The organism is Klebsiella africana, assembly GCF_020526085.1.
GTDB classification, from domain to species: domain Bacteria; phylum Pseudomonadota; class Gammaproteobacteria; order Enterobacterales; family Enterobacteriaceae; genus Klebsiella; species Klebsiella africana.
Map to the genome: position 1 here is coordinate 4,044,289 of NZ_CP084874.1, position 55,837 is coordinate 4,100,125.

The following is a 55,837-nucleotide window of genomic DNA, read 5'->3' on the forward strand; positions in this document are numbered from 1 at the left end:
CGTGAGTACGCTGAGTCAGGAGATGACCCAGCTCAACCAGCAAACGATCAAAATCACCCAACAAAATACGCTGAACGCCAAATCCACCCGCGGCGTCTATCTGCTGCCGGAGGCCAAAACCCCGGCACGGCTGGAGAGCCAGATCGGCACTCTACGCATGTCGGTGGGCAACATTACGCAGGATGGCGACGGTTCACGCCTGACTTTACGCATCCAGGGTGAATCCAACGATCCGCTGCCGGCCTTTACCGCCACCGTCGCTTCCGGGCAGATCACCGGCACTACTCACAGCTATCAGGAAGTGAATGTCCAGGATCAGTTGATCAGCGCGCCGGCCAGCACCCTCGCCCCCAGCGATGTCGATATCCCGTTGCGCCTGAACGTGTCGCCGGACAAAGTCGGTTTTATTCGCGTCCACGATATCCAGCCCGCCGCCCAGTAAGCCTTCACGCCGGGCCTGCCCCGCCCGGCTACGCCCTGCCCCGTCTTTCTAATCCACTTACAACTTTTCGCAAGAGTTCATTAGAAATCGTTCTGCAGCGCGATTTTCAGTAGCATTTTGTCAAGAAATGCATAGAATCGTGAACGCAATCGATTACGCATGTTCTGGTTATGTGAAACAACACGTATTTTTGTGAGCAATGATTCCTATAATAGACCCCCACAGAAAGACGAAATATTTAGAAACGCTTCGGCACTTCTTTTAACGCCTTCAGGCTCAATTTAAACAGTGGCATTACTATGAAAAAAACATTACTGGCAGCGGGTGCGGTTGTGGCGCTCTCCACTACTTTTGCCGCGGGCGCGGCAGAAAACGACAAACCGCAGTATCTGTCTGACTGGTGGCACCAGAGTGTTAACGTGGTGGGCAGCTACCACACCCGTTTTGGACCGCAGATCCGTAACGATACCTACCTGGAATATGAAGCGTTCGCCAAAAAAGACTGGTTTGATTTCTACGGCTACATCGATGCCCCGGTATTCTTCGGCGGCAACAGTACGGCAAAAGGTATCTGGAACAAAGGTTCCCCGCTGTTTATGGAGATCGAACCGCGTTTCTCTATCGATAAGCTGACCAATACCGATCTAAGCTTCGGGCCGTTCAAAGAATGGTATTTCGCCAACAACTATATCTACGATATGGGCCGCAACGACTCTCAGGAGCAGAGCACCTGGTATATGGGTCTGGGCACCGATATCGATACCGGCCTGCCGATGAGCCTGTCGCTGAACATCTATGCCAAGTACCAGTGGCAGAACTACGGCGCCTCCAACGAAAACGAGTGGGACGGTTACCGCTTCAAAGTGAAATACTTCGTGCCGCTGACCGATCTGTGGGGCGGTTCGCTGAGCTACATCGGCTTCACCAACTTCGACTGGGGCTCTGACCTCGGCGATGACAACTTCTACGATCTGAACGGGAAGCACGCGCGTACCAGCAACTCCATCGCCTCCAGCCACATCCTGGCGCTGAACTACGCGCACTGGCACTACTCTATCGTCGCTCGTTACTTCCATAACGGCGGCCAGTGGGCTGACGATGCGAAGCTGAACTTCGGCGACGGCGACTTCAGCGTCCGCTCGACCGGCTGGGGTGGTTACTTCGTGGTCGGCTACAACTTCTAATTGCTGATACAGCAAGACAGCGCCCGGGCCACCCGGGCGTTTTTATTTCTCTCGCACCTCGCAGCGGACTTTGCGCAAAAAATCGTTTAATGAGCGTTCGGCGCACTCGCTAAATCGACGTTCGGTCGCCCTGACCGCCAGACAGCGGTCGAGGCGAAAGTTACGATAATCATTACGCAGCTCGCACCAGGCCACCAGCAGCCAGCGCTCCCCCCAGAAAAACAGCCCCAGCGGCAGCACGTCGCGCTCGGTCACCCGACCGGACTCATCCTGATAGCGCAGAGCCAGCACCTGCTGGCCGGAGACCGCCTGATGAATGACGTCAAAGAAGGTTTTGGCATAGCGATGGGCGCCGAGATCGGGGGCAAACAGGCGGGTCTGCTCCGCCTGGCGCCGGCGCGCCTCCGGGAGGATCGCCAGCATTTTTTCCTGGGCGGATTCCAGCGACTGCGACAGCGCCTCACCGCCCCAGGTTTTCAGCAGCCGAATCGCGGCGATCAGCGCTTCGGATTCTTTGGTGGTCAGCATCAGCGGCGGCAGATCGTAGCCCGCCAGCAACCGGTAGCCGCTGCCCGCCTCGCCCTCCACCGGCACGCCGGAGAGGGAGAGATCGCGAATATCGCGATAGACGGTACGCTCCGACACGCCCAGCCGCTCCGCCAGCAGCGCGGCGGTAGTGAGCCGCCTGCCGCGCAGGATCTGCACAATCTGAAATAAACGGTCGGCGCGTCGGGTCATGTCTCACTTCACAAAACGTTCAGGTTAAGCCGGCTGGTGCAGGCCGACGCGGTTGCCCTCGCTGTCAGTAAACAGGGCGATGGTGCCAATATCATTCGGCAGCGTCAGCGGGCCGAAGACACAGGCCCCACCCGCCAAGGCAACGCGCTCCAGGGTGGCGGCAAGATGGTCTGTATGCAGGTAAATAATAGCGCCCTGCGCCGAGGGCGCGATACCCTCAAATTTGGCCAGCGCGCCGCCGGGGGCCGGATCCTGATGCGGGAACACCGCCAGCTCGGCGCAGTCCATGGTTTCGCGACGCAGCGTCACTTGCATCACCGGTTCATAAAACGCGACGGCGCGTTCCATGTCAGCGACCGGAATTTCAAACCAGTTAATCACATTGTTCATACTTCCTCCTGCTCGTTAGTGAGTTCAGAGGCAGTGTATGGGAGGGCTCCTGACAGCATACTGTCAGCAGGTTTTGTCGCGGGCAAAAAAATCCCGGCCGCAAGGGCCGGGATTGCTTTATATCAACTGAACCGGATTACGGCAGAATAGACGGCTGATCCGCCCCTTCTTTCTCGACCTTCTGCTGGATCAGATGCTCGCGCTTCATGCCCAGCTTCAACGCCAGCGCGGAAGCGACGTAGATAGAAGAAGCCGTACCGATGGAGACACCGATCAGCATGGTCAGCGAGAAACCTTCCAGAATCGGGCCGCCGAACAGGAACAGCATCAGGATCACCATCAAAGTGGTACCAGAGGTGATCAAGGTACGGTGCAGCGTCTGGGTCAACGACACGTTAAAGATCTCGTACGGCGTACCGCGGCGGATCTTACGGAAGTTTTCACGGATACGGTCCGATACCACGATACTGTCGTTCAGCGAGTAGCCGATAACCGACATCAACGAGGCCACAATGGTCAGGTCGATCTCGATATGGAACAGCGACAGCACGCCCATGGTGATCACCACGTCGTGCGCCAGGGCGATAACCACCCCGGCGGCCAGACGCCATTCGAAGCGGAAGCCGACGTAGATCAGGATACAGACCAGCGCCGCAATCAGCGCCAGGGCGCCGGTTTGCGCGAGGTCCGCACCGACGCTCGGGCCGACAAACTCAATACGCTTCACTGCCGCATTCTGGCTGGTCGATTCGTTAATCACCGTCACGACCTTGCTGCCCAGCTCCTGGCTGCCGTTGGCGTCATGCACCGGCGGCATACGTACCATGATGTCGCGGCTGCTGCCAAAGTTCTGCACCTGCGGCTCTTCAAAGCCCGCTTTCTGCAGGGAATCGCGCATCTGATCCAGATCGACCGGTTTCTCAAGGGTAATTTCAATCACCGTACCGCCGGTGAAATCGAGCCCCCAGTTAAACCCACGAACGCCGATGATGGCGATCGACACAATCAGCAGAAAACCTGAAATGCCGAAGGCCCAGTAGTCCCAGCGCATAAAGTCCCAGACTTTACGGCCGTGGTTCAATTGTTCAACAGTATATTCCTGTGCCACAACGCACTCCTCAGATAGACAGCTTTTTAACGCGCTTGCCGCCGTACAGCAGGTTCACGATGGCACGGGTGCCGACGATAGCGGTAAACATTGAGGTCGCGATACCGATACCGGTGGTAATCGCAAACCCTTTAATGGCACCGGTACCGACCGCGTACAGGATGATCACTTTGATAAGCGTCGTCACGTTGGCGTCGAAGATCGAGCTGAACGCGCCGCGATAACCTTCGTCAATCGCCTGCTGAACGGTACGCCCGTTGCTCAGCTCTTCTTTGATACGCTCGTTGATCAGAACGTTAGCATCGACCGCCACCGCAAGGGTTAACACGATACCCGCGATGCCCGGCATGGTCAGCGTCGCCCCCGGGATCAGGGACATAATGCCGACAATCAGTATCAGGTTGGCAATCAGCGCCGAGGTCGCAATCAGGCCGAACTTCTTATAGAAGAGGATCATGAACAGGATAGAGACCACCAGACCGGCCAGACAGGCTTCCAGACCCTGCTTGATGTTCTGCATTCCCAAGGTTGGGCCGATAGTCCGCTCTTCGACGATCTGAATCGGCGCAATCAGCGCACCGGCACGCAGCAGCAGCGACAGCTGGCGCGCTTCGTTCGGGTTGCTGATACCGGTGATACGGAAGCTGTTACCCAGACGCGACTGGATGTTGGCGATGTTAATCACCTCTTCCTCTTTCGCCAGGATAGCGCGCCCGTTGGCGTCTTTCTTACCGCTGTCTTTATACTCCACGAACAGGGTCGCCATCGGCTTGCCGATGTTGTCCTTAGTGAAGTTAGACATGATGTTACCGCCCGCGCTGTCCAGCGAGATATTAACCTGCGGCTGGTTGTACTCATCCATGCTGGAGGTGGAGTCGGTGATATGGTCACCGGTCAGAATCACCCGCTTATATAGCACTACCGGCTGGCCTTCACGCGTCTGCTTCACCTCCGAGTCGCCCGGCACGCGGCCAGAGGCGGCAGCGGACTGGTCCACGTTAGTATTGACCAGACGGAACTCGAGGGTCGCGGTCGCGCCAAGGATTTCCTTCGCACGCGCGGTATCCTGGATACCTGGCAGCTCAACCACGATGCGGTCAGCGCCCTGACGCTGAACCAGCGGCTCGGCGACGCCCAGCTGGTTAACACGGTTACGCAGGATATTAATGTTCTGCTGAACCGCGTACTCACGGGCTTCTTTCAGGCGCTCATCGGTCATCACCGCTTTCAGGCTGTTGTCACCCTGAGAGGAGATAACCAGATCGCGATGGCGAGGGCTGAGATAAGAGATAGCCTGGTCGCGCGCCGCGCTGTCGCGGAAGACGATGCTCAGACCGTAGTTGTCTTCTTTACGCACGGTCGCGTAAGGAATGCCTTTGTCACGCAGCTCGCTGCGCAGGCTATCGATGTTCTGTTCCTGCAGTTTGCCTAACGCGGTGTCCATGTCGACTTCCATCAGGAAGTGCACGCCGCCGCGCAGATCAAGACCCAGCTTCATCGGCTCGGCATAGAGTGCCGCCAGCCAGCGTGGGGTTGCCGGAGCAAGGTTCAGCGCCACGACGTATTTGTCACCCAGCACGTTAAGCAGCGCTTCGCGCGCGCGCAGCTGGGTATCAGTGGTGTCGAAGCGCGCAAGAATAGCGCCCTCTTCCAGTGCCACAGACTTCGCGGTTATTTTTTCTTCTTGTAAAGTTTTCTGGACCTGGATCAGCGTTTGCTCACTGGCGGCGACGCCGCGCGCGCCAGTGATTTGAACAGCCGGATCCTCACCATACAGGTTGGGAAGCGCATAGATCAGGCCGACGACAATAACGACGACCAGCATGACGTACTTCCACAAAGGATAACGGTTTAACACGGCAGTTCCCTTTGGGAAAAGTTAGATTACAGCGCCTTCATGGTGCCTTTCGGCAGAACGGCAGCAACGAAGTCACGTTTGATAACCACTTCAGTGGTATCGTTCAGCGCGATAGCAATGTAGCCAGTTTCCGCTACTTTGGTCACGCGACCGACCAGACCGCCGTTGGTCAGCACTTCATCACCTTTGGCGATGGAGTTCATCAGGTTCTTATGTTCCTTGGTGCGCTTCTGCTGTGGACGCAGGATCATGAAGTAAAAAATCAGACCGAACACCACCAGCATCAGAATCAGAGACATCGGGCTGCCCTGCGCCGGTGCACCCGTTGCCGCTACCGCATCAGAAATAAAAAAGCTCATTGAAATTCCCTCATTATTAAAATTAATCAACGTTCAAAGGAGGCACGGTGCGCCCCTGACGTTGGTAAAAATCGGTCACGAAGCTCTCTAATTTACCCTCTTCGATAGCCTTGCGTAAACCAGCCATTAAACGCTGATAGTAGCGCAGGTTATGAATGGTATTGAGACGCGCGCCCAATATTTCGTTGCAACGGTCGAGGTGATGCAAGTAAGCGCGTGAATAATTGCGACATGTATAGCAATCACACTCGGCGTCCAGCGGCGCGGTATCGCTTTTGTGCTTCGCGTTGCGGATTTTCACCACGCCGTCGGTGACGAACAGGTGGCCGTTACGCGCGTTGCGCGTCGGCATGACGCAGTCGAACATATCGATACCGCGACGTACCCCTTCCACCAGATCTTCCGGCTTCCCGACGCCCATCAGGTATCGTGGTTTATCGGCCGGGATCTGCGGGCAGACGTGCTCCAGAATGCGATGCATGTCTTCCTTCGGCTCACCGACCGCCAAACCGCCGACAGCGTAGCCATCAAAGCCAATCTCTACCAGACCTTTCACCGAGATATCGCGTAAATCTTCGTAAACGCTACCCTGAATAATGCCGAACAGCGCATTTTTATTGCCAAGGCTATCGAAACGGTCGCGGCTGCGCTTCGCCCAGCGCAGAGACATCTCCATTGAGCGCTTGGCGTAATCCCAGTCCGCCGGGTACGGCGTACATTCGTCGAAGATCATCACGATGTCGGAACCGAGATCGTACTGAATCTCCATCGATTTTTCCGGATCGAGGAAAATCGGATCGCCGTTGATCGGATTGCGGAAGTGGACGCCCTGCTCGGTGATCTTACGGATATCGCCAAGGCTGAACACCTGGAAGCCGCCGGAGTCGGTCAGGATCGGTCCTTTCCACTGCATAAAATCGTGCAGATCGCCGTGCAGCTTCATGATCTCCTGACCCGGACGCAGCCACAGGTGGAAGGTGTTGCCGAGAATAATCTGCGCGCCGGTGGCTTCCACCTCTTCCGGCGTCATCCCTTTGACGGTGCCGTAGGTGCCAACGGGCATAAAGGCCGGTGTTTCCACCACGCCGCGCTCAAACACCAGGCGACCGCGGCGGGCGCGACCGTCGGTGGTATCCAGTTCAAATTTCATGCTTGCTCCTGCGTCAGAAAAACAGTCCGACGTTTTCATACTCGCCACGGAATGATTCCGTAGCTAAAAAATGCGTTATGGCGTCTACAAGCCGGCGTACCGGTACCGGCCTGTTTAAGGACGCTCAGAAATAGCCTGCGGATTGTACGTGATAAACATCGCATCCCCGTAGCTAAAAAAGCGGTATTTCTGCTCCACCGCCACCTTATAGGCGTTCATGGTGTGCTGATAACCCGCAAATGCCGACACCAGCATAATCAGTGTGGATTCAGGGAGATGGAAGTTAGTCACCAGCGCATCGATCACCTGGTACTGATAACCTGGATAGATGAAAATCTGCGTATCGTTGAAGAATGGCGCAATCAGGGCATCTTTCGCCGCCTGCGCCGCGCTCTCCAGCGAGCGTACCGAGGTGGTGCCTACCGCAATCACGCGGTTGCCGCGCGCTTTCGCCGCCAGCACCGCATCGACCACCTCCTGCGGCACTTCGGCATATTCGGAGTGCATAGTGTGCTCTTCAATGCTGTCGACGCGCACCGGCTGGAAGGTACCCGCGCCCACGTGCAGGGTGACAAACGCCATCTCAACGCCTTTGGCGCGCAGTTTGTCCAGCAGCGGTTCGTCGAAGTGCAGACCAGCGGTCGGGGCGGCTACCGCGCCCGGTCTGGTGCCGTAGACGGTTTGATAGAGCTCGCGGTCGGCCTCTTCGTCCGGGCGGTCAATATAGGGCGGCAGCGGCATATGGCCAATCCCGTTAAGGATCTCCAGCACCGGGCGCTCGTCGTTAAATTCCACTTCAAACAGCGCGCCGTGACGCGCCAGCATGGTGGCCTGAATGCTCTCGTCGTCGCCCAGCAGCAGCTCGGCGCCCGGCTTCGGCGCTTTCGAGGCGCGAATATGGGCCAGAATGCGCTTATCATCCAGCATCCTCTCCACCAGCACTTCAATCTTGCCGCCGCTGGCCTTACGACCGAACAGACGCGCCGGGATCACCCGGGTGTTGTTAAACACCAGCAGATCGCCTGGATTGAGCTTATCGAGGATGTCGGTGAAGGTGCCATGCGTCAGCGCGCCCGTCGGCCCGTCCAGGGAGAGCAAGCGACAGCTACTGCGCTCAGGCATCGGATAGTGGGCAATCAGAGATTCGGGTAGTTCAAAAGCAAAATCGGTAACGCGCATGACGGTAACTCAGACTGAATAAAGAGGCGGGTAGTCTAGTGCCGGGGCGGTCTGCCTGCAACCTTTACCCCTCCGGATGAATGACATAATCTATATTCCGAATCATTCCGAATGCCGCCATGCGGCAACCGAATGCCTTACCGGTGGCAAAGGTGCCGCGCGCGGCCAGACAGCATGCCATTCGGCCACTGAGGCGCCGTTCAGCACAACATCGGTGACGCCACCCGCCCGCTCGTATTTAAAGGATGTCGTTTTATGAATTTTCTCGCCCACCTGCACCTGGCCCATCTCGCCGACAGTTCGTTGCCCGGCAACCTGATGGCCGACTTCGTGCGCGGCAACCCGCAGGGCGTCTATCCGGCGGAGATCATCGACGGCATCTATATGCATCGGCGGATTGACGTGATGACTGACAATCTGGCGGAAGTCAAAGAGGCGCGGGAGTGGTTTCGCCCGCAGACCCGCCGCGTCGCCCCCATCACCCTCGACGTCATGTGGGATCATTTCCTGTCGCAGCACTGGGCGCAGCTCTCCCCTGACCTGCCGCTGGACGAGTTCGTGCGCTACGCCGAGCAGCAGATTGTTCCCATCCTGCCCGACTCGCCGCCCCGCTTCGTCAATCTGAATCAGTACCTGTGGTCGGAGCGCTGGCTGGAGCGCTATCGGGAGATGGATTTTATTCAGCGCGTGCTTAACGGCATGGCCAGCCGCCGTCCGCGTCTCGAGGCGCTGCGCGACTCCTGGCAGGATCTGGATACCCACTACGACCAGCTGGAGGAGCAGTTCTGGCGCTTTTATCCGCAGATGATGCGCCAGGCAGAAAACAAACAGCTGTAATAGCCACGTCATTGATAGGTAAAAGCTGGCTGAACGATTGTTAGGGCCTCTTTGTGTTATTGCCGGGCAGGCTCTATACTTGCCCGCGTTGCGTTCCAAATAACCTTAGTAATTACAGGAGAATCAAATGGTTCTGGTCACTCGTCAAGCGCCGGATTTTACTGCAGCCGCTGTGCTGGGTAATGGTGAGATCGTTGAGAAATTCAATTTCAAACAGCACACCAACGGTAAGCCTACCGTTCTGTTCTTCTGGCCGATGGACTTCACCTTCGTTTGCCCGTCTGAGCTGATCGCGTTCGACAAACGTTACGAAGAATTCCAGAAACGCGGCGTAGAAGTGGTTGGCGTTTCCTTCGACTCCGAGTTCGTGCACAACGCATGGCGTAACACCCCGGTAGACCAGGGCGGTATCGGCCCGGTTAAATACGCGATGGTTGCTGACATCAAACGTGAAATCCAGAAAGCGTACGGTATCGAGCATCCGGACGAAGGCGTAGCGCTGCGCGGCTCCTTCCTGATCGACGCCAACGGCATCGTTCGTCACCAGGTAGTTAACGACCTGCCGCTGGGCCGTAACATTGACGAAATGCTGCGCATGGTAGACGCCCTGCAGTTCCACGAAGAGCACGGCGAAGTCTGCCCGGCGCAGTGGGAAAAAGGAAAAGAAGGTATGGCCGCCTCTCCGGAAGGCGTTGCAAAATACCTGACCGAAAACGTTTCCAGCCTGTAATCGGCACGCGTTTAAATAAAAGGCTCGCTCAGGCGGGCCTTTTTTGTTAGCGGCGTCAAAATTTAAGAAAATGACCCACCGATATTTGTGACCAGCAATACACTTCTGGCGAAATATTTCGCTCTACCTCTCACTTTTTCTCTGGCAAATTTCAGCGTCAAAATACAAATCCTTCGTAATACACTGAAAAATATATAAATTATTTATATTGATTTCTGCCGGTACTTTGCCGCCGATGTGATCGCCATCAATATTTAAAACCTCGAATGTGATCTCATCCATCATTTTCATCAATGTATTTGGTCATGATTTGACTCAGGAACAGGAATACGTTCAGGAGCCGAGGATGGATATTATTTTTGACCCTACGCTAATCGCCCTTAAGCAGAATATTTCCCGTGCGGAAGAGGCCATCGAAATGGCGGGTTCATTACTCGCCAGGCGCCAGATTTGCAGTGCCGAATATGTCAACGAGATGCTGACGGTATATGAAGATTTCGGCGCCGCCATCGTGTTAGATGACGGGATTGCCATGCCGCACGCCCGGCCGGAAAAAGGGGCATTACAGACCGGGTTTTCACTTGTCACCACCGCCAGGCCAATCTCCTTCGGCCACGATGAGTTCGATCCGGTTTCCGTGGTCATCGCTATCGCCGGCGCGGACGCGGACAGTCATATCAAAATGATCCAACTGATAGCCTCGCTGATCGAGTCAGATATTGTGACCTTTCTTCAGCAGGAAAATGACGTGAATTCAGTCTTACATTTCATCCAAAAACAAATGGAGTAGTCATTATGTTAGTTATCAGAACGGTTTGTGGTAACGGTATTGGCAGCTCATTAATGGCTGCAAATAATGTGAAAAAGATCTGTGAAGAATTAGGCATCAAAGCGGACGTCGCCTCGGTTGATTTTGCTAACGCCGTCGGGGAAAAAGCTGACCTTTACATCACGATCAAAGAACTGGCAAATCAATTTCCGGCCCACTGTCATGTCGCCATCATTCGCAGCTACGTCCATAAAGCGAAGATCGCCGAGGATATTACCGACGCGCTGACCAAAATTGCGGCGGCTCACCCTTAACCAGCATAGAGGGAACGACCATGCAGGCTATTCTTAGTTTCTTAGCGGAAATATTCAGTCAACCCGCCTTTTTAATGGGGCTTATCGCCTTTGTTGGTTTAGTGGCGCTGCGCTCGCCTGGCAATAAACTGCTTACTGGCACATTAAAGCCGATTTTAGGCTATTTAATGTTGAGTGCCGGGGCAGGCGTTATCGTTGCCAACCTCAACCCGCTGGGCGGAATTATCGAAGCCGGATTTAATATTCGCGGCGTAATTCCAAACAATGAAGCCATTGTCTCCGTCGCCCAGAAGATGCTGGGCGTGGAAACCATGAGTATTTTGCTGTTAGGCTTTATTTTTAACCTGATTATCGCCCGCTGTACCAAGTATAAATATATCTTTCTGACCGGCCATCACTCATTCTTTCTCGCCTGCCTGTTTTCCGCCGTCCTGCAGGCGGCAGAGTTTCATGGCTGGATGTTGATCCTGATCGGCGGATTCCTGCTGGGATCATGGTCGGCCATCTCTCCCGCCATTGGTCAGCGTTACACCAAGCAGGTCACGGAAGACGGCGGGATCGCCATGGGCCATTTCGGCTCTCTCGGCTACTACCTCTCGGCATGGATCGCCAGCCGGACCGGCAATCCAGCGAATTCCTTCGCGGATACCGAAATTTCAGAAAAGTGGGGCTTTCTGCGCGATACCACGGTCACCACCGGTATCGTGATGTTTGTTATCTACTTTGTCTGCAGCGCTGTCGCCGGGTCGGCGTACCTGAGCACCATCACCGATCAAAACATGCTGATCTTCTCTGTGCTGACCGGTCTGCAGTTCGCCGTTGGCGTAGCCATTGTGTACAACGGTGTGCGGCTGATCCTCGGCGATCTGGTACCGGCATTTCAGGGCATCAGCCAGAAGCTGATCCCGGACTCCATCCCGGCCGTCGACTGCGCGGTATTCTTCACCTTTAGCCCCACCGCCGTGGTGGTGGGATTCATCAGCTCCTTCGTGGGCGGGCTGGTCGGAATGCTCTTCCTCGGCGGGCTGGGCATGGCGCTGATTATTCCCGGCATGGTGCCGCACTTCTTCTGCGGCGGCACGTCCGGCGTCTTCGCTGACAAACTGGGCGGTAAGCGCGGATGTATCATCGCCTCCTTTATCGGGGGGATCTTCCTCGCCTTCCTGCCGGCGATGTTGCTGCCGGCGCTCGGCAACCTCGGGTTTGAAAACAGCACCTTCGCCGATTTCGACTTCGCGGTATGGGGCATCATTATCGGTAACGCCTTCACCCAGTTTGGCCAGGTCACTATCTATCTGATTTGTCTGGTGCTGCTCGTCGCGCTGCTGGCGCCTTTCTGTTTCCGCCACGTACGGGTGGTGGGCGATACGCTCAGCTATGAGGAGCTAACAGCGAAGCAGAAAAGGAATTAGCGACGTCGTTTTTCCCGGTGGGAAGGTCACGCTTCCCGCCGCTGACAAATAATCAGGAGTGGTTATGGCTATTTTGTCCATCGGATTTGCTTGTTTCGATCAGTTTTTCTTTCTCAACGAATGGCCTCAGGAGAATACCAAAAACTTTTGTCATGATTTTATCGAAAGCGGCGGCGGCCCGGCGGCCAATGCGGCATGGCTGCTGGGATTGTGGGGTGAGGAGGTCTATTACATCGGTCATCTGCAGCAGGACCTTTACGGCCAGCGCATTATCGATGAGTTTGCCGAGGCGGGCGTGGATACCAGCCAGGTGGTATTCTCCGATGACATGATCACCCCGCTGGCCTCGGTGCTGGTCAATCGCTTAACGGGTTCGCGGACGATTATTACCCGCAAGATGCAAACGCCGCCTTCCCTGACCTACGAGCAAAAGCTCAAACTGGACGACCTCGCCGAGCGGCTGATTGCCAGCGAGGAGCCGGTCACCATCTTAATTGACGGTCATGAGGCGGAGATCAGTGAATACTTAATCAAGAAACTGCCCAACGCCAGAGTCGTGATGGACGGGGGGTCACTGCGTGCCAGCAATATTAAACTGGCGGCCTGGACTGACTATTTTGTAGTGAGTGAGCATTTCGCCCGCGATTATATGAGCTATCGCTCGCTAAGCACCGAAGCAGAAATTAAAGCGGCCCTGATTGAGCTGAATAAAATTTGCCGCGGCGAAGCGTTTATTACCCTTGGCGAAAAAGGCTGCGCTTTTTTAAAAAGCGGTATGCTGCAGATCGTCCCGTCCTGGCTGTGTAATGCCGTTGATACCACCGGCGCCGGGGATGTTTTTCACGGTGCCTTTACCTATGGCGTCCATTATTCGTGGCATATAGATAACATTATTTTATTTGCCAGCCTGACCGCTGCCATTTCTATTGAGAAAAAAGGGGTTCGGGAATCGATGCCGGATCTTGCAGTCGTCCATCACTCGTTAAATAGCTACGAAAGAAACTTAAAGCAATATTTTGAAGAATAACCGCATTTAATAAATATCAAGAGGTGACTATGTTAGTGTCGATGAAGGACATGCTTCAGCATGCCCTAAAGAACGGTTACGCCGTCGGTCAGTTCAACATTAATAATCTGGAATGGGTCGGCGCCGTATTAAGCACCGCCCAGCAGTGCCGCTCACCGGTTATTTTGGGCGTGTCCGGCGGCACGGTTAAGCATATGCTCGGGTTAAAATGTATTCATGATATTGTGGTTAATGCCATAGATTATTTACATATTGATATTCCGGTGGCCCTTCATCTGGATCACGGCACCACCCAGGAAGCCTGCGAAGCCGCGATCGCTGCCGGCTTTAGTTCCATTATGTTTGATGGTTCACATCTGCCGTTCAGAGAAAACCTGGCCATCACCCGCCACCTGGTGGAGCTGGCGCACAGCAAGGGCATCTCCGTAGAAGCCGAACTGGGGACCATCGCCGGCAGTGAAGACGGTATCGTTAACTCCGAGGTCATCTACGCCGATCCTGAGGAGTGCTATACCCTGGTGACAGAAACGCAGGTGGATTGCCTCGCCGCCGCGCTGGGTTCCACCCATGGCCTGTATAAAGGCAAAGCCAGGCTGGGATTTACCGAGATGAAAGCCATTGCCGAGCGGGTGAAGGTCCCGCTGGTGCTGCATGGCGGCACCGGTATTGCTGATGAGGATATGCGCCGGGCGATTGCCTGCGGCACCGCCAAGATTAACGTTAATACCGAAAATATGTACGCCTGGTGCCAGCAGGTGAAAGCGATCTTTGCCGCCGATACCGGGCACGATGTGAACGATCCGCGGAAAGTCATCGCCCAGGGACTGCAGCCGGTACGCGAGATGATTGCCCGCCGCATGGCGCTTTTTGGCTCACAGCAGCGCTATTGACGCCGGGCCTGTGGCTGAAACTTCCGCCCCGAAGCTGCCGGGGCGGAGGCGTCAGGTATCAGAAGGCAAAGCAGGAACAGCCCAGCACGCCCCAGAAAGCTTGCTCATCGGAGACCGGAATCGACGACTTGCGCGCAATATCATGCTGATGGCCGTGAACGCCGCAGCTGCCGCAGCACTGGTGCATCTGGACCATGGCGCCGATTTTAGCCGCCGCCGGCGGAGCGGAACGATAATGGCCCGGGACCTTCACCACCGGCGACCACTCCGGCAGCACCGGAATGGGCGGCGGCGCCAGCGGCGAAAAGTGACCGGCAGCGTACACCACTTTGCCGTCAACTACCGTCAGCACGGACTCAATGCCTTTGATCTCCTCTTCCGCGACGCTGAAGTAGTCTTTCGACAGCACCACCAGATCGGCAAGCTGACCAGCGGCCAGACGGCCTTTCTTGCCCTGCTCACTGGAGAACCAGGCGCTGCCCGCCGTCCACAGCTCCAGCGCGATATCGCGCGGCAGGCGGTTGTCGTCGTCATACATCGCCATCCCGCCTACGGTGCGCCCGGAGACCAGCCAGTACAGCGCAGTCCACGGGTTATAGCTGGCGACACGGGTCGCATCGGTGCCCAGCCCCACCGGCACGTCCAGCGCCAGCATTTTCGCTACCGGCGGGGTATGTTTCACCGCCTCTTTGCCGTAGCGATCGACAAAATATTCGCCCTGGAAGGCCATCCGATGCTGCACCGCAATACCGCCCCCCAGCGCCTTCACCCGCTCAATGTTACGCTCGGTAATGGTCTCGGCATGATCGAAGAACCAGTGCAGGCCATTAAACGGGATATCGCGGTTCACCTTCTCAAACACGTCCAGCATCCGGCTGATGGACTCATCGTAGGTGGCATGCAGGCGGAACGGCCAGCGATGCTCCACCAGATGGCGTACCACCCGCTCCAGCTCATCCTCCATGCCTTGCGGCAGATCCGGCCGCGGCTGCAGGAAATCTTCAAAATCCGCCGCCGAAAATACCAGCATCTCGCCGGCGCCGTTGGCGCGATAGAAGTCGGTCCCCTGCCCCGGCTTCAGCATATCGGTCCAGCGTTCGAAATCCTCCAGCTCCTGCTTCGGCCGCTGGGTAAACAGGTTGTAGGCGATGCGCACGGTCATCTGATCTTTCGCGTGCAGCTGTTCGATAATTTCGTAATCTTCCGGATAATTCTGGAAGCCGCCCCCAGCGTCGATGGCGCTGGTCAGCCCCAGTCGGTTCAGTTCACGCATAAACTGACGGGTAGAGTTCACCTGCAGATCCAGCGGCAGCTTCGGCCCTTTGGCCAGCGTAGCGTAGAGGATCATGGCGTTCGGCCTGGCGATCAGCATCCCGGTTGGGTTGCCGTGGCTATCGCGAACGATCTCTCCGCCCACCGGATCCGGCGTCTCTTTGGTATATCCCACGGCTTTCAACGCTGCGCGGTTCAGCAGCGCGCGATCGTAGAGATGGAGCACAAACACCGGCGTATCAGGCGCCGCCTCGTTCAGCTCTTCCAGGGTCGGCATCCGCCGCTCGGCGAATTGAAATTCGCTCCAGCCGCCGACCACTCTCACCCACTGCGGGGACGGCGTGCGATCGGCCTGATCCTTCAGCATTCGCAGGGCATCGGCCAGCGAGGGAACGCCCTCCCAGCGGAGCTCAAGGTTGTAGTTCAACCCGCCGCGGATCAGGTGCAGGTGAGAATCGTTGAGGCCCGGGATCACCGTATGCCCTTTGAGATCGACGATTTGCGTCCCCTCGGCGGCAAAGCTCATGATCCGATCGTGGCTTCCGGTAGCAACAATTTTTCCGTCGGCGATGGCCACGGCTTCCGCCAGCGGGTTCGCGCGATCGAGGGTATGAATCTGACCGTGGGTCAGAATCAGTGTGGCAGTTTGCGACATAACGCACTCCTTGAGGAGGCTGACTCAGTTTTTCTTCAACCAGCCAGCAAACAGGCGGGTCACGATGGGCATCCAGAACCAGACCACCAGCGCAACCACGCAGGCATCATTGATGAGGTGCAGCAGCAGGTTTCCTTTAAGCGACGGCAGCAGCAGGCCGGTCACCGCAGGCACCAGGTTGGTGCTGGGGAAAATCACCAGCAGAGTGATTAGAAACTGTTTCCAGCGCCGCGGCTGGCGTACGTTCACCGCCGGCGGGGTAAACCAGAAGGCCGGTTCGGTCCGCACCTCCGTCCGATCGCCTTCCGTCAGCAGTGGGGCAATCTCAGCCACCAGCTGCCGACGGGTTTCCGACTGCGTCCAGGCGTAGAGGTGCTCCAGGGTGTCGAAGCGGATAATCACACTCCACAGATTCTGCCCGGCGGCGGGTCGGATCACATTCGCCCCGAGATGGCCGGGAAATTCTGCCGCAATGGGCATGATTTTACCCAGCCACTCTTCGTAGCGCTGGCTGTGTTGCGGATCGAGCAGATGACTGATAACCAGGGTCACCGATTTTTGCTGCGCCATGACGAGTTCCTTGCTTCAGGGGAATGGCAGGATGCTTCCCGCCATTAGCCATAGATGACCATACACAACATCATTCATGCTGCGTCGAAGCAGCAAATTTGTTCGTCCCCGGTAGCTGACATAAGTCAGTGACCGGGGCGGACAAACGCAGCCAACAAAGAGGCAGCTTGATGAATGAAGTGTATTTACGCTTGGCGCTCCGGCGCGCCATGCACCATGGTATAAGCGTAATCCACGCCCATCCCGTAGGCGCCGCTGTGTTCGCGCACCAGATCCATTACCGCATCGTAGGTCGCTTTGCGCGACCAGTCGCGCTGGTACTCCAACAGCACCTGCTGCCAGGTCACCGGCACGGCGCCCGCCTGCACCATCCGGTCAATGGACCGTTCATGGGCGTCGACAGAGGTGCCGCCGGAGGTGTCGGTCACCACGTAGACCTCGTAGCCCGCCTCCAGCGCCATCAACGCCGGGAAGGTCAGGCAGACTTCGGTCCACAGGGCGGAGATCACCAGCTTTTTACGGCCGGTCGCTTTCACCGCTGCCACAAACGCGTCGTCTTCCCAGGAATTCATGGAGGTACGTTCAATGGGCTTGACGTCAGGGTGCACGGCCAATAATTCCGGCCAGATATAACCGCTGAAGCTTTTGGTCTCTACGGAGGTATAAATCACCGGTACATTAAAAATTTTGCCCGCTTTCGCCAGCGCCACGGTGTTATTTTTCAGGGTCTGGCGATCGATATTCGCCACGCCAAAGGACATTTGCGGCTGATGGTCAATAAAGATAAGTGTGGAATTAGTGGGATCGAGCAGTTCACGAATAGACATTAAATACCTTCTTAATCAATTAGTTAAAAAGATGACGTGATGGTTAATGCGTCGTGTGGATCCTGACTGATAAAGCATGGTGAGTATAGCCAGTTATTTCTAACAAGTTATTAAGGATTTTTTATGGTTTATATTTTTTGCCGCGACCATGATTTATTCACCCCTGTTTTAATCAAATTTTTACGCCAAACTGTTCTGATTTATTCACTGGCTTTGATTATTGCGCTTAGGTACAACAGGGGAAAACAAATTAATGGATAGCTTCACATGCGCGTAAACTTTGATGTATTGATGATCCTTGATGCCCTTGACCGCCACGGATCCTTCGCCACCGCCGCGGAGTCGCTGTATAAAACCCCCGCAGCTCTGAGCTATATGATCCAGAAGCTGGAGAGCGATCTGAATATCGTATTGTTAGATCGCTCTGGCCATCGGGCAAAATTTACTGATACCGGGCGGCTGATGCTGGAGAAAGGGCGACAGCTTTTAAGCGCCGCCAGAGATCTGGAAAAGCAGGCCCAACAGCTGAGCGCGGGCTGGGAGCGAGAGCTGGCGATCGCCCTCGACGCCTCGTTTCCCTTTTCGGTGCTGTTGCCGCTGATCGCCGAGTTTTACGCGCAAAACCCGCAGACGCGACTGAACTTCAGCCATCACACCCTCGCCGGTTCGTGGGAAGAGCTGACCCATCATGGGGCGGATATTATCCTCGGCGCCATCAATGAGCCCCCCACCTCCGCGGAGTGGTCATGGCAAACTCTCGGCACGCTGGATAACCTTTTCGTGGTCGCCCCGGATCACCCATTGGCTCAGGCAAAAGCGCCACTGACTAATAAACAGCTCAGCCAGCATCGGGCCATCGTGATCCGCGACAGCGCTCGCTACTGCCATCCGCTAAACAGCAATCTCCTCGACGAACAGCCGCAAATCGGCGTCGATGATTTCGCCAGTAAAGTCGAACTGCTGTGCGCTGGGCTGGGCTGCGGTTTTCTACCGCGTCATATCGCTCGCCCGTGGCTGGAAAAAGGCAGTCTGGTGGAGAAAAGCGTCGCCTGCTGGCGGGAAAAGGATATTACCTATATGGCCTGGCGCAGCGGGAATGATGGTCTGGCTCAGCGCTGGTGGCGGGAGGCGCTCCTCCGCGGCGACCTGCTGAGCCAGCTCTATCATTAACGGCCGGACCAGACGCTGGCAGAGATGGCCGGGAGGGTCAGCACCCCGTCCAGGAAGGCGCCGGCACCCTCCTGCAGCGTCCACCCAGCCACGTTCAGCAGCGGGGAATCCTCGATAACCACCTCGCAGGCTTCCCCGCGGTTAATCGCCACCAGCACCCGCTGCTGTTTGTAGACGCGGACAAACACCACCACATTATCCTCGGCGTAAATCACCTGACAGCCACCGTAGCGCAGCGCCTGGTGGGCCTTACGCAGTTTCGCCATCCGCTGATAGAGCGCCAGCAGCTGGCTATCCTGCAGCGCCGGGTCCCACGGGAACGGTTTCCGGCAGAACGGATCGTTATTGCCATCCACGCCCACCTCATCGCCGTAGTAGATGCACGGAACCCCCGGCCAGCTGAACAGCCACACCACCGCCAGCGGCAGGCGCGCTACGTCTTTGCCAAGAAGAGATTTAAAACGCGCCGTATCATGGCTGTCGAGCTGGTTGAACATCCGCAGCTGCTGCTGATGCGACAGCCCGGCGCGATAATTATCCATCCACGCCATACAGGTCTGGGCGTCTATTTTCTGCGGATCGTAAGAGATATCGGTATTGGCGAGGAATCCCCAGATCGGGAAGGTGAAGCCGCGATAGTTCATCGCCGCGTCTTCGGCATCCGCCTGCAGCCATTGTCGCGCATCGCCAAAATGTTCGCCAAAGACAAAAGCTTCCGGCTGCGCTTGCTTCGCCGCCTGGGTAATGCCGGCGATATGCTGCAGGTTATTCCGCGCCCCGCCGCCTTCGCCCAGCATATGCACCACGTCCAGACGCCAGCCGTCCATGCTCCATGGCGCCTTCAGCCAGTGGCGTACGATGCTGTCTTCACCGGCATAGATCTCGTTGACCAGGCTGGTCGACCGATAGTCCAGCTTCGGCAGACTGGCATAGCCCAGCCAGTTGTGCGCCTGCCCCTCCTCGGAGAAGGTAAACCAGTCGCGCCACGGCGAATCCGGGGAATGGCCGGCGCCGCCGCTGCTCTGCTGGTGGCGGTCGAACCAGGGATGAGAATCGCCGGTATGGTTGAACACGCCGTCGAGGATCATGCGCATTCCCGCCCGCTGGGTGTTGTGGCGCAGCCGGAGCAGCGCCGCGTCGCCGCCAAACTGCGGATCGACGCGCCGATAATCCTCGGTATCGTATTTATGCACGCTGGGGGCGGCAAAAACCGGGTTCAGATACAGAGCGGTTACGCCGAGCTGCTTCAGATAGGGAAGTTTTTCGCTGATGCCGTCGAGATCGCCGCCGTAGAACGTCGACCCGCCCGCCTCGCCGGTTAACGGTTCGTCCCACCCCTTGCGCACAATCTCCCGTCCCGCCGCATGATGGTAATAGACCGCATCCTGGTCGGCGTCACGCGCGGCGCTGCGGGCAAAGCGATCGGGAAAAATTTGGTAGAAAACCTGGTCGGCTACCCACTGCGGGCCGGCGTCCGGCAGGTCAATGGCGAACTGCTCCAGCCTGGCCGGCGGGAATCGGGTGAAGCCTTGTGGCGTAAACCAGCGCTGATGGTCGGCCCACAGCAGCTTAAAGCTGTAGCGGCGGCGCGGCTGGCCGCTGGCGAGAGAGATTTCGCCGCGCCATGCCACCACGCCTGGCTGCGGCGCCTGGCGGAGCCGCTGCATCGGCAGCGACAGCTCTTCGTTATCCTCTTCCGCGCGCAGCGTGATCCGCTGCGGCAGCGACTCACCGCTTAACCACAGAGTAATAAATAGTCGGTCCTGTTGCACCTTGATAAAGGGTGCAACCGGAAGGTGCCATGCCTTCAACATCGTGAATCCTCATTGTGCAGAATGGGCACACCTTGCCATAGCCATCAGGCGCAGAACTCATCATCACAGGATTTTTTGGGGGAGGATAACGGGGGAGGACGCGGGACCGTAAGCCGCCCCGGTCGCGCGATGCTGACCGGGGCGATGTTGATTACTGCGCCTGCGCCAGACGGCGCTCACGGCGGGTCTTAAAGACCCAGCCGAGCAGCAACAGCGCAATCCACGCTATACCGACGTACAGCGAGATACGGGTGTCCGGATGATAGCCGATCAGGGCGATAATAAAGGCCAGGAACAGCAGGCCGATCACCGTGGTCACCACCCCGCCAGGGACTTTGAACTTCAGCGCCTTGACCTCTTCTGGCGACAGACGGCGGCGGAAGGCAATCTGTGACAGCAGGATCATAATCCACACCCACACCGTGGCAAAGGTGGCCAGGGAGGCGATCACCAGGAAAACGTTCTCCGGCATGATGTAATTAAGGTATACCGCAAACAGCAACGCAATGGTCATCACCATCACTGTCACCCACGGAATACCGCGACGCGAGGTTTTGGCGAACACTTTGGGCGCACTCCCCTGCTCTGCCATGCCGTGCAGCATACGGCCCACCCCGAATACGTCGGAGTTAATCGCCGACAGCGAAGCCGTCAGGACCACGAAGTTAAGAATACTGGCCGCGAAGGTAATGCCCAGATGCTGGAAGGTCAGGACGAAGGGGCTGCCGTCGGTTCCCACCTGATTCCACGGGTAGATGGACATAATGACGAACAGCGTGCCGACGTAGAACACCAGAATACGCATCGGCACCGAGTTGATCGCGCGCGGAATGGATTTCTCCGGGTCTTTCGCCTCACCGGCGGTAATACCGATGATTTCGATGCCGCCGTAGGCGAACATCACCATCTGCAGCGACATCACCATCCCCAGCCAACCGTTGCTGAAGAAGCCGCCATTACTCCACAGGTTATGAATCCCCGTCGGCTGGCCACCGTTGCCGATCCCCCAGATAATGATGCCGAACCCGGCGAGGATCATGATGATAATGGTGGCCACTTTGAAGAACGAGAACCAGAACTCCAGCTCGCCAAACACCTTGACGCTCATCAGGTTGACGGCGCAGATGATCAGCACCACGCTGAGCACCCAGATCCAGTGCGGCACCGTCGGGAACCAGACGCCCATGTAGATACCGAAGGCGGTAACGTCGGCGATGGCGACGATCAGGATTTCAAAGCAGTAGGTCCAGCCGGTGATATAGCCCGCCAGACCGCCGAGGTTTTCCTGGGCATAGCGGGAGAATGAGCTGGCGGCGGGATTATGCACCGACATCTCACCGAGCGCCCGCATAATGATATATGCCGCGACGCCACCGATAATGTAGGCCAACAGCACGCTGGGTCCGGCCATTTTAATGGCGTCGGCTGAGCCGTAAAAAAGCCCGGTGCCGATGGCGGAACCCAGGGCCATAAAGCGGATATGCCGGGTGCTTAGCCCGCGCTTAAGCTTGTTACTACTTTCCATCGTGGTCTTTTCAATGCCGTTTAACACAAAAAATAAAAAACCACGGAACCCGAAGTCCCGTGGTTAAACGCTTGTCCTCAACGCCAGTTAATGCGCGCTGGAAGTCACCTGACGTCCGGCTGCGCGATCCCAGATCACCGCGAGGATTACCATCACGGCAGTGGGCATCAGCCAGGCCAGGCCCTGCTCCGCCAGCGGCAGACGCGCGGTCCAGCCCGGCAGAATCGCGGCAAACGCCGATGACTTAATCCCGTCAATGATACCAAACATCAGGCTGATAAACATGGCCGGTGCGATAACGCGGGACGAATTATGCCACCAACCGCGGGTAAAGCTTAATACAACCAGTGCGATACACGGCGGATAGATAGCGGTCAGCACCGGAATCGACACCTGAATCAGATGGCTCAGGCCAAGGTTGGAGACCGCCATAGAGAACAGGCCGAGGATAAAGACCAGCGTGCGATAGGAGAACGGCAGATACTGGGCAAAGAACTCGGCGCAGGCGCAGGTCAGGCCCACCGCCGTCACCAGGCAAGCGATGAAGATCAGCGCCGCCAGCAGGAAACTGCCCGCCCCGCCGAAGGTATGCTGCACGTAAGCGTGGAGGATCGCGGCGCCGTTGGCGGACTGGTCCACGAGGGTGGCACTGTCAGAGCCCAGACGGAACAGCGCCAGATACAGCAGGGTTAGACCGACGCCCGCCATCAGGCCAGCCCAAACGGTGTAGCGGGTCAACAGTCGTGCTTCGCTGACGCCGCGTGAGCGAGCGGCATTAACAATCACGATGCCAAATACCATCGCACCAAGGGTATCCATGGTCAGGTAGCCGTTGACGAAGCCATTGGAGAAGGGCGCCGTGCGATACGCTTCCAGCGCGTCGCTGATCGGGCCCGCCGGCCAGACGATGGCGGCAACCGACAGCACGATCAGGGCAATAATCTTCAGCGGCGCAAGGAAATTGCCGACTGTATCCAGCAGTTTCCCCGGATAGAGCGAGACCAGGATCACCAGCGCGAAGTAGATAACGCTGTAGATCAGCAGCGGCAGCGGGCCGTCGCCGGTCAGCGGCGCAATGCCGACCTCAAAGGAGACGGTCGCGGTGCGCGGCGTCGCGAACAGCGGTCCCACCGCGAGATAACACACCACCGCCAGCAGGATACCGGCCACTTTACCAATCGGGGTGCTCAGGCTTTCAACACCGCCGCCGACTTTCGCCAGCGCGACCACCGTCAGCACCGGCAGCCCCACCGCAGTGATCAAAAAGCCGATCGCCGCCGTCCAGACGTGCTCGCCCGCCTGTAAGCCCACCATCGGAGGGAAAATAATGTTGCCTGCGCCAACGAACAACGCGAAGGTCATAAAGCCCAACGCTATGATGTCGCGAGATTTTAACTGATGGGTCATAAATTCATTACTGCCTGTGGATGTGGTGTTGTAAAAAATGGAAAAATACCGCGCTCCCCTCTCAGGGACGATACAGCGGCCATTGCCGGTAAACTCAGCGAGATATGCTCCCGAAGCGGCGTGGGAAAGAATTGTTTTTGGTATTACCACGCAAAAACAGTCTGTCATCGACTGCGCAAGCGCAATTTAAACGCTTATAACGTTTTAAAGCAAGGCACGATCGCAAAAGCAGATGATTATGCTGGTTATGACTTTCATACCAGAATCATTTACCATATTGATAGAAAACCCGTGGCTTATCATGCGAACAAAAAAGCAGCGCACGCTCATTAAATAGGCGAGAAAAAACGACTGCCAATGAAAATGACCAGCTGAAGCTGGTCATTGGCAAGATAAACTGACAGCGCGTCGATCAGGCGTCATTTTTGGCAATTAATCGTTCCGGGAGCAGGAAGCTAAAGCGGGTTCCCTTGCCCACTGTGCTGTCGATTTCCAGCCGGCTGTCGTGATGGTTAACCGCGTGTTTGACGATCGCCAGTCCCAGGCCGCTGCCCCCCGTTTGCCGGGAGCGAGCCTTATCCACCCGATAAAAACGCTCGGTCAGACGAGGAATATGCTCCGGCGCAATACCCGGCCCGTTATCCTCGACGCTGAACAGCGCCCCCTGTGGCGTTCGCTGCCAGCTAACGCGAATTTCGGTCCCTGGCGGGGTGTGGTTCACCGCGTTATAGACCAGGTTGGAAATGGCGCTGCGCAACTGCTCTTCATTACCCAGCACCTTGAGCTGCTCGTCAACGGTGAAGATCAGCGTCTGTTTTTCCTGGCTGAGGGTTTGCGCCTCGCGCTCCACCACCCGCAGCATCATCGGCACGTCGATGCGGTCATTCATCGCCAGCGCCGGCGCGGCTTCAATGCGCGACAGCGTCAGCAGCTGCTTCACCAGGCCTTCCATACGCTGAGTTTGCTCCCGCATGGTGTGCAGGGCCTTTTCACGGGTCGCCCCCTCCAGCACCTGCTCCTGCATCATCTCCAGATAGCCCTGCAGCACCGTTAGCGGGGTGCGCAGTTCATGGCTGACGTTGGCGAAAAAGTTCCGCCGCGCCCCTTCCAGCTGATGCATCTGCGTCACGTCGCGCGCCACCATCAGCCACTGCTTGTCGCTGTAGGGCATCACGCGAATTTCCAGATGACGGGCGTTATTTAGCACCAGATTGAGCGGCTTTGAAAAATCGCGTTGCTTCAGATAGTTGGCGAACTCGGGATAGCGCAGAAGGTTAAGAATGTTTTGGCCACTGTCGTCCGGCCAGCGCAGGTTTAGAATCTGCTGCGCCAGGCCATTACACCAGAAAATGGCACCCTCTTCCGTGGTCAAAACGACCGCATCCGGCAGCGATTCCGCCCCGCTGCGAAAGCGTTTAATCAGGCTTCCCAGCTCACGTCGACGCTTTTTATTACGCATCTGCATCTGATGCAGACCATACAGCAGCGGCTCCCAGCTGCCGCGGCCTGGCGGAGGAGTCATGCTCCGGTCCACCCATAGCCACCACGACAGGCGCATCAAATTCCAGAAATGCCAGATCAGCAAACCGGTCACTGCCGCCAGTAAAAACCACGGCAGATGGCCCACAAACGCCCCCAGAATCAGGGCCGGAATACACGCTAAAAAGAGCTCCAGCGCCAGCCTTTTCCATGACAGCCGTTCCAGCACGGGTCACACTCCTGTCAAAATTCAGAAACGGGCGGAGAAACGATACCCCGTGCCGCGAACCGTTTGCACCATACGATCATGGCCACTGTGTTCCAGCGCTTTGCGCAGGCGGCGAATATGGACGTCAACCGTGCGGTCTTCCACATAAACGTTGGTCCCCCAGACGTGGTTCAGCAGCTGTTCGCGGCTGTATACCCGCTCCGGATGGGTCATAAAGAAGTGCAATAATTTAAATTCCGTCGGCCCCATGTCCAGCGGATTGTCGCCGGTCATCACCCGGTGCGATGAAGGATCGAGGCTCAGTCCCTGCATTTCAATCACCTCTTCCACCGCCATCGGCGAAATACGGCGCATCACCGCTTTGATTCGCGCCACCAGCTCTTTCGGAGAGAAAGGCTTGGTAATGTAGTCATCCGCGCCGGTCTCCAGGCCGCGAACGCGATCCTCTTCTTCCCCACGCGCGGTCAGCATTACTACCGGGATATCCCGCGTCATCGCCTCACGCTTGAGCAGTTTAATAAACTGCAGCCCCGAACCACCCGGCAGCATCCAGTCCAGGAGAATCAAATCAGGCCAGGGTTCATTGAGTTGATTCACCGCGCTGTCATAATCTTCCGCTTCGACAGGCTGAAAGCCATTTTGCTCCAGAACAAAGCAGACCATCTCGCGGATTGGAGCTTCATCTTCAACGACCAGAATTCTTCTCGCCATTATTTACCCTGTGTTTTTTAGCCATCAGTATAGAAGTGCGGCGTCATTATGCGTCACTTTTGTGACAGATTTATGAAAAAAATGACCGTCTGATGATCGGGTATTTTGAAGCACGACGCGGACTTACCCCTCACCAACAAATGGTATACTGCCGCCCATGCTTTTTTCGCTAGGGAAGATTTATGCGCCTCCTTCACACCTCCGACTGGCACCTGGGCCAGAATTTTTACAGCAAAAGTCGCGCGGCCGAACACGACGCTTTTCTTACCTGGCTACTGGACCGCGCACAGGAGCATGAAGTCGACGCCATTATCGTGGCTGGCGATATTTTTGATACCGGCTCGCCGCCGAGCTACGCCCGCGAACTGTATAACCGTTTCGTCGTCCAGCTGCAGCAGACCGGCTGTCGCCTGGTGGTGCTGGCGGGCAACCACGACTCGGTGGCGATGCTCAATGAATCCCGCGATATCCTCGCCTTTTTACACACCACCGTGGTGGCGAACGCCGGCTACGCGCCGATTGAGCTGCCGTTGCGCGACGGCACGCCGGGCGCCATCTTCTGTCCGGTGCCGTTTTTACGCCCGCGCGAGCTGGTGACCAGCCAGGCCGGTCACTCTGGTCGGGAAAAACAGCAGCTACTGCTGCACGCCATCAGCGACTATTATCAGGAGCAGTATCAGCAGGCCTGCGCGCTGCGCGGCGATCGGCTGCTGCCCATCATTGCCAGCGGCCATCTGACCACCGTCGGCGCCAGCAAAAGCGATGCCGTCCGCGACATTTACATCGGCACACTGGATGCCTTTCCGGCGCAACACTTCCCCCCTGCCGACTACATTGCGCTGGGCCATATTCACCGGGCGCAGAGGGTCGGCGGCTGCGAGCATATCCGCTACAGCGGCTCGCCGCTGCCGCTGAGCTTCGATGAAACCGGTAAAGCGAAATCGGTGCACCTGGTGAGCTTTAACGACGGGCGCCTCAGCGCCGTGGAAACCCTGGAGGTGCCCGTGACCCAGCCTCTGGCGGTAATCAAAGGCGATCTGGCCGCCATCACCGCCCAGCTGGAGCAGTGGCGCGGCGTCGAGCAGGTCCCGCCGGTGTGGCTGGATATCGAAATCACCACCGAGGACTACCTGCACGATATTCAGCGGCATATTCAGGCGCTGACGGAGGATCTGCCGGTGGAAGTGCTGCTGGTGCGCCGCAGCCGCGAGCAGCGCGAGAAAATACTGCTCAATGCCCAGCGGGAGACGCTCAGTGAACTGAAGGTGGAGGAGGTATTTGAACGCCGGCTGGCGCTGACCGAAATTGACGATATGAAGCGCGCCCGGCTGCATGAGCTGTTCGCCCATACGGTGCATACACTCACCGCGAAGGACGAAAACGTATGAAAATCCTCAGTCTGCGTCTGAAAAACCTCAACTCCCTGAAAGGGGAATGGAAGATAGACTTTACCGCCGAGCCGTTCGCCAGCAATGGCCTGTTCGCCATTACCGGCGCCACCGGGGCCGGGAAAACCACGCTGCTCGATGCCATTTGCCTGGCGCTCTATCATGAGACGCCGCGCCTGAACAAAGTCTCCCAGTCACAAAACGACCTGATGACACGTGATACCGCCGAGTGTCTGGCAGAGGTCGAGTTTGAAGTCAAAGGCATCGCCTACCGCGCTTTCTGGAGCCAGAACCGGGCGCGCAACCAGCCGGATGGCAATCTGCAGGCGCCGCGGGTCGAACTGGCGCGCTGCGCCGACGGCAAAATCCTCGCCGATAAGGTCTCGGACAAGCTGGAACAAACCGCGACGCTAACCGGCCTCGACTATGGCCGCTTCACCCGCTCAATGCTGCTTTCCCAGGGGCAATTTGCCGCCTTCCTGAACGCGAAGCCGAGCGATCGCGCGGAGCTGCTGGAGGAGCTGACCGGCACGGAAATCTACGGCCAGATTTCAGCCATGGTCTACGAACAGCACAAAGCCGCTCGCCATGCGCTGGAGAAGTTCGAAGCCCAGGCGGCGGGCATCGTCCTGTTGACGGAGGCCCAGCAGCAGGCGCTGCAGGAAAGTTTGCAGGTACTTACTGACGAAGAAAAAGCCCTGCTGGTACAGCAGCAGAGCCAGCAGCAGCAGCTCCAGTGGCTGACCCGCCGCGACGAGCTGGCGCAGCAGCAGCAGCAGGCGGTCACCCGGCAGCAACAGGCCCGCCAGGCGCTGGCGGACGCCGCCCCGGCGCTGGCGAAGCTTGAGCTGGCCCAGCCTGCCGCCCAGCTGCGCCCCCTGTGGGAGCGTCAGCAGGAGCAAGCGGCAGGCCTGGCGCAAACCCGGCAGCGGATCAGTGAAGTAAATACTCGCTTACTTGCCAGCACCGCGCTACGCGCGCGCATCCGCCAGGGCGCCCTGAATGCCCAGCAGCAGCGTCAGGCTGAACTGGCCGATCTGGCGCAGTGGCTGGCCGCCCATGAGCGTTTCCGCTTATGGGGTCAGGAGATTGCTGGCTGGCGGGCGCAATTCTCGCAACTGACGCGGGATAAACAACAGCTCACGGCTCAGCGCACCCGCCTGGCCGCGCTGCGCCAGAAGCTGGCCGCACTGCCTGCCAGCTCTCTGTCACTGAGCGCGGATGACGTTGCGGCGGCGATAGAACAGCAAACCCAGTCGCGGCCGCTGCGCCAGCGCCTGATCTCCCTGCATGAACAGCATCAGCTGCTGCACAAGCGTCTGCGCCAGAACGCCGAGAGCGTCCAGCAGGCACAGACGGAGCAGGCAAAACTCAACGCCACCCTGACGCAACGTCGGGAGCAGTATAAAGACAAAAACCAGCACTATCTTGACCTGAAAGCGCTCTGCCAGCGGGAAGAAACGATTAAAGATCTGGAAGGTTACCGCGCCCGGCTCGAGGCGGGTAAGCCCTGTCCGCTGTGCGGCGCCTGTGAACACCCGGCGATTGAACAATACGCCTCGCTGACCCTCACGGATAACCAGCGCCGCCGCGATGCGCTGGAAAAAGAGGTCGCCGCGCTAAAAGAAGAAGGCCTGCTGATCCTCGGACAGGTCAACGCCCTGACGCAGCAGCTCCAGCGTGATACCGAAGCCGCCCAACGGCTCGCAGAGGAAGAGCAAGCGCTTACTAAAGCGTGGCAGGAGAACTGCGCCTCGCTGCAGATCGCGCGGGATATTACGCAAGAGATAAACGACTGGATGCAGGAGCAGGAGCGCTACGAGCAGCAGCTCTATCATCTCAGCCAGCACCTGATGCTGCAGAGTCAGCTCAACGATCAGCAAGCGCTGGAGCGCCAGGCCGAGCAGCAGTTGGCGGCTACGCGCCAGGGACTGGAGAATGCCCTGCAGACGCTGTCGCTCAGCCTGCCGGAAGAAGGCGAAGAAGCCGCCTGGCTGCACGCTCGCGAAAGCGAATTTGCCCAGTGGCAGGCGCAACAGACCCAACATGATGCCATTCAGCAGCAAATCGCTGCTCTGCGGCCGCTGCTGGAGACGCTGCCGGCCAGCGACGAGACAGAGGCTGAAGCCGAGCGGGTTATCCCGGACAACTGGCGCGAAATTCACGAGGAATGCCTGTCGCTGCGCAGCCAGCTTGTCGCGCAGCAGCAGCTGGAGGCCGAAGAAACGGCGCGCGTGAGCCAGTCACAGACGCAATTCGCGACTGCCCTGGCCGCCAGCCGCTTTAGCGATCGGGAGGCGTTCCTCGCTGCGCTGCTGGATGACGAGACCGCCCAGCGGCTGGCGCAACTAAAACAGACGCTGGAGCAGCAGCTCCAGCAGGCGGCAGCGCTCTGCGAGCAGGCGACCCGGCAACAAGAGGCGCACCTGGCGCTGCGTTCGCAAGGGGTGGACGCTGACGTCCCCACCCTGCAAACCCAGCTGCACGCCCTGGCCCAGCGGCTGCGGGATAACACTACCCGCCAGGGTGAGATCCGCCAGCAGCTCAGGCAGGACGCAGAGAGCCGTCAACAGCAGCAGGCGCTGGGGCAGCAGATTGCAGAGGCGGCGCAGCTGGCGGACGACTGGGGCTATCTCAATTCGCTGATCGGCTCCAGCACCGGCGACCGGTTCCGCAAATTCGCCCAGGGTCTCACGCTGGATAATCTGGTCTGGCTGGCAAACCAGCAGCTCAACCGCCTGCACGGCCGCTATCTGCTACAGCGCAAGGCCAGCGAGGCGCTGGAGCTGGAGGTTGTCGATACCTGGCAGGCCGACGCCGTGCGCGACACCCGCACCCTCTCCGGCGGCGAAAGTTTCCTCGTCAGCCTGGCACTGGCTCTGGCGCTGTCAGACCTGGTGAGCCATAAGACGCGGATTGATTCCCTGTTTCTTGATGAAGGCTTCGGCACCCTCGACAGCGAAACGCTGGACACGGCGCTGGACGCCCTGGATGCCCTCAACGCCAGCGGGAAGATTATCGGGGTGATCAGTCACGTGGAGGCGATGAAAGACCGCATTCCGGTGCAGATCAAAGTGAAGAAGATAAATGGCCTGGGCTATAGCCGGCTGGACAGAGCGTTTGCGGTGGAGTGAGGTCCGAGTTATTGCGATGTCCCCTCACCCTAACCCTCTCCCGGAGGGAGAGGGAACTGTCCGGCGCCGGTCTGCCGTTTCGCACGCTATTGCGATTCCCCTCTCCCAGCAAGAGACAAGGGGTTCCCGGCCACTGCCTCAACCACCCACACCGCGCCGCTTTTCTCCCTCTCCCTCAGGGAGAGGGCCGGGGTGAGGGGTTCCCGGCCACTGCATCAACCACCCACACCGCGCCGCTTTTCTCCCTCTTCCTGAGGGAGAAGGCCGGGGTGAGGGGTTCCCGGCCACTGCATCAACCACCGGCACCGCGCCGCTTTTCTCCCTCTCCCTCAGGGAGAGGGCCGGGGTGAGGGGGAGCGGTTCAGGTCCCCTGGAGCGGCCACAGCCATGCCGCGCCGCGTACCCCGCTGGAGTCGCCGTGCATCGCTTTGCGGATCGGCGTTTCACACTCGCCGCCGAAGACCCACTGCTTCACCAGGTCCGGCACCGTCTGATACAGCCGCTCGACGTTGCTCATCCCGCCACCCAGCACGATAACGTCCGGGTCGAGGATATTCACCACGTGGGCCAGCGATTTCGCCAGCCGCTGTTCATAGCGGCTCAGCGCCAGTTCAGCCTTTTCGTCACCTTCTCCCACCAGGCGCATAATCTCGCTGCCGGTTAACCCTTTGCCGCTCAGTCGCTGATAGTCGGTGGCGAAACCGGTGCCGGAGATAAAGGTTTCAATGCACCCCTGTTTGCCGCAGTAGCAAGGGACCTCCGCACGGTAGCGCAGCTCATCGTCGTCCATCCACGGCAGCGGGTTATGCCCCCACTCGCCGGCGTTACCGTTGCCGCCGATATGCGCCCGCCCGTTGAGCGCCACCCCGGCGCCGCAGCCGGTGCCGATAATCACCGCGAACACCGTTTGCGCCCCCGCCGCCGCGCCGTCCACCGCTTCCGACACCGCCAGACAGTTGGCATCGTTAGCCAGCCGGACTTCACGATCGAGACGCAGGCTGAGATCCTTATCAAAGGGCTGGCCGTTGAGCCAGGTCGAGTTGGCGTTTTTCACCACGCCGGTATAAGGCGAAATTGCGCCAGGAATGCCCATCCCCACGGTACCCTGCTGTCCGGTCGCCTGTTCGGCCATCGCCACCAGGGTAGCAATAGTCTCAATAGTTTGCCGGTAGTCTTCCCGCGGCGTGGGTAACCGGTGGCGAAACAGCTGCTCTCCCTGGTCGCTCAGGGCTATCACTTCGGTTTTTGTTCCACCTAAATCAATACCAATACGCACGCTCAGCTCCTCAGCCCGATTAACAATGCAAGCATAGCGACAATTCGCTATCATGCCCGCCTGATTTAACGACAAAGCCGTGGAAATTATCATGCTGTGGTTCAAAAATTTAATGGTTTACCGTCTCAGCCGCGATATCGAATTGCGCGCCGAGGAGATGGAAAAACAGCTGGCCGAGCTGACATTTACCCCTTGTGGCAGCCAGGATATGGCGAAAACCGGTTGGGTGTCGCCGATGGGATCGCACAGCGACGCGCTGACGCATACGGCAAACGGCCAGATCATTATCTGCGCACGTAAAGAAGAGAAGATCCTGCCGTCGCCGGTGATTAAGCAGGCGCTGGAAGCCAAGATCCAAAAGCTGGAAGCCGATCAGGGCCGCAAGCTGAAGAAGACCGAGAAAGATTCCCTGAAAGATGAAGTGCTGCACTCGCTACTGCCGCGCGCCTTCAGCCGCTTCAGCCAGACAATGATGTGGATCGACACCGTCAACGGCCTGATCATGGTCGACTGCGCTAGCGCGAAGAAAGCGGAAGATACCCTGGCCCTGCTGCGTAAAACCCTCGGCTCGCTGCCGGTAGTGCCGCTGACCCTGGAGAATCCGATTGAGCTGACGCTGACCGAATGGGTCCGCTCCGGCACCGTAGCGCAGGGCTTCCAGCTGCTGGATGAAGCCGAGCTGAAAGCGATGCTGGAAGATGGCGGCGTGATCCGCGCCAAGAAGCAGGATCTGGTCAGCGACGAAATCGCCGTGCACATTGAGGCCGGAAAGGTCGTTACCAAGCTGGCGCTGGACTGGCAGCAGCGTATTCAGTTTGTGATCTGCGATGACGCGTCGATTAAGCGCCTCAAGTTCTGCGATGAACTGCGCGATCAAAACGAAGATATTGATCGGGAGGATTTCGCCCAGCGCTTTGACGCTGACTTTATCTTAATGACCGGCGAGCTGGCTGCCCTGATTCAAAGCCTGGTGGAAGGGCTCGGCGGCGAAGCGCAGCGCTAAGCGCCGCTTTCCTTCCTGCCGGGCAGGAAGGAAAAAACAACCCGGCGGCAGACGCCGGGCGTCACACTGGCTTACAGATAGCGGCACAGATAAGAGGTTGGCTCAGCCACCTGCAGATGAAATTCGCTGTTGCCTGGCACATTGAAAACTTCGCCGGCAGCGTAAACTTTCCACTCAGTCTCACCCGGCAGCAGGACATTCAGCGCCCCGCTGACCACCGTCATCTCTTCCGGCTGCGCCGTACCAAAGGTATATTCCCCTTCCGCCATCACGCCAACGCTGGCGCGACCGGTACTGCTGCTGGTGAAGCCAATGGATTTCACTTTTCCGTCAAAGTATTCATTGCTTTGAAGCATAAACAAGCCCTTCTGATCGTCGTTTAAAGGCTCAATATAGGGGGCGCTCCTTGCCCCTGTCACGTGAAATTAACACATTAGACTAATAGTTCTGCCGCCAGTCGGGAAACCAGCACATTCGACAGCAAAACCGGGACATCAAGGGCTTTTTGTAACACATCGCGGTGATGCTGATAGTAACCGAGACAGTCGAGGACCAGCACATCGGCGCCCTGCTCCAGCAGCGCTTTGCCGGCGGTTAATAACTCACTGTCGCTGCCGGTAAACGGATTGGCCAGCGCGTAGTACGGCGACTTCTCCAGTGTATGCCACTTTTGTCGCTGCATGGGCATAATCTCTTCCACCGGCACAATCACCCCCACCTGGTGCCCATCGACGATCGATGCCACCAGCGGCGGGATGATCCGCTGCGGCTCGAGGAGGATCGCATGGTGGGTAGTAAAGCTGGCCAGCTGTTCGGAACTGAGCAGCAGGATCACGTCATAATGCTGTCGATCCAGCATCGCGATCACGCTGCGGACATCCCGTTCAATTTTCTGTCGCGACACCATCACCAACTGGTTATCACTGAGCAAGGTCAGCAGGCCTTTCTCGCCGTCACCGATGGCGTACTCGGCCATCACCTCGTCAGGCGTCATCTCACCCAGCAGGCTGATGTGGGCGATCTGTTCTTCCCTGATATGTTCGGTCAGGAGCGGCAATACTCCCGCCAGCGGCACAACGCCGATGGTCAAAATTGCCATCGTTGCACTACTCATATCATGTACCTTTTCACTACCACTGCTTCAACACAGGCTTACCACACACAGCATTCGCCCCCCTGGTGAGTAAAAATCAACCGTCGAGAAGCGTAGCAGCTGTACGCCGCGGTTGAATGTAAAGATTGCCGGGCGACAGCGACGTGCCAGAAAAATCCGTGTGTTAGATATTCATTAGTACGACTGATAAATAAAAAATGTGAGATACGCCCGATATTGCCAGCATGGCGGGCAATTCGGGCTCAGGGGGTTACGATTTGTCAGGATCTTCATAGCGCCGCTTGGCATCCACGGCTTCCTGCTCGGTAGGATGTTCGCTGATTAGCGAATCGGGCTCAGGGTAATCCGCGCGGAGTTGATACCAGGTTACCGTCTGACCCTGTGGGCCTTTCTCTACCGCGACAACGCGGGCTTCTCTCGGATAAGGGGGCCTGTTTGGCATAGTTCTTCCTTCTTCTGGCGTCAGAACTAATAAGTATAGGTTCCCCTCACCGCCTTAATGTAAGGAAATTCTTAACTTACCGGGGTTGCCGTCGCGCCGCACAACATGGTCATAATCTGTTCCACCACCCGATCAGGGGAAGCCGTGGCATCGACAATATGGTGGGCAGCATCACGGTATAACGCTTCGCGCTGCGCCAGTACCTCACCCACTTCCTCACGCACCGGCTTACCGGTGAGCGTCGGACGCTGTTCGGCTTTCGGGTAGGCCTCCAGACGGTCAATCAGCGCCGACACCGAGGCCTGCAGATAGATAACCACGCCGTTCTCCCGCATAAACTGGCGGTTACATTCCGCGAGGATGATGCCCCCGCCGGTGGCGATCACCGTATCCGGCAGGGTCACGGCCTTCAGCGACAGGGTCTCCAGTTCGCGAAAACGCGTCCACCCCTCCGCCTGCACAATCTCCGCAACCGTGCGTTGTTCATGGGCCTGCAGCCGATGATCGGTATCGGAGAACTGAAAATGCCGTGCTCGCGCCAGCGCATGGCCGACGGTGGTTTTACCGCAGCCGCGTGGCCCGATGAGAAAGATTGGCTGTGTCATGACCGAAGACCCCCTGGTTCCGTCTGTCGCAAAATAATGAAAACGAAAGAACGTATTATCGCTGTCTGTTCCGCAACGCATACGTAAAGAAAACGTTACACAACTTCTTTACACCCCATTACCACATTGAGACAAGGGGTTCTTGATGTAAACTTATCATTGCAATTAGTGTTTAACCAGCTTTACTTTCCGCTGGGCGTTATTTTTTATCCACTACTGGCGTAAACGGTAACACATTTATGCATAGCTTTACGAAGCAACATATTTACAACATCATGTTTCAGACGCACCCTGATGCCTATTCGACAGTGTGACAGAGGAATGTAACATGCAATCTGAAGAACAACGCCTTATTGATGGACTGTTTTCCCGGCTGAAAGAGGCTGAGGCACACAGCGCATCGCGCGATGCCAGCGCCGAGGAGCGGATTGCCCAACACGTGAGCGCGCAGCCGGCGGCCCCCTACTATATGGCGCAAACCATCCTTATCCAGGAAGCCGCGATTAAACAGCTCAACGATCGCATCCAGGCGCTGGAGAGCCAGGTCAACCAGCTGCAGGCGGCGAAACCCAGCAGCGGCGGCTTCCTCTCCGGTCTGTTTGGCGGTGGCGGCTCGTCACGCGGTTCTGACCCCATCCCAGGCGCAGAGCAATACGGTCGCCCGCAGGCCAGCGCCCAGCCGCAGTATGCCCCGCAACAACAGCAGCAGAACTATGCCCCGCAGGCTGCCGCACGCGGCGGCGGCTTTATGGCGGGTGCGCTGCAAACGGCCGCTGGCGTGGCAGGCGGCGTGGTGCTGGGCAATATGCTGACCAATATGTTCAGCGGCTCGCACCCGCAAGAGATTGTTAACATCATCGAAGAGAAACCGCAGCCGGAGGCGGACACCGTGCAGGACGCCACCGCGGGTGACGATCCGTTCCGCCAGGGAGACGATCAGTTCCTTGCCGACAATACCTGGAACGACGACTTCGACGCCGGCTTTGGCGACGATGATATTGGCAGCGATGACGATAGCTGGGTTTAACCCTGCTGACGCTTAACCGCCAGCAACCACTTCTCCAGCTCGGCGGCAAACTGTTGCCGATCGCGCTGCGATAAACTATCCGGGCCGCCGGTTTGAACGCCGCTGGCCCGTAATGTCTCCATAAAATCCCGCATCGTCAGCCGTTCGCGGATCGTCGCCTCGCTGTATCGTTCTCCGCGCGGATTTAGCGCCGCCCCGCCCTTCGCCAGCACCTCCGCCGCCAGCGGGATATCGGCGGTGATCACTAAATCTCCTGCCGCGCACTGACGCACGATTTCGTTATCCGCCACGTCAAAACCCTGCTCAACCCGCAGGGTACGGATGAAGCGCGACGGCGGTACACGCAGCGGCTGGTTCGCCACCAGCGTCAGTGGAGTCTGGGTCCGCTCTGCCGCGCGGAACAAAATTTCTTTAATCACGTTCGGACACGCGTCCGCATCCACCCAAATGGCCATGCCAGCTCCTGTTACCTGCAATAAGTGACGTCAATGTTACCTGCTTTTCTCCCCCAGGAAAGCGCCAGGATGGTAAGCTAATCAGATCGTAACGAAAAAAGCAGAGGGGAATGGTGATGGATAAGAAAATTGGCTTTATCGGCTGCGGCAATATGGGTAAGGCCATTCTGGGTGGGCTGATCGCCAGCGGTCAGGTACAGCCGGGACAAATCTGGGTCTACACCCCGTCGCCGGACAAGGTTGCAGCTCTGCGCGACCAGTATGGCATCAACGCCGCCGGCAGCGCCCAGGAAGTGGCGCAGATTGCCGATATCGTCTTCGGCGCGGTTAAACCGGGGATCATGACCAAAGTGCTGGGCGATATCGCCTCCAGCCTGAATAAAGAGTCTCTGGTGGTCTCTATCGCCGCCGGCGTTACGCTGGAGCAGCTGGCGCGCGCCCTTGGCCACGATCGCAAAATCATTCGCGCAATGCCGAATACGCCGTCGCTGGTTAACGCCGGCATGACCTCTGTCACGCCTAACGCGCTGGTGAGCAGCGAAGATGTGGCCGAAGTGCTGACTATTTTCCGTTGCTTTGGCCAGGCGGAGCAAATTGCCGAGCCGATGATCCATCCGGTAGTGGGGGTAAGCGGTTCGGCGCCGGCCTATGTCTTTATGTTTATCGAAGCGATGGCCGATGCCGCCGTCCTCGGCGGCATGCCGCGCGCTCAGGCCTATAAATTCGCCGCCCAGGCGGTGATGGGCTCAGCTAAAATGGTGCTGGAGAGCGGCGAACATCCGGGGGCGCTGAAAGATATGGTCTGCTCGCCTGGCGGGACCACCATCGAAGCCGTGCGCGTGCTGGAAGAGAAAGGGTTCCGCTCGGCGGTGATCGAAGCCATCACCCAGTGTATGGAAAAATCAGAGAAACTGAGCCGCTCCTGAAGCTGAACGGGCGGGCAGCAATGCCCTGAGAGGTCAAAGAACAAGGGAGCGCAAGCGCTCCCTTTTTTCAGGCTTTCTTCAGGCAGGTACTCATGAAGGTATTACGTTCATCACCCTTCAGTGATTTCGCCGTGGCCGCTTTGCTGCAGTCGCTCATTTTCTGCTGCTGAGGAGTGAGCGCCTTTCCCTGCGAGGTCGTGGTCTCTTTTTTCAGACACTGGCTCATAAAGGTTTTGCGCTCCTCTCCTTTCAGCATTTTGGCTGACGCTTGCTGATTGCAGTCCGTCATCCTTTGCTGCTGTGGAGTGGGCGTTTTTTCTGCCGCGCCAACCGCGCTGATAAAGATCAAGCCAAACAGTAGGGTCATCAGTAAAGTTATTTTCATCGCACCATCCTTCTGTGAGTGGATCGTTGTAAGTCTGGACGCAGATAGAAAAAAAACCAGCCGGTGACGCGATTTCGCCACCGGCAACGACTTATTTCAGACTCAGGGCAGCTTTCATGGTCGAGAACAGGTCGGTCTGGTCGGTCAGGCCGACGACGTTAGCCGCGTGTGGGCCGTAGGCCGCAATGCGCAGCTGGGTGCCGGTATGCTCCATCGACTCTTCCTCAGAGTTGCCGTAGCTCATCACCATCACCGCGCCATCGTGCGTGTTCAGAGCCTGGGTCAGCCCCGGGGCTTTGCTATCCGCCGGGATGATCTGGCTGGCGTGCGCATGGTCGGCGGTGACAATCACCAGGGTGTTGCCATCTTTTCTCGCAAACTCCAGCGCCTTCTGCACCGCTTCGTCGAGATCTACGGTTTCGCCGATCTGGCCGCACGGATTGGCCGCATGATCCTGCTTATCGATGGAGGCGCCTTCCACCTGCAGAAAGAAGCCTTTCTCGTTACGGCTCAGCAGGTCAATCGCTTTCTCCGTCATCTGCGCCAGGGTCGGCACCGAGGCGTCACGTTTTGGGTTTGGCGTACAGGTCACCGGCGGTTTATCGATATTGCCGTGATAAGATGCCTTCGGCCCTTCCCAGCGGACCGGCATATTGCCGTCGGCGAAGAGTCCCAGCAGCGGTTTATCCTGACTGGCTTCCGTCGCGGCGGCAAGGGAAGCCGCGTCGGTCACAATCTGGTAGCCGCGCGCTTGCGCCTGCTCGCGCAGGGTTTTGCCCTGCCACTCGCCCGCCGTCGCCGTTTCGGCAAAGGTCTTCGCGCCGCCGCCTAAAGTCACATCCGGTCGGGCGTTCAGCAGTTGTTCGGTAATGGAACCTTTGCCCCCTTTCTCCAGCGCATTGCTGGGGCATTTTTCGCTGGTGACCGTGGGGCCGTAGCATTTACGCGATGTTACATGCGCTACCAGCGCCGCGGGGGTCGCGTCCTGCAGTTCGGCGGTGGAAACGTTGCCGGTGGCCAGTCCCGCCGCTTTCGCCAGCTCGAGAATGGTCTGATGCGCGTTCTCATGAATATCGACGCCCAGCGCGCCGTTATAAGTCTTCACGCCGGTGGTCCAGGCGGTGGCGGACGCCGCCGAGTCGGTTACGTAGTCCGGTTTCCCGGTTTTTTTATCCAGCGAATAGTGCGTGTACTGCCCGGTTAACGGCAGAGCGTCAATCCCTTTAAAGAAACCGCCCGCCCCCTCGGCATAATTTCGCGCAGCGGTAATTTCCGAATCGCCCATCCCATCGCCAATCAGTAAAATAATGTTTTTGGCCGGTTTATTGATTAACGAGGCGCGCAGCGCTTCGGTTTGATCGCCTGTTAAACGACGCGCGCCGCCAGGGGTGGTGATATCCCCCTGAGCAGCACGATTTTCCAGCACCGGCGCAGCCGTGGTTTCGGCATGAATAACCGGCGAGCCCAGCAGAGGAACCAGGGCAATAAACAGAGCGCTTAATTTCACTTTTGTCATCTCCATGTAAAAAATACTTAAAAAAACAAAACGAAGGAGACTTTATAAAAGGGAGATGACAGAAAAATGACGGCATCCTTGTCGTGTCACAAAGACTAACTACGAGGATGCCGCAACAGCTTTTTTAGATATTGCTGCAGCAGCATCGCATCATGGTCGTTGACCGGCGGACAGGGCGTCACCTGATCTATCGCCTGTTCAATATCCTGAATCAATGCCAGCTGGGCATCATGCTCCATATGGCGCAATAATGCGGTGACCACGATCTCCAGCGCTTCAACCTGCACCGTCAGTTCCTTTGCTTCTTCTTCCTTTTGCGCCAGTTTAACCAGTAACTCAGCAATGAGATTCTTCATAGCTCCAGTTCCTTATGCGAGGCCTGTTTTTGATTGAGATGTCATACCCAATGACGGACCTCAGAATTACTTAAATTAAGAATCATCGCAACACCCAATATACAGCGAAACGTTTTACCACTATAAAATACCACTATAAATAGTATTGTTTAATGACAACCGGGTTAGTTATAACCAGATTGCCTGGTAAATAATAAAATGGAATAGCGTTCACGCAATGACGATAACAAAAAGTAATGGTAAATCCGCTGACGGCGAATAACGCTGACGGTATTGTGATAAATACCGTCAGCAGAGGTTCAGGCGTTAGCCCGACGGGTGCGGCGCAGCATCCATGCCAGTTGCCAGAGGTTAATGAAAACGATAATGGCGGTGGCAATAAATACCCAGCGGAAGCCAGCCATGGCTGAGACAGAGGCGCCAATTAGCGGCCCGGCGACGTTGCCCAGATACATAAACGATTGGTTATAGCCAAAGATGCGTCCGGTGACGCTGTCGCTGCTGTATTTCAGCAATAAGGTCTGCACCGCCGGAAGCATCGCGCCATCGGCAAAGCCGAGAAGAAAACGCAGCGTCCCCAATTGCAGCGGGGTGGTGACAAAGGACATGGCGAAGAACATCACCACCGCGCAGCAGAGCGTCGCGAGCAGGATCCGCGAGGTGCCAATACGGTCGCCTAACTTACCCAGCCGCGGGGCAGAGATCAGCGCCGACACGCCGGGCACCGCGGCGATCATCCCGGCCAGAAAAGCGATATTATTGCTGTCCGGCGCCATTGACTTAATAAACAGCGCCAGGATCGGGCCAATTGAGCCGTTGCACAACTGGATAACCAGGGTAGTGAAGAAGAGGCTGATCACCAGTCCCGGATAGGGCAAGGAGGCAAAGACTTGTTTCCCGGTGAGGCGCTCGCTTTTGCTGACCTGCGGACGAATGCCCTCTTTAATCAGGAACAGGGTCACCAGAAAACTGATGGTCAGCAGGATCGCCGTAATAAAAAAGACCATCCGCAGCCCGACGTGGTCCGCCAGGAAGCCGCCCAGCAGCGGGCCGCCGATGACCCCGCTAATCTGCGCCGTCGACAGCGTGCTTAGCGCCCAGCCGCTGCGCTCGCGCGGCACCTGGGAGGCCACCAGCGCCATGGCGTTTGGAATATAACCAGAGGTTAACCCCATGATTGCCCGCAGGATAAACAGCTGCCAGACGTTGGTGGCGAAAGCCTGCAGTAAAATGGCGACCGCCATCCCCAGCGAGGCGCGCAGCAGCATCAGCTTGCGGCCTTTGCGATCTGCCAGACTTCCCCACATCGGCGAGACGATCGCCGAGACCAGGAAGGTGACGCTGAAGGTCAGCCCCGACCACATCGACAGCGCTTCATGCGAAGTCACGCCCAGTTGGGAGACGTAGAGGGGTAAAAAAGGGAGAATTTGACTGATTGCCAGGCCGGTAAAAAAGCAACCAAACCAGACAGAGATAAGATTAACCTTCCAGGATTCCATAACTACGCGTATTCATTAATGATTTGCCAATTATTACCTAGCTTAGCAATTTCATTGCACTGGTGTACTACCATAGATGCACTGACGGCGAGTTTGGTGTTTTATGACTGCGCATGAGAGGCTGACGAAGCATTTTATGGTCATTTAGGCTGCTCACAGCGCTTTATGCTCAAAAGCAGAAGCCCTGCCCGCGCATGCCGAAGTGAAAATGGTTGGCGTGAGCCGCGTTGTACTCTGGCCCCAGCGCGTTGCCGAAGTAATGGCAACTGCTGCTCAACAGCGCCGCCAGCCAGGGGCGCGAAGTCTCGCTCCGCCAGCCCTCCAGGACGCTGACGCGTCTGCCGTCCGCCAGACGGAAACCGCTGACGTCCAGCGCGTCCGCCGTGGCATGTTCACTGCGCCGCGCCTGTGCCCGATGGTAGATATTGCGACAGGCAAAGCTGCCAAGATGGTCGATCTGGCGCAGATCGCTCGCCATCAGCTGGCGGGTCAGCGGCTTCGCCTGCTGCTCGACATACAGCGCACTGCTCAGTGCCAGCGGGCAGCTGGCGAGGAAACTGCTGCTCAGCTTCACCGGGCCAAAATTAGCCACCCGCACCACGTTACGCAGAGGGCAGCTTCCCTCGCTGTCTGCCACCGGCTGGCTGGCGATGAGCCGCCGGCGGTTGGCCTCCGCCAGCAGAGAGGCGCACTGGTCGGCCGTAAGGCTGCGCAGCTTGAACGACGTCAGCCAGCCCGGGGGATCGTCCAGCGCCAGCGGCGCCAGCGGATTCAGGTGTGGCGGCAGAAAGCGATATCCAAACAGGCCCGCGCCGAGCAGCCCGGCCAGCACCAGCAGCGTCTTTCCTCTCACGCCCACTCCCGTCAATTGATCAGGTAAATATTATGGCAGCCAGGCGGCGGTTTCACATGGTATGTTATGCCCTTTGATGTAATCTGGATGGAAGTTGAAATGGCAAAGATGAGGGTTGGGATCGTTTTTGGCGGTAAGTCGGCAGAGCATGAAGTGTCGCTGCAGTCAGCGAAGAATATCGTGGAAGCGATTGATAAATCACGCTTCGATGTGGTTCTGTTGGGGATTGATAAACAGGGGCTATGGCACATCAACGACGCCGGCAACTACCTGCTCAATGCTCAGGATCCTGCCCGTATTGCCCTGCGCCCTTCCACGGTGACTCTGGCGCAGATCCCGGGCCGCGAAGCACAGCAGCTGATTAACGCCGAAAGTGGCCAGCCGCTGGCGGCCATCGATGTGATTTTCCCCATCGTCCACGGCACGCTGGGCGAAGATGGTTCCCTGCAGGGGATGCTGCGCATGGCCAATCTGCCGTTCGTCGGCTCCGATGTGCTGGGCTCTGCGGCCTGTATGGACAAAGACGTGACCAAACGTCTGCTGCGCGACGCCGGGCTCACCGTCGCCCCGTTTATCACCCTGACCCGCGCCAACCGCGCGCAGTTCAGCTTTGCCGATGTCGAAGCGAAGCTGGGCCTGCCGCTGTTCGTTAAGCCGGCTAATCAGGGCTCGTCGGTTGGCGTCAGCAAAGTTAAAAACGAAGAGCAGTACCATCAGGCGGTGGCCCTGGCCTTTGAATTTGACCATAAAGTGGTGGTGGAGCAAGGCATTAAAGGGCGGGAAATTGAGTGTGCGGTGCTGGGTAACGACCACCCGCAGGCCAGCACCTGCGGTGAAATTGTCCTCAACAGCGAGTTTTACGCTTACGACACCAAGTATATCGACGACCAGGGCGCGCAGGTGGTGGTTCCGGCCGCTATCGCCCCTGAGATTAACGACAAAATCCGCGCTATCGCGGTGCAGGCCTACCAGACCCTGGGCTGCAGCGGCATGGCCCGCGTCGACGTCTTCCTCACCGCCGACAACGAGGTGGTGATCAACGAGATCAACACCCTGCCGGGCTTTACCAACATCAGCATGTATCCGAAGCTGTGGCAGGCCAGCGGTCTCGACTACACCAGCCTGATCACCCGCCTGATTGAGCTGGCGCTGGAGCGCCATGCCGCGGACCGGGCGCTGAAAACATCCATGAACTAAAACGCGTTTTACCCCGCCTGGCAGCGGCGGCCTCAGGCCTCTTCTGCCGGGCGACGACGGATCACCAGACCCGCAGCCCAGAAGCTTATCACCCACGTCACCAGACCGACGGCGTAGGATTGCCAGCCCTGCGTCTCAAACCCCAGCAGCCCCACCACCCCATTGAGAATAAAAATTAACCCCAGCGCCACCGCGTAGTAGTGCCAGTCGCGGCGAATTTTATCTGTGAGCTTCATGCGGCCTCCAACAGCAAAAAACGCATCTTCGCATAGCCGCTCGCAGCGGTCTGTAGCGCAAGGGAGAATGTTGTTGGATTGCGACGTCAGTCTCCCTTTTGTGCTCCTGTGGCACGGTTAACACAACGGCGAAAACAGGATTATTCCTGGACGGCAATTACCAGCAATCTGATACTGATGATGGCCCCTGACTGCCAGAATACCTGACATAGAGCTGGAGAAAAAACCAGCAGCGCAGATGTGGGAGGGCCTATGGCTGAATTCAGTTTTTCAAAATCGCTTTTGGGAAATAAAAAAAGGGGGGCGCTGACCGGTAGCCATGTCGCCTACGGGCTGTTCGTCCTGATCTGCTGCTGGGCCGGCGCGCAGATGCTCAGCATGCTGATCCACGCCCCGGGGGTATTTGAACGCCTGATGCAGGCGCAGGACGCCAGCCGTCCACAAGTTGACATCAGCCTCGCCGTGGGCACCCTCTTTGGCCTGATCCCTTTTTTGATCGGCTGCGCGTTCATCGGGCTGCTGGCGCTCATTGTGCGCTGGCGTCAGCGCCGTTAACGCCGCGCCATACAGTTTGCCCGCCGCTCATCAACCCGTTTCGCAAACCACGCCGTCGTCAGATTACGGGTGATTTTCGGACTCTCCAGCTGGATCCCCGGCAACATCTCCCGCGGCAGGGTTTTGCCCGCCTTTTTATCGGCGAGACGGAAAACCTGCTGATAGAGATCGGTCTTCTCAAACGCCAGGCTGTCGCCCTTTTTCAGCTGGCGGTGGATCTCGCTGTCGCTCATCCCCAACTGGCCCGCCAGACGGCGCACCGCCAGCTCGGTATTACCCGGCTCATCGCTGTCATAGCGGATAAGATCGCCATCAAGCGCCAGTTTCACTCCGCTGGCTTTCACCACCGCATTCTGGAAGGCCGCGTTACGGCTGGCATACCAGCCGGCGTTGAAGTCGGCAAAGCGGTACAGCGGCGCACTGTAACTGGCCGGGTAGTTCAGCAGATGATAGGTGCCAAACCACAGGCCACCGCGCAGACTGAACACCTCCTGGCGCACCGTGCCGTTCATTTTCCACGGGTAGCCAGAGGTATGCTGCTCGGCAAAAGCAATGCTGACCTGCATCGGCCCCCCGGTGTGCACCGGATTAAGCGAACCGAACAGCTTCTGCCCCATCGGCACCATCCCGATAAAGTCATCAAAAATGGCGCTCAACTGCTTTTCCGTCTTCACATTGTCCAGACGGTCGCTATAGCTTTTACCGTTTGGCGAGGTGATTTTAAGCGCGGTATGAACCAGAAACGGCGGAATGTGCATTTTTTCCGCCCGGCGGTCAATTTCCTGCCAGGCGATTTTATTCAGCCCCGGCACAACCGGATCGGATTGATAGTTAGATTCCTGCTGCGCGACCGCCAGCACCGAGCAGACATTCTCTTCCGTCGGCGCCAGCTTCTGGCTGTCAAACGCGGTGGCGATGGCCTGCGCCCAGGCCTCCCGATCCTTGACGCTGGCCGGCATTTTCTGCCGCACCACCGACGCCACGTCAACGGGCTTCTCGCCCTTTTTCAGCGTCGGGGCCTGCTGGCTGGTACAGGCGCTCAGCACCATGGCCGCCAGCAGCGTCAATGAAACGGGAATAATGCGCGATAAACGTGCGGCCATCATGCTTCCTTGTCTTGATTAACGTAATGTCGGGATCGCTTCCTGCAGCGGTTTGCCGTCCAGCTCGCGTTCAAAACTGCGCAGACGTTTGTAGATGGACATCAGTTCCACCAGCGTCGTCCACGAGCTGATCAGGTACTGGAACGAGCCGCGCACCTGGCCGAAGACGTTGGTAATTTGCGTCATCAGCCCGAGGGTAATCGTACCGGCAACGATCGACGGAAACAGCAGGAAAAGGCCGAAAACGTTATCCACCTGCAGATAGAGAATGCGGGCGATATTGAAATACATATAGTGGAAATAGAGACGGAAATAGTTGCGACGCACCGCGCGGAATAGCTCGCGCACCGTCGGCGGCGTAGCGCGGGTTTCATCGTCCTCACCGTAGACCAGTTCTTTACGATACGCCGCTTCCACACGCTGGTTTTTAAACTCCAGGCCCGGCAGCTTAATCCCCACCACCGCCAGCAGGCCGGTGCCCATCAGCGACCAGACGATAGCGGCAATCACCAGGCCATACGGCAAATGACCGACGATGGGCAGGTCGGGAACGTGTTCGGAGAGCGTCACCAGCACCGGCAGGAAGGCGATCAGGGTCATCACCGCGTTGATAAAGCTCACCCCCATATCTTCGAGGGTGGAAGCAAAGCGCATGGTATCTTCCTGCACACGCTGCGCGGCGCCTTCGATATGGCGCAGATGCTGCCAGTGGGCCATATAGTGTTCGTTCATCGCTGTGCGCCAGCGGAAAACATAGTGGCTGACGAAGAAGTTGTTCATCACGCCAATGATCACCGCGATGATCGCGATGCCAAGAAAAACGCCGATTTCCTGATAAAACTGGTTGATGCTGACCTTATGCGGGGTGGCCAGCGCGCTCTGGATCAGGTCGTAAAATGGCGCATACCAGGCGTTGATCGCCACGCCCACCTCCACCAGAAACCAGGTAACGAAGATGATGAGCGACGTACCAAGAATCGACCAGTACTGCCAGCGATGGGGGCAGTAGACAAACCAGAAAATCGCAAACACGCCGACGCAGAACAGATAGTAAGCGTAGAACACCAGATAATTAAGCGACCAAAAGCGCGCTGCGCTGATGGCCACATTTTGCGATGCCCCGCTGACCCGCAGCAGCCAGTCGCCGCCGCCCGCCTGCCAAAAGATCACGGCCAGTAGCGACCAGATTAAGGCAGAAATAAAAAACGGCCCCGGTTTGGGGAAAAAAGATTTAAACATCATTGTCTCCTGCTAACTTCTTATCGTTCTACTATTGCTGTGTACGACGCATACGTCGGCCGCCGCGTGGATGCGCTCTCGCGGGGCAGACGAATGATAAGACCGGATATCAACAGCTTAGTTCTGCTGCCAGGCGTGCAGAATTGTTTCTGTGGGTTTCACCTGTAAAGGATTGCCAGGAACCGTCAGCGTACGCCACACCTCATTGTAGTGGGCGATAAGCGTCGCGGCCGGCGCGGCGGGGCGGTCGGCGGTGGTGTGGGCATCTTCCGCGACAACAATACCGTACCCGCGGCTGGCGCCGTTTTTAATGGTGGTGTCGAGGCAGTAGTCGGTGGCGCAGCCGCAGATGACGAACTGCTGGATGTCGTGTTCGCCCAGCACCTGCGCCAGCGAGGTGTGGTAGAAAGCGTCGCAGGCAGTTTTGGTGACATACAGCGCGCCAGCTGGCTGTTCCAGCTCGGGAAGCAGAGCAAAGCCTTCGCTGCCGGCTTCGAGGCCACCGGCTTCATCATGCTGAATGAAAATGACCTTGTCCGCCGCGCGCACCAGACGATTAATTTGCGCGACGCAGCGCCCGCGCGCCAGACGCGGCGTGGCGAACACGCCGTTTTGCATATCCACGACCATCACTACCCGTTGAGCCGTCATTGTTCTCTCCCACGAACGTTCAGCCAAACGGTCATCATACGCGGCAGCGGAAAAAGCCGATATCTGAAAGCGTAAAAAAGTCTTTTTTACGCACCGTTACCTTTTTCCTGCAGGAATGTCGTGAATCCCACTTTGTTCTGCGCCACTTCGTAGTATAAATACCCTCTTCTCTTTTATTTATTTAATGGATGATCTCCGTTGAAACGTAGTTTGCTCCTTTTTGCTGCGCTGTGCGCGGCGTCGTGGACCTCGGTGCAGGCCGCACAGCCTACCGTTGACCCGGTTTTCGCCTCGGATGTGGTCGATCGTTACGCCAATCATATCTACTACGGCAGCGGCGCCACCGGCATGGCGCTGGTGGTTATCGATGGCAATCAGCGCGTTTTTCGCAGCTTTGGCGAAACCCGTCCGGGGAATAATCAGCACCCGCAGCTCGACTCGGTGATCCGTATCGCCTCCCTCAGCAAACTGATGACCAGCGAGATGCTAGTGAAGCTGCTCGACCAGGGGGTGGTGAAACTCAATGATCCGCTGAGCAAATACGCTCCGCCGGGCGCCCGGGTACCTGACTGGCAGGGAAAACCAATCACTCTGGTGAATCTCGCGACCCATACCAGCGCCCTGCCGCGCGAACAGCCTGGCGGCGCCGCTCATCGTCCGGTGTTTGTCTGGCCGACCCGTCAGCAGCGCTGGAACTGGCTCTCTACCGCGACCCTGAAGACCGCGCCCGGCTCGCAGGCGGCCTACTCTAATCTGGCCTTCGATTTACTGGCGGACGCGCTCTCCACCGCCGCCGGCAAACCTTATCCGCAGCTGTTTGAAGAGCAGATCACCCGGCCGCTGGGGATGAAGGACACCACCTTTACCCCGTCACCGGATCAGTGCCAGCGGCTGATGATCCCGGAAAAAGGCGCCAGCCCGTGCAATAACACCCTGGCGGCGATCGGCAGCGGCGGAGTCTACTCGACGCCGGGGGATATGATGCGCTGGATGCAGCAGTTCCTGTCATCCGATTTCTATACCCGCAGCCAGCAGGCCGACCGGATGCAGACGCTGATTTATCAGCGTAACCAGCTGACCCGAGTGATTGGTATGGACGTACCGGGCCGCGCCGACGCGCTGGGCCTCGGCTGGGTGTATATGAAGCCGAAGAACGGCCATCCGGGAATTATTCAGAAAACCGGCGGCGGCGGCGGGTTTATCACCTATATGGCGATGAATCCGCAGGCTAACGTCGGCGCTTTTGTGGTGGTGACCCGCTCGCCGTTAACCCGCTTCAACAATATGAGCGACGGCATCAACGATCTGGTCAGCGAGCTGAGCGGCGCGCAGCCCAACATGCAGACGGCCAGTCAGTAAGCCCGAGGGAGGTTTCGCCGATGCGACATAACGATCGTTTTGGCGAAACATCCCGCTGCCATTTCAGTTACACTACCGTCTTTCATTTCACAAAATCAGGCAAACCATGACAGATTTAATCACTCGCCCCCGCCGCCTGCGTCAATCCGCTGCGCTGCGCGCCCTGTTTGAAGAGACAACACTGAGTTTGAACGACCTGGTGTTGCCGATCTTTGTTGAAGAAGAAATTGATGATTACAAAGCGATCGAGGCCATGCCCGGCGTGATGCGCATTCCGGAAAAATATCTGGCGCGCGAGATCGAACGCATCGCCAACGCCGGGATCCGCTCGGTGATGACCTTTGGTATTTCTCATCACACCGATGCCACCGGCAGCGATACCTGGAATGAAAATGGTCTGGTGGCGCGTATGTCGCGGATCTGTAAGTCCACGGTGCCGGAGATGATCGTCATGTCCGATACCTGCTTCTGCGAATACACCTCCCACGGCCACTGCGGCGTGCTGTGCGACCATGGGGTGGATAACGACGCGACTCTGGAAAACCTCGGCAAGCAGGCCGTTGTCGCTGCCGCCGCGGGCGCAGATTTCATCGCCCCTTCCGCCGCGATGGACGGTCAGGTACAGGCTATTCGCCGCTCGCTGGATGCCGCCGGCTTCACCAATACGGCGATCATGTCCTACTCGACCAAGTTCGCCTCCTCCTTCTACGGCCCGTTCCGCGAAGCGGCCGGTACCGCGCTGAAGGGCGATCGGAAAACCTATCAGATGAGCCCGATGAACCGCCGGGAGGCCATTCGCGAGTCGCTGCTCGATGAAGCCCAGGGCGCCGACTGCCTGATGGTGAAACCGGCTGGCGCCTACCTGGATATTCTGCGTGATATCCGCGAACGCAGCGATCTGCCGCTCGGCGCCTATCAGGTCAGCGGGGAGTACGCGATGATTAAATTTGCTGCCCAGGCGGGCGCTATCGATGAAGAGAAAGTGGTTCTGGAAAGCCTCGGCGCTATCAAACGCGCGGGCGCCGACCTGATCTTCAGCTATTTCGCCCTCGATCTGGCCGAGAAAAAAATTCTCCGTTAAACCCGCCCCCCCGGTTGCGCTGCGCTTACCGGGGCCCGCAGCCCCATCCCGCATGTAGGCCGGGTCAGGCGCAGCCGCCACCCGGCACAAAAACGTCTCCCTACCCGTTGCCATTGCCCGGCGGCGCTGACGCTTGCGCGGGCCTACGAGCTTGCCGGGCCCGCAGCCCCATCCCGCATGTAGGCCGGGTCAGGCGCAGCCGCCACCCGGCACAAAAACGTCTCCCTACCCGTTGCCATTGCCCGGCGGCGCTGACGCTTGCGCGGGCCTACGAGCTTGCCGGGCCCGCAGCCCCATCCCGCATGTAGGCCGGGTCAGGCGCAGCCGCCACCCGGCACAAAAACGTCTCCCTACCCGTTGCCATTGCCCGGCGGCGCTGACGCTTGCGCGGGCCTACGAACTTGCCGGGCCCGCAGCCCCATCCCGCATGTAGGCCGGGTCAGGCGCAGCCGCCACCCGGCGCAAAAACGGCTCCCTATCCGTCGTCTCCCCCGCTGCGACCGAAACTTCACTCAACTGTAATCTGAACGACATCTCCACCTTCTACTGTCTGGGCAGGACGGAGGAGGAGCCACTATGTTTAGTCTCGACAACGTACTCGATGACCTGTGGCCTCAGGCGAGGCCCGCCCCCTGGCAAAAGAAACTGTTAAAAAAGCTATTTTATGAGGAAGAGTTTCAACAATTTGCCGACCGTCACCGCCACCTGAAGGGGCTTGATACGGTCGAACAGGTGCTGGAATACCTCAATATCCGCTGCGCCATCCCGGCGCACGATCTCGAACAAATCCCCGAATATGGCCCGCTGGTCATTATCGCCAACCACCCCACCGGCACCCTCGACGGCCTGGCGCTCCTGTATGCGGTATCCCGCGTGCGCCGCGATGTCAAAGTGGTCACCAACCGCATGCTCACCCATCTTGAGCCCCTGAGCTCGCTATTTATCCCGGTGGATAATATTCATGGCCGCACCGCTAAAGCGGCGCTGCAGCAGATGGACCAGCAGCTGCAGGCCGGCGGGGTGCTGATTTTCTTCCCGGCGGGGGAAGTCTCACGCCTCACCCGTCGCGGCATCCGCGATAAAAAATGGCACTCGGGCTTTATTAAGCTGGCGGCAAAATATCGCGCCCCGCTGCTGCCAGCATGGATTAACGCCCACAACAGCGCCCTGTTTTACGCCAGTACGCTGGTATCTGACAACCTGCCGCTGCTCCTGCTGATGCAGCAGATGTTTCGCCGGCGCAACAGCAACTTGCCGGTGCGCATCGGCCAGCAGATCCCCTGGTCGAACTGGTTCGATGCGCAATCCAGCGCTCGCGAGCTTACCGGCCGCTGCTATCAACACCTTGAACAGCTGCGCAAAGGGCTGCCGGGGCGGTTTAAAACCGAAAGCGCCATCGCCCGTCCGGAAGACCGGGCGCTGCTCAAACGCGAACTGCACAAGGCCGAATGCCTGGGCCGCACCGCCGATGGCAAAGTGATTTACCTCTGGCAGCGCAACGGCCAGGAGGACGCGCCGCTGCTGCGCGAGCTGGGACGCCTACGGGAAATCGCTTTCCGCGCGGTCGGGGAAGGCAGCGGCAAACGGCGGGATATCGACGGGTATGACGACGACTATCTGCATCTGATCCTGTGGGATGAAGAAGACCTCGAGATCGTCGGCGCTTACCGCTTTATGCCGACGGCCATCCAGCTGGCAAAGCGCGGCCTGGAGGGGATCTACAGTTACAGTCTGTTCCATTACGACGGGCGGATGGACGATGTCCTGCAGCACGGCATTGAGCTGGGGCGCAGCTTTATCCAGCCGCGCTACTGGGGGCGTCGCGGGCTGGACTACCTGTGGTCCGGCATCGGCGCTTATCTGGCGCGCTATCCGCACTATCGCTATCTGTTTGGTCCGGTGTCGATTTCTGGCGGGTTGCCGCCCGCCGCCCGCGATCTGCTGGTGGCATTCTACCGGCTGTGGTTCCCGGCGACGCATCCGCTGGCGGAGTCGCGTCGCCCATATCCGGCGTCGCTGCCCGACGTGCTGGCGCAGTTTGGCGGGGAGGATTACAACGACGACCTGACCCGGCTGAAGTCCCTGCTCGGCAACCTCGGCTGCGCGATCCCGCCGCTGTATAAGCAGTACTCGGAAGTGTGCGAGCCGGGCGGCGTGCAGTTTATCGATTTCGGCAGCGATCCGGATTTCAATAACTGCGTGGATGGTCTGGTGCTGGTGGATCTCACCTACCTGAAGGCCAATCGCTACCAGCGCTATATTGGCGTGCATTTGGATACGCAAAAATCGGCATAAACGCTTTTCCCGGCTTGCGGCGCGTTGCGCCTTAGCCGGGCTACAGTTCACCGTTTCCGACGGATCGGTAGCCCGCGCCGCCTCCGGGAATCTGCGGGCAATGCAGCATCCGCTTTTCTCCGCGGCTCGCAGCTGATGCCTTAACCGGCTACAAGCCTTACCCCGCCCGGTAATACGGCTTATCGCCGAGGATCGTCGCCCGGTGCATGATCCGCCGCTGCGGCAGATAGTCGGCGTTGGCGTAATGCTGGGTCACCCGGTTATCCCAGATAGCGACATCGTTCGGCTGCCAGCGCCAGCGCACCTGAAACTCCGGTTTAGTGACATGAGCAAACAGGAAGTTCAGCAGCGCTGCGCTCTCTTTCTCACTCACCTCGACAATTCGCGTGGTAAAGCCTTCATTAACGAACAGCGCCTGCTTGCCGGTCACCGGGTGGGTACGCACTACCGGATGCAGCAGCGGCGGATGCTTCTCCACCGCTTCCTGCCAGCGCCGATGCTCGGCTTCGGTTTTGTTGTACTTATACTCCTGGAACGATTTGCGGAAATCGTGTTCGGCGTGCAGGCCACTCAGTAGCTGCCGGAAGGGTTCTGACAGCGCTTCCCAGGCGGCGATGCCGCTGGTCCACAGGGTGTCCCCGCCGGTCGCCGGCAGCTCTTTCGCCGCCAGAATGGCGCCGGCGGGCGGCGTGTCGATAAAGGTGACATCGGTATGCCAGTTGTCATTATCCGGCGGATTATCGTTGTGGGTATCGAGGACGATAATCTCCTCCACGCCGGGGGCGTGAGGGTAGACCGGATGGATATGCAGGTCGCCAAACCGCAGCGCCAGGTCGCGCTGTTGCGCCGGGGTGATATTCTGCTCGCGCAGGAATACCACCTGATGACGCAGCACCGCGTGATACAGCTGTTCAAACTGGTTGTCGCTCAGCGGACGGGTTAAATCCGCCCCGCTCACCTGCGCGCCAATATACGGCCCCAGCGGGGTAATGCTCAGACGTTCACTCATTGTACTTCTCCATGCCAGGGCGTCAGGCGCCGCTGCAGCGCGCGCAGACCCAGTTCCAGTAAAAAGGCGATAATAGCAATCACCGCGATCCCCGCCAGCACCACATCGGTGGCGAGAAACTCGCCGGCAGACTGCACCATAAACCCTAATCCGCGGGTGGCGGCGATCAGCTCAGCGGCCACCAGCGTTGACCAGCCCACCCCGAGACCAATGCGCAGCCCGGTGAGGATCTCCGGCAGCGCGCCGGGCAGGATCACCAGCCACAGCACCTGCGCCCGGCTGGCGCCCAGCGAACGGGCAGCGCGAATGCGCACCTGCTGCGCGCTTTTTACCCCCGCCAGCGCTGACATGGCTACCGGCGCGAAAATCGCCAGGTAGATCAGCAGGATCTTCGAGGTTTCACCGATGCCAAACCAGATCACCATCAGCGGTAGGTAGGCCAGCGGCGGCACCGGACGATAGAGTTCGATCAGCGGGTCGAGGATCCCGCGCACCGTCGAGTTGAGCCCCATGGCGATCCCCACCGGTACGCCAATAAGCACTGCCGCCAGCAGGGCGATGACGATCCGCGTCAGGCTCGCCGCCAGATGCTGCCAGAGCGTCGCATCCATAAAGCCCTGCGGCCCGGCGATGGTGATAAGCTTTTGCAGTACCTGGCCCGGCGGCGGCAGAAACAGCGGACTAATCAGCTGCAGCGCCGCGACCGCCCACCAGACGGCCAGCAATACCGCCAGAGTCGCCACGCTGAGGGTGAGCTGACGGGAGAGCGGCCAGCGCCACTTCAGCGTCGTCTGACGCGGTTTGTCGTTCAGTACCACGCTCATGAGAAAGCCTCCCGTTGGTCAAACACCCGGCTCAGAATGTATTCCCGCTGTTCAATAAACCGCGGGTCGGATTTGATGCTGCGGCAGGATTCGCCCGCGACAAAGCGACGGCTGAAATCAAGCGGCAGCCGCTCCACCACCCGTCCCGGCCCCGGCGACAGCAGCACCAGCTCGGTGGCCATAAAGATGGCCTCTTCAATGTCATGAGTGATCAGCAGCACCTGTTTGCCGGTCTCATGCCACAGTTTCAGCAGTAATGTCTGCATCTGCTCGCGGGTAAAGGCGTCAAGCGCGCCGAAGGGCTCATCCAGCAGCAACAGCTGCGGATTCGCCGCCAGCGCCCGGGCGATGCCCACCCGCTGGCGTTGACCGCCGGACAGCTGCCAGATAAAGCGTTTTTCCGCCCCTTCGAGACCCACCTTCTTCAGCATCTGCGCCGCCGCTTGCCGGCGCTGCGCTTTATCCACGCCCGCCAGCTGGAGGCCCAGCGCCACGTTATCCTGCACATTGCGCCACGGCAGCAGGCCTTCGTTCTGGAAGACCACGCCGCGCTCTGCGCCCGGCCCGGTCACCCGCTGACCTTCAAGGGTGATGCTGCCGTGCTGATAGGGCACGAATCCGGCAATCAGGTTCAGCAGGGTGGTTTTACCGCAGCCCGAGGGCCCCAGCACCACCAGCAGCTCCCCACTCTCCAGCGTCAGGTTGATATCCGCCAGCGCCGGTTTACCGCCGTAGTCGGCGGAAAGATGCGAGATTTGCAGCATCGCCGCCTCCTTTACTTCACGAAACGGTCAGTGACGTACTGACGATAATCAGTTCCCGCCGCGGGCACTTTGCCCTGCTCTTTCAGGAAGCGCGCGGTATCGACGATGGCCTGATTGACCGGGCCATTCAGCGCCTGCGCCTGCTCAGCGGCGGTCAGGTAGGTGTTCCCCTTCACCAGCCCGGGGACATCGGCTTCTGGTACCCCGCTCAGGCGCGCCAGCTTGCTGATGTTGTCCGGCTGTTTCAGCCATGCCTCCGGGTTGGCGATGTAGGGCTGCTGGGCGTCGATGGCGCTTTTAGCAAACGCTTTGACGATCTCCGGATGCTGCTCGGCGAAGTCCTTACGGACCACCCAGACGTCAAGCGTCGGCGCGCCCCACTCACCAACCTGGGAAGAATCGGTCAGCACCTTGCCCTCTTTTTCCAGTTCGTTAACCGCTGGCGCCCAAACGTAAGCGCCATCGATATCCCCGCGCTGCCAGGCGGCGATGATCGCTGGCGGCTGCAGGTTAATAATCTGTACCTGGCCCGGCTTGATGCCCCAGTGTTTGAGTGCCGACAGCAGGCTGTAGTGGGTGGTGGAGATAAACGGCACGGCGATGCGCTTGCCGATCAGATCTTCCGGTTTGCTGATGCTTTTCTTCACCACCAGCGCTTCGGAGTTGCCGAGCTTTGAGGCAAGCAGGAACACTTCGATCGGCACCTGCTGACTGGCGGCCACCGCCAGCGGGCTGGAGCCGATATTGCCGATCTGCACATCGCCGGAGGCCAGGGCGCGCACCACGCTGGCACCGCTGTCGAATTTCCGCCAGTCGACGGTCGCCCCGCTGGTTTTGGCGAAGGTGTTGTCCGCCTGGGCGACTTTCGCCGGCTCAGCGGAGGTTTGATACGCCACGGTCACGTTGACCGCCTGCGCCTGGAAGGCGGCAACAGCCAGCGCCGCCAGAAGAGTAATTCGCGATGTGAATGCCATAATGTCTGCTTCCCCTGAGTTGTTATAGGTGCAGTATTTCCGGCAACAGGATGGAGATGAAGTAATTAAAAATTCTGGCTAATAGCGAATCGTTTTTAGAACAAAAGCGGGAAAGGATAGTTGGTTTTGAGCGGTGGGTTAGTGGCAGATGGTTGGCGCCGGGTGGTGGAGACGGATCGCGCAAAGTGTAGGCCGGGTAAGCGCAGCGCCACCCGGCAAAAAACTCAGCGCTTCGCGTTAAGCGCGGCGATGTCCTTCGGCGTGGTGCGGCAGCAGCCGCCAATCAGCTTCGCCCCGGCCGCCAGCCACTGCGGCAGATAATCCGCCAGGGTGGCGCTGGCTTCGCCATGATGGTGCCAGGTCTTGCTCACCGCATCATAATGTTCGCCGGAGTTAGGATAAACCACCAGCGGCAGGGCCGTAAGGCTGTGCAGATGCGCCAGCGCCGCGGGGGTATTTTCCAGGGCGATACAGTTGATCCCCACCGCCACCACCTGCGGGTTATCCGCCAGGGCGGCCATCACC

The 55,837-nt window shown here is 58.2% G+C and carries 58 protein-coding genes (2 of these 58 running past the window's edge); 21 read left to right on the plus strand and 37 right to left on the minus strand.

The genetic code is table 11. The annotated features are described in order from the left end of the window. Together LGL98_RS19525 and LGL98_RS19530 are read left to right on the plus strand one after the other, a co-directional pair. Positions 1–442, plus strand: partial view of a SadB/YajI family lipoprotein gene (locus LGL98_RS19525; RefSeq protein WP_136033510.1) — the 3' portion only. 95 nt of this gene lie to the left of the window's left edge; only the last 442 of its 537 coding nucleotides appear in the window; the start codon falls outside the window, past its left edge; the stop codon is at positions 440–442. Between the two features lie 299 nt (positions 443–741). Then, positions 742–1,626 carry a nucleoside-specific channel-forming protein Tsx gene (locus LGL98_RS19530; protein ID WP_136033512.1) on the plus strand — a complete coding sequence of 295 codons (885 nt, stop codon included), beginning with the start codon at positions 742–744 and terminating at the stop codon, positions 1,624–1,626. A 42-nt stretch (positions 1,627–1,668) separates the two neighbouring features. Here LGL98_RS19530 and LGL98_RS19535 read toward each other — a convergent pair whose 3' ends face one another. The 8 genes from LGL98_RS19535 to LGL98_RS19570 form a co-directional block, all read right to left on the minus strand. Further along, positions 1,669–2,364: a helix-turn-helix transcriptional regulator gene (locus LGL98_RS19535; RefSeq protein ID WP_025710637.1), complete on the minus strand. Its 696-nt coding sequence runs from the start codon at positions 2,362–2,364 to the stop codon at positions 1,669–1,671. Positions 2,365–2,388: 24 nt separating this feature from the next. Next, positions 2,389–2,754 carry a VOC family protein gene (locus LGL98_RS19540; RefSeq protein WP_136033514.1) on the minus strand — a complete coding sequence of 122 codons (366 nt, stop codon included), beginning with the start codon at positions 2,752–2,754 and terminating at the stop codon, positions 2,389–2,391. A 136-nt stretch (positions 2,755–2,890) separates the two neighbouring features. Next, positions 2,891–3,862: a protein translocase subunit SecF gene (gene secF, locus LGL98_RS19545; protein ID WP_002890403.1), complete on the minus strand. Its 972-nt coding sequence runs from the start codon at positions 3,860–3,862 to the stop codon at positions 2,891–2,893. 10 nt (positions 3,863–3,872) lie between these two features. Beyond that, positions 3,873–5,720 (minus strand): protein translocase subunit SecD, encoded by a 1,848-nt coding sequence (gene secD / locus LGL98_RS19550; RefSeq protein WP_002890400.1) that lies wholly within the window; start codon positions 5,718–5,720, stop codon positions 3,873–3,875. A gap of 26 nt (positions 5,721–5,746) precedes the next feature. After that, the gene (gene yajC, locus LGL98_RS19555; RefSeq protein WP_002890398.1) at positions 5,747–6,079 is read right to left on the minus strand and encodes a preprotein translocase subunit YajC; all 333 of its coding nucleotides are present in this window, start codon (positions 6,077–6,079) and stop codon (positions 5,747–5,749) included. 22 nt (positions 6,080–6,101) lie between these two features. Beyond that, complete coding sequence (gene tgt, locus LGL98_RS19560; protein ID WP_002890395.1) at positions 6,102–7,229, minus strand: tRNA guanosine(34) transglycosylase Tgt; 1,128 nt, start codon at positions 7,227–7,229, stop codon at positions 6,102–6,104. A gap of 114 nt (positions 7,230–7,343) precedes the next feature. Beyond that, positions 7,344–8,408 carry a tRNA preQ1(34) S-adenosylmethionine ribosyltransferase-isomerase QueA gene (gene queA, locus LGL98_RS19565; protein WP_136033516.1) on the minus strand — a complete coding sequence of 355 codons (1,065 nt, stop codon included), beginning with the start codon at positions 8,406–8,408 and terminating at the stop codon, positions 7,344–7,346. A 64-nt stretch (positions 8,409–8,472) separates the two neighbouring features. Further along, positions 8,473–8,589, minus strand: coding sequence for a hypothetical protein (locus LGL98_RS19570; RefSeq protein WP_165931835.1), 117 nt, complete (start codon positions 8,587–8,589; stop codon positions 8,473–8,475). A 74-nt stretch (positions 8,590–8,663) separates the two neighbouring features. Between LGL98_RS19570 and acpH the strand changes: the two genes are divergently transcribed. Further along, complete coding sequence (gene acpH / locus LGL98_RS19575; RefSeq protein ID WP_136033518.1) at positions 8,664–9,245, plus strand: ACP phosphodiesterase; 582 nt, start codon at positions 8,664–8,666, stop codon at positions 9,243–9,245. A gap of 127 nt (positions 9,246–9,372) precedes the next feature. Next, a complete protein-coding gene (locus LGL98_RS19580; protein ID WP_002890386.1) occupies positions 9,373–9,975 on the plus strand; it encodes a peroxiredoxin in 603 nt (200 codons plus the stop codon). Between the two features lie 123 nt (positions 9,976–10,098). On the opposite strand, the gene LGL98_RS19585 is transcribed toward LGL98_RS19580, so the two are convergent. Further along, the gene (locus LGL98_RS19585) at positions 10,099–10,266 is read right to left on the minus strand and encodes a hypothetical protein (RefSeq protein WP_168435371.1); all 168 of its coding nucleotides are present in this window, start codon (positions 10,264–10,266) and stop codon (positions 10,099–10,101) included. Between the two features lie 55 nt (positions 10,267–10,321). Here LGL98_RS19585 and LGL98_RS19590 point away from each other — a divergent pair, with 55 nt between their 5' ends. From LGL98_RS19590 to fba, 5 genes are all read left to right on the plus strand, one after another. Beyond that, positions 10,322–10,765 (plus strand): PTS sugar transporter subunit IIA, encoded by a 444-nt coding sequence (locus LGL98_RS19590; protein ID WP_136033520.1) that lies wholly within the window; start codon positions 10,322–10,324, stop codon positions 10,763–10,765. Between the two features lie 5 nt (positions 10,766–10,770). Further along, positions 10,771–11,058 carry a PTS sugar transporter subunit IIB gene (locus LGL98_RS19595; protein WP_136033522.1) on the plus strand — a complete coding sequence of 96 codons (288 nt, stop codon included), beginning with the start codon at positions 10,771–10,773 and terminating at the stop codon, positions 11,056–11,058. 20 nt (positions 11,059–11,078) lie between these two features. Next, positions 11,079–12,470 carry a PTS ascorbate transporter subunit IIC gene (gene ulaA / locus LGL98_RS19600; protein ID WP_136033524.1) on the plus strand — a complete coding sequence of 464 codons (1,392 nt, stop codon included), beginning with the start codon at positions 11,079–11,081 and terminating at the stop codon, positions 12,468–12,470. A gap of 64 nt (positions 12,471–12,534) precedes the next feature. Beyond that, on the plus strand, positions 12,535–13,497 hold the full coding sequence (locus tag LGL98_RS19605) for a carbohydrate kinase family protein (RefSeq protein ID WP_136033526.1): 963 nt from the start codon (positions 12,535–12,537) through the stop codon (positions 13,495–13,497). A gap of 35 nt (positions 13,498–13,532) precedes the next feature. Continuing rightward, positions 13,533–14,387 (plus strand): class II fructose-1,6-bisphosphate aldolase, encoded by an 855-nt coding sequence (gene fba / locus LGL98_RS19610; protein ID WP_168435381.1) that lies wholly within the window; start codon positions 13,533–13,535, stop codon positions 14,385–14,387. 58 nt (positions 14,388–14,445) lie between these two features. On the opposite strand, the gene LGL98_RS19615 is transcribed toward fba, so the two are convergent. From LGL98_RS19615 to LGL98_RS19625, 3 genes are all read right to left on the minus strand, one after another. Continuing rightward, positions 14,446–16,314: an amidohydrolase gene (locus LGL98_RS19615; RefSeq protein WP_136033530.1), complete on the minus strand. Its 1,869-nt coding sequence runs from the start codon at positions 16,312–16,314 to the stop codon at positions 14,446–14,448. A gap of 24 nt (positions 16,315–16,338) precedes the next feature. After that, complete coding sequence (locus tag LGL98_RS19620) at positions 16,339–16,884, minus strand: antibiotic biosynthesis monooxygenase (protein ID WP_136033532.1); 546 nt, start codon at positions 16,882–16,884, stop codon at positions 16,339–16,341. Positions 16,885–17,069: 185 nt separating this feature from the next. Then, positions 17,070–17,711: a hydrolase gene (locus LGL98_RS19625; RefSeq protein ID WP_136033534.1), complete on the minus strand. Its 642-nt coding sequence runs from the start codon at positions 17,709–17,711 to the stop codon at positions 17,070–17,072. Positions 17,712–17,978: 267 nt separating this feature from the next. Between LGL98_RS19625 and LGL98_RS19630 the strand changes: the two genes are divergently transcribed. Beyond that, entirely contained in the window at positions 17,979–18,881 is a 903-nt protein-coding gene (locus LGL98_RS19630) for a LysR substrate-binding domain-containing protein (protein WP_136033535.1), read from the plus strand. Here LGL98_RS19630 and malZ read toward each other — a convergent pair. The 3 genes from malZ to brnQ form a co-directional block, all read right to left on the minus strand. Next, complete coding sequence (gene malZ / locus LGL98_RS19635; RefSeq protein WP_136033537.1) at positions 18,878–20,695, minus strand: maltodextrin glucosidase; 1,818 nt, start codon at positions 20,693–20,695, stop codon at positions 18,878–18,880. The genes LGL98_RS19630 and malZ overlap by 4 nt on opposite strands. Before the next feature lie 151 nt (positions 20,696–20,846). Then, complete coding sequence (proY, locus tag LGL98_RS19640; protein WP_136033540.1) at positions 20,847–22,220, minus strand: proline-specific permease ProY; 1,374 nt, start codon at positions 22,218–22,220, stop codon at positions 20,847–20,849. Between the two features lie 87 nt (positions 22,221–22,307). Next, positions 22,308–23,627, minus strand: coding sequence for a branched-chain amino acid transporter carrier protein BrnQ (gene brnQ, locus LGL98_RS19645; RefSeq protein WP_136033542.1), 1,320 nt, complete (start codon positions 23,625–23,627; stop codon positions 22,308–22,310). Between brnQ and LGL98_RS19650 the strand changes: the two genes are divergently transcribed. Continuing rightward, positions 23,619–23,960 (plus strand): hypothetical protein, encoded by a 342-nt coding sequence (locus LGL98_RS19650; protein ID WP_168435372.1) that lies wholly within the window; start codon positions 23,619–23,621, stop codon positions 23,958–23,960. The genes brnQ and LGL98_RS19650 overlap by 9 nt on opposite strands. Positions 23,961–24,039: 79 nt before the next feature. Here the strand turns inward: LGL98_RS19650 and phoR are convergent, their stop codons facing one another. Then, positions 24,040–25,335 (minus strand): phosphate regulon sensor histidine kinase PhoR, encoded by a 1,296-nt coding sequence (phoR, locus tag LGL98_RS19655; RefSeq protein ID WP_002890344.1) that lies wholly within the window; start codon positions 25,333–25,335, stop codon positions 24,040–24,042. A 21-nt stretch (positions 25,336–25,356) separates the two neighbouring features. Beyond that, positions 25,357–26,046 carry a phosphate response regulator transcription factor PhoB gene (gene phoB / locus LGL98_RS19660; RefSeq protein ID WP_136033544.1) on the minus strand — a complete coding sequence of 230 codons (690 nt, stop codon included), beginning with the start codon at positions 26,044–26,046 and terminating at the stop codon, positions 25,357–25,359. Between the two features lie 182 nt (positions 26,047–26,228). Here phoB and sbcD point away from each other — a divergent pair, with 182 nt between their 5' ends. Both sbcD and sbcC read left to right on the plus strand, forming a co-directional pair. Beyond that, positions 26,229–27,434 (plus strand): exonuclease subunit SbcD, encoded by a 1,206-nt coding sequence (gene sbcD, locus LGL98_RS19665; RefSeq protein ID WP_136033546.1) that lies wholly within the window; start codon positions 26,229–26,231, stop codon positions 27,432–27,434. Further along, entirely contained in the window at positions 27,431–30,568 is a 3,138-nt protein-coding gene (gene sbcC, locus LGL98_RS19670; RefSeq protein WP_136033548.1) for an exonuclease subunit SbcC, read from the plus strand. Before sbcD ends, sbcC begins: the two co-directional genes overlap by 4 nt. A 361-nt stretch (positions 30,569–30,929) precedes the next feature. On the opposite strand, the gene mak is transcribed toward sbcC, so the two are convergent. Then, complete coding sequence (gene mak, locus LGL98_RS19675; protein WP_136033550.1) at positions 30,930–31,844, minus strand: fructokinase; 915 nt, start codon at positions 31,842–31,844, stop codon at positions 30,930–30,932. A 91-nt stretch (positions 31,845–31,935) separates the two neighbouring features. On the opposite strand from mak, the gene rdgC reads away from it, so the two are divergent. Then, positions 31,936–32,847: a recombination-associated protein RdgC gene (gene rdgC, locus LGL98_RS19680; protein ID WP_002890285.1), complete on the plus strand. Its 912-nt coding sequence runs from the start codon at positions 31,936–31,938 to the stop codon at positions 32,845–32,847. Between the two features lie 71 nt (positions 32,848–32,918). Here the strand turns inward: rdgC and ppnP are convergent, their stop codons facing one another. From ppnP to aroL, 4 genes are all read right to left on the minus strand, one after another. Beyond that, the gene (gene ppnP / locus LGL98_RS19685; RefSeq protein ID WP_002890284.1) at positions 32,919–33,203 is read right to left on the minus strand and encodes a pyrimidine/purine nucleoside phosphorylase; all 285 of its coding nucleotides are present in this window, start codon (positions 33,201–33,203) and stop codon (positions 32,919–32,921) included. Positions 33,204–33,280: 77 nt separating this feature from the next. After that, complete coding sequence (locus tag LGL98_RS19690) at positions 33,281–33,961, minus strand: AroM family protein (RefSeq protein WP_136033552.1); 681 nt, start codon at positions 33,959–33,961, stop codon at positions 33,281–33,283. A gap of 250 nt (positions 33,962–34,211) precedes the next feature. Beyond that, positions 34,212–34,403, minus strand: coding sequence for a YaiA family protein (locus LGL98_RS19695; protein ID WP_002890278.1), 192 nt, complete (start codon positions 34,401–34,403; stop codon positions 34,212–34,214). Between the two features lie 71 nt (positions 34,404–34,474). After that, the gene (gene aroL / locus LGL98_RS19700; protein WP_025710613.1) at positions 34,475–35,008 is read right to left on the minus strand and encodes a shikimate kinase AroL; all 534 of its coding nucleotides are present in this window, start codon (positions 35,006–35,008) and stop codon (positions 34,475–34,477) included. Positions 35,009–35,336: 328 nt separating this feature from the next. Between aroL and LGL98_RS19705 the strand changes: the two genes are divergently transcribed. Continuing rightward, the gene (locus LGL98_RS19705) at positions 35,337–36,035 is read left to right on the plus strand and encodes a DUF2076 domain-containing protein (protein WP_136033554.1); all 699 of its coding nucleotides are present in this window, start codon (positions 35,337–35,339) and stop codon (positions 36,033–36,035) included. Here the strand turns inward: LGL98_RS19705 and LGL98_RS19710 are convergent. Further along, positions 36,032–36,490, minus strand: coding sequence for a YaiI/YqxD family protein (locus tag LGL98_RS19710; protein ID WP_004204870.1), 459 nt, complete (start codon positions 36,488–36,490; stop codon positions 36,032–36,034). The genes LGL98_RS19705 and LGL98_RS19710 overlap by 4 nt on opposite strands. A 116-nt stretch (positions 36,491–36,606) precedes the next feature. Between LGL98_RS19710 and proC the strand changes: the two genes are divergently transcribed. Beyond that, on the plus strand, positions 36,607–37,416 hold the full coding sequence (gene proC, locus LGL98_RS19715; protein WP_023341086.1) for a pyrroline-5-carboxylate reductase: 810 nt from the start codon (positions 36,607–36,609) through the stop codon (positions 37,414–37,416). A gap of 67 nt (positions 37,417–37,483) precedes the next feature. Here proC and LGL98_RS19720 read toward each other — a convergent pair whose 3' ends face one another. The 5 genes from LGL98_RS19720 to LGL98_RS19740 all read right to left on the minus strand — a co-directional run bounded on the left by LGL98_RS19720 (position 37,484) and on the right by LGL98_RS19740 (position 42,025). Next, positions 37,484–37,801: a PsiF family protein gene (locus tag LGL98_RS19720; protein ID WP_136033556.1), complete on the minus strand. Its 318-nt coding sequence runs from the start codon at positions 37,799–37,801 to the stop codon at positions 37,484–37,486. 91 nt (positions 37,802–37,892) lie between these two features. Further along, positions 37,893–39,323 carry an alkaline phosphatase gene (gene phoA / locus LGL98_RS19725; protein ID WP_168435373.1) on the minus strand — a complete coding sequence of 477 codons (1,431 nt, stop codon included), beginning with the start codon at positions 39,321–39,323 and terminating at the stop codon, positions 37,893–37,895. An 89-nt stretch (positions 39,324–39,412) separates the two neighbouring features. Next, on the minus strand, positions 39,413–39,673 hold the full coding sequence (iraP, locus tag LGL98_RS19730; protein ID WP_136033561.1) for an anti-adapter protein IraP: 261 nt from the start codon (positions 39,671–39,673) through the stop codon (positions 39,413–39,415). Positions 39,674–39,972: 299 nt separating this feature from the next. Then, complete coding sequence (locus LGL98_RS19735) at positions 39,973–41,172, minus strand: multidrug efflux MFS transporter (RefSeq protein WP_136033562.1); 1,200 nt, start codon at positions 41,170–41,172, stop codon at positions 39,973–39,975. A gap of 169 nt (positions 41,173–41,341) precedes the next feature. Beyond that, complete coding sequence (locus LGL98_RS19740; protein ID WP_136033564.1) at positions 41,342–42,025, minus strand: extensin-like domain-containing protein; 684 nt, start codon at positions 42,023–42,025, stop codon at positions 41,342–41,344. Between the two features lie 99 nt (positions 42,026–42,124). Between LGL98_RS19740 and ddlA the strand changes: the two genes are divergently transcribed. Next, on the plus strand, positions 42,125–43,222 hold the full coding sequence (gene ddlA / locus LGL98_RS19745) for a D-alanine--D-alanine ligase (RefSeq protein ID WP_136033566.1): 1,098 nt from the start codon (positions 42,125–42,127) through the stop codon (positions 43,220–43,222). A gap of 32 nt (positions 43,223–43,254) precedes the next feature. On the opposite strand, the gene LGL98_RS19750 is transcribed toward ddlA, so the two are convergent. Then, positions 43,255–43,458 (minus strand): DUF2754 family protein, encoded by a 204-nt coding sequence (locus LGL98_RS19750; protein ID WP_012968852.1) that lies wholly within the window; start codon positions 43,456–43,458, stop codon positions 43,255–43,257. 252 nt (positions 43,459–43,710) lie between these two features. Here LGL98_RS19750 and LGL98_RS19755 point away from each other — a divergent pair, with 252 nt between their 5' ends. Beyond that, positions 43,711–44,013 carry a YaiY family protein gene (locus tag LGL98_RS19755; RefSeq protein ID WP_136033567.1) on the plus strand — a complete coding sequence of 101 codons (303 nt, stop codon included), beginning with the start codon at positions 43,711–43,713 and terminating at the stop codon, positions 44,011–44,013. Here the strand turns inward: LGL98_RS19755 and LGL98_RS19760 are convergent. The 3 genes from LGL98_RS19760 to LGL98_RS19770 form a co-directional block, all read right to left on the minus strand. After that, the gene (locus LGL98_RS19760) at positions 44,010–45,116 is read right to left on the minus strand and encodes a DUF1615 domain-containing protein (protein ID WP_136033569.1); all 1,107 of its coding nucleotides are present in this window, start codon (positions 45,114–45,116) and stop codon (positions 44,010–44,012) included. The two genes, LGL98_RS19755 and LGL98_RS19760, sit on opposite strands and share 4 nt — an antisense overlap. Positions 45,117–45,134: 18 nt before the next feature. After that, positions 45,135–46,355: a peptide antibiotic transporter SbmA gene (gene sbmA, locus LGL98_RS19765; protein ID WP_136033571.1), complete on the minus strand. Its 1,221-nt coding sequence runs from the start codon at positions 46,353–46,355 to the stop codon at positions 45,135–45,137. A 117-nt stretch (positions 46,356–46,472) separates the two neighbouring features. Continuing rightward, positions 46,473–46,985: an isochorismatase family protein gene (locus LGL98_RS19770; protein WP_168435382.1), complete on the minus strand. Its 513-nt coding sequence runs from the start codon at positions 46,983–46,985 to the stop codon at positions 46,473–46,475. A 219-nt stretch (positions 46,986–47,204) separates the two neighbouring features. Here LGL98_RS19770 and ampH point away from each other — a divergent pair, with 219 nt between their 5' ends. From ampH to olsF, 3 genes are all read left to right on the plus strand, one after another. Then, on the plus strand, positions 47,205–48,365 hold the full coding sequence (gene ampH, locus LGL98_RS19775) for a D-alanyl-D-alanine-carboxypeptidase/endopeptidase AmpH (RefSeq protein ID WP_136033574.1): 1,161 nt from the start codon (positions 47,205–47,207) through the stop codon (positions 48,363–48,365). A 106-nt stretch (positions 48,366–48,471) separates the two neighbouring features. Next, positions 48,472–49,446, plus strand: coding sequence for a porphobilinogen synthase (gene hemB, locus LGL98_RS19780; RefSeq protein WP_002890201.1), 975 nt, complete (start codon positions 48,472–48,474; stop codon positions 49,444–49,446). A gap of 576 nt (positions 49,447–50,022) precedes the next feature. Next, entirely contained in the window at positions 50,023–51,741 is a 1,719-nt protein-coding gene (gene olsF, locus LGL98_RS19785; RefSeq protein WP_136033576.1) for a bifunctional ornithine lipid synthase OlsF, read from the plus strand. A 157-nt stretch (positions 51,742–51,898) separates the two neighbouring features. Here the strand turns inward: olsF and tauD are convergent, their stop codons facing one another. The 5 genes from tauD to mmuM form a co-directional block, all read right to left on the minus strand. Next, entirely contained in the window at positions 51,899–52,750 is an 852-nt protein-coding gene (tauD, locus tag LGL98_RS19790; protein ID WP_136033578.1) for a taurine dioxygenase, read from the minus strand. Further along, complete coding sequence (gene tauC, locus LGL98_RS19795; protein ID WP_008805332.1) at positions 52,747–53,574, minus strand: taurine ABC transporter permease TauC; 828 nt, start codon at positions 53,572–53,574, stop codon at positions 52,747–52,749. Before tauC ends, tauD begins: the two co-directional genes overlap by 4 nt. Continuing rightward, positions 53,571–54,338 carry a taurine ABC transporter ATP-binding subunit gene (gene tauB, locus LGL98_RS19800; RefSeq protein WP_004178719.1) on the minus strand — a complete coding sequence of 256 codons (768 nt, stop codon included), beginning with the start codon at positions 54,336–54,338 and terminating at the stop codon, positions 53,571–53,573. The genes tauC and tauB overlap by 4 nt, the downstream gene beginning before the upstream one ends. Positions 54,339–54,349: 11 nt before the next feature. Next, a complete protein-coding gene (tauA, locus tag LGL98_RS19805) occupies positions 54,350–55,312 on the minus strand; it encodes a taurine ABC transporter substrate-binding protein (protein WP_136033580.1) in 963 nt (320 codons plus the stop codon). A 224-nt stretch (positions 55,313–55,536) separates the two neighbouring features. Beyond that, positions 55,537–55,837, minus strand: partial view of a homocysteine S-methyltransferase gene (gene mmuM, locus LGL98_RS19810; RefSeq protein ID WP_136033582.1) — the 3' end only. The gene runs 632 nt beyond the window's last position; the window shows 301 of its 933 coding nt (coding positions 633–933); its start codon lies beyond the right edge, outside the window; the stop codon is at positions 55,537–55,539.

What these genes read in the sequence shown, in the direction of transcription:
- tauB (WP_004178719.1), bottom strand. Translation starts at nt 54,338, where the DNA reads ATGCTGCAAATCTCGCATCTTTCCGCCGACTACGGCGGTAAACCGGCG.
- LGL98_RS19595 (WP_136033522.1), top strand. Translation starts at nt 10,771, where the DNA reads ATGTTAGTTATCAGAACGGTTTGTGGTAACGGTATTGGCAGCTCATTA.
- LGL98_RS19710 (WP_004204870.1), bottom strand. Translation starts at nt 36,490, where the DNA reads ATGGCCATTTGGGTGGATGCGGACGCGTGTCCGAACGTGATTAAAGAA.
- brnQ (WP_136033542.1), bottom strand. Translation starts at nt 23,627, where the DNA reads ATGACCCATCAGTTAAAATCTCGCGACATCATAGCGTTGGGCTTTATG.
- LGL98_RS19615 (WP_136033530.1), bottom strand. Translation starts at nt 16,314, where the DNA reads ATGTCGCAAACTGCCACACTGATTCTGACCCACGGTCAGATTCATACC.
- ppnP (WP_002890284.1), bottom strand. Translation starts at nt 33,203, where the DNA reads ATGCTTCAAAGCAATGAATACTTTGACGGAAAAGTGAAATCCATTGGC.
- queA (WP_136033516.1), bottom strand. Translation starts at nt 8,408, where the DNA reads ATGCGCGTTACCGATTTTGCTTTTGAACTACCCGAATCTCTGATTGCC.
- LGL98_RS19620 (WP_136033532.1), bottom strand. Translation starts at nt 16,884, where the DNA reads ATGGCGCAGCAAAAATCGGTGACCCTGGTTATCAGTCATCTGCTCGAT.
- LGL98_RS19650 (WP_168435372.1), top strand. Translation starts at nt 23,619, where the DNA reads ATGGGTCATAAATTCATTACTGCCTGTGGATGTGGTGTTGTAAAAAAT.
- LGL98_RS19690 (WP_136033552.1), bottom strand. Translation starts at nt 33,961, where the DNA reads ATGAGTAGTGCAACGATGGCAATTTTGACCATCGGCGTTGTGCCGCTG.
- LGL98_RS19720 (WP_136033556.1), bottom strand. Translation starts at nt 37,801, where the DNA reads ATGAAAATAACTTTACTGATGACCCTACTGTTTGGCTTGATCTTTATC.
- sbcC (WP_136033548.1), top strand. Translation starts at nt 27,431, where the DNA reads ATGAAAATCCTCAGTCTGCGTCTGAAAAACCTCAACTCCCTGAAAGGG.
- LGL98_RS19735 (WP_136033562.1), bottom strand. Translation starts at nt 41,172, where the DNA reads ATGGAATCCTGGAAGGTTAATCTTATCTCTGTCTGGTTTGGTTGCTTT.
- LGL98_RS19625 (WP_136033534.1), bottom strand. Translation starts at nt 17,711, where the DNA reads ATGTCTATTCGTGAACTGCTCGATCCCACTAATTCCACACTTATCTTT.
- LGL98_RS19755 (WP_136033567.1), top strand. Translation starts at nt 43,711, where the DNA reads ATGGCTGAATTCAGTTTTTCAAAATCGCTTTTGGGAAATAAAAAAAGG.
- LGL98_RS19580 (WP_002890386.1), top strand. Translation starts at nt 9,373, where the DNA reads ATGGTTCTGGTCACTCGTCAAGCGCCGGATTTTACTGCAGCCGCTGTG.
- sbcD (WP_136033546.1), top strand. Translation starts at nt 26,229, where the DNA reads ATGCGCCTCCTTCACACCTCCGACTGGCACCTGGGCCAGAATTTTTAC.
- LGL98_RS19770 (WP_168435382.1), bottom strand. Translation starts at nt 46,985, where the DNA reads ATGGTCGTGGATATGCAAAACGGCGTGTTCGCCACGCCGCGTCTGGCG.
- tauC (WP_008805332.1), bottom strand. Translation starts at nt 53,574, where the DNA reads ATGAGCGTGGTACTGAACGACAAACCGCGTCAGACGACGCTGAAGTGG.
- LGL98_RS19695 (WP_002890278.1), bottom strand. Translation starts at nt 34,403, where the DNA reads ATGCCAAACAGGCCCCCTTATCCGAGAGAAGCCCGCGTTGTCGCGGTA.
- acpH (WP_136033518.1), top strand. Translation starts at nt 8,664, where the DNA reads ATGAATTTTCTCGCCCACCTGCACCTGGCCCATCTCGCCGACAGTTCG.
- LGL98_RS19705 (WP_136033554.1), top strand. Translation starts at nt 35,337, where the DNA reads ATGCAATCTGAAGAACAACGCCTTATTGATGGACTGTTTTCCCGGCTG.
- hemB (WP_002890201.1), top strand. Translation starts at nt 48,472, where the DNA reads ATGACAGATTTAATCACTCGCCCCCGCCGCCTGCGTCAATCCGCTGCG.
- phoB (WP_136033544.1), bottom strand. Translation starts at nt 26,046, where the DNA reads ATGGCGAGAAGAATTCTGGTCGTTGAAGATGAAGCTCCAATCCGCGAG.
- LGL98_RS19760 (WP_136033569.1), bottom strand. Translation starts at nt 45,116, where the DNA reads ATGGCCGCACGTTTATCGCGCATTATTCCCGTTTCATTGACGCTGCTG.
- ulaA (WP_136033524.1), top strand. Translation starts at nt 11,079, where the DNA reads ATGCAGGCTATTCTTAGTTTCTTAGCGGAAATATTCAGTCAACCCGCC.
- malZ (WP_136033537.1), bottom strand. Translation starts at nt 20,695, where the DNA reads ATGTTGAAGGCATGGCACCTTCCGGTTGCACCCTTTATCAAGGTGCAA.
- LGL98_RS19585 (WP_168435371.1), bottom strand. Translation starts at nt 10,266, where the DNA reads ATGAAAATGATGGATGAGATCACATTCGAGGTTTTAAATATTGATGGC.
- rdgC (WP_002890285.1), top strand. Translation starts at nt 31,936, where the DNA reads ATGCTGTGGTTCAAAAATTTAATGGTTTACCGTCTCAGCCGCGATATC.
- LGL98_RS19535 (WP_025710637.1), bottom strand. Translation starts at nt 2,364, where the DNA reads ATGACCCGACGCGCCGACCGTTTATTTCAGATTGTGCAGATCCTGCGC.
- LGL98_RS19590 (WP_136033520.1), top strand. Translation starts at nt 10,322, where the DNA reads ATGGATATTATTTTTGACCCTACGCTAATCGCCCTTAAGCAGAATATT.
- tgt (WP_002890395.1), bottom strand. Translation starts at nt 7,229, where the DNA reads ATGAAATTTGAACTGGATACCACCGACGGTCGCGCCCGCCGCGGTCGC.
- LGL98_RS19540 (WP_136033514.1), bottom strand. Translation starts at nt 2,754, where the DNA reads ATGAACAATGTGATTAACTGGTTTGAAATTCCGGTCGCTGACATGGAA.
- olsF (WP_136033576.1), top strand. Translation starts at nt 50,023, where the DNA reads ATGTTTAGTCTCGACAACGTACTCGATGACCTGTGGCCTCAGGCGAGG.
- tauD (WP_136033578.1), bottom strand. Translation starts at nt 52,750, where the DNA reads ATGAGTGAACGTCTGAGCATTACCCCGCTGGGGCCGTATATTGGCGCG.
- phoA (WP_168435373.1), bottom strand. Translation starts at nt 39,323, where the DNA reads ATGGAGATGACAAAAGTGAAATTAAGCGCTCTGTTTATTGCCCTGGTT.
- LGL98_RS19750 (WP_012968852.1), bottom strand. Translation starts at nt 43,458, where the DNA reads ATGAAGCTCACAGATAAAATTCGCCGCGACTGGCACTACTACGCGGTG.
- aroL (WP_025710613.1), bottom strand. Translation starts at nt 35,008, where the DNA reads ATGACACAGCCAATCTTTCTCATCGGGCCACGCGGCTGCGGTAAAACC.
- proC (WP_023341086.1), top strand. Translation starts at nt 36,607, where the DNA reads ATGGATAAGAAAATTGGCTTTATCGGCTGCGGCAATATGGGTAAGGCC.
- yajC (WP_002890398.1), bottom strand. Translation starts at nt 6,079, where the DNA reads ATGAGCTTTTTTATTTCTGATGCGGTAGCGGCAACGGGTGCACCGGCG.
- LGL98_RS19570 (WP_165931835.1), bottom strand. Translation starts at nt 8,589, where the DNA reads ATGGCATGCTGTCTGGCCGCGCGCGGCACCTTTGCCACCGGTAAGGCA.
- LGL98_RS19630 (WP_136033535.1), top strand. Translation starts at nt 17,979, where the DNA reads ATGCGCGTAAACTTTGATGTATTGATGATCCTTGATGCCCTTGACCGC.
- ddlA (WP_136033566.1), top strand. Translation starts at nt 42,125, where the DNA reads ATGGCAAAGATGAGGGTTGGGATCGTTTTTGGCGGTAAGTCGGCAGAG.
- sbmA (WP_136033571.1), bottom strand. Translation starts at nt 46,355, where the DNA reads ATGTTTAAATCTTTTTTCCCCAAACCGGGGCCGTTTTTTATTTCTGCC.
- LGL98_RS19530 (WP_136033512.1), top strand. Translation starts at nt 742, where the DNA reads ATGAAAAAAACATTACTGGCAGCGGGTGCGGTTGTGGCGCTCTCCACT.
- proY (WP_136033540.1), bottom strand. Translation starts at nt 22,220, where the DNA reads ATGGAAAGTAGTAACAAGCTTAAGCGCGGGCTAAGCACCCGGCATATC.
- LGL98_RS19605 (WP_136033526.1), top strand. Translation starts at nt 12,535, where the DNA reads ATGGCTATTTTGTCCATCGGATTTGCTTGTTTCGATCAGTTTTTCTTT.
- iraP (WP_136033561.1), bottom strand. Translation starts at nt 39,673, where the DNA reads ATGAAGAATCTCATTGCTGAGTTACTGGTTAAACTGGCGCAAAAGGAA.
- tauA (WP_136033580.1), bottom strand. Translation starts at nt 55,312, where the DNA reads ATGGCATTCACATCGCGAATTACTCTTCTGGCGGCGCTGGCTGTTGCC.